This window comes from Sphaerisporangium sp. NPDC004334, from assembly GCF_053602655.1.
Genome location: NZ_JBSGDZ010000002.1, coordinates 314546 through 372216, shown reverse-complemented (window position 1 = coordinate 372216; position 57671 = coordinate 314546). Strand labels below are relative to the sequence as shown.

Below are 57671 nucleotides of genomic sequence, written 5' to 3'. Positions count from 1 at the left end.
CCGATGGGAGGGCGCAGGGAGCGGTCGCGCGCCCCCTGGTCCAGAACCGAGGGGATGAGCTTCGACGGCAGGCGGTACCCCCGCGCGGCGGCGGCCTCCAGCCATTCGGGCAGTAGCCGGGGATGCTCACCGCCGAGGATGCGCCCGGCGCGCTCACCCGCCGCGCGCGGCACCAGTGGTTGCTCCTCGGGAGACGCGACGGGCAGCGGCTCGCCCCTGTGAAGCCGCTGTCCCGCCCGCGTGCCCGCCGTGTGCGCCGCCGCCTTGCCCAGCAGACCGGGCACGGGCCGCCGATCGGTGCCCACCAGCGCGGCCGACACCAACCGCTCCCACTCCTCCGCGGTGATCGCCACGCCGCCGCTCCCCCACTCCTCCGCCGTACTCACAGGACCACCACCCGGTTCTCCTCGTCCCATGTCGTGAGGGGGCGCAGGCCGCGTGGCGTCCACTCGGCGGCGACGGTGACGGGCTTGCCCCCGGACACGGCCAGCAGCCGCCACGGGACGCCGGCCGAGGCATGCAGCGGCATCCCGCCGAGTAGCCCCGGCCGCGCACCCCCCGGACCGTGCCACTCGTCCTGTGGGCCATGCCGGTCACCTTCCGCGCTGTGCCGCTCGCTTTGCGAGCCGTGCCCGTCATCCCCCGGGCCGTGCCACTCACCCCTCGGGCCATGCCGCTCGCCCTGTGAACCGAGCCGCTCACCCCCCGGGCCGTGCTCGTCTCCCCCCAGGTGCTGCCGGCTACCTTCCGAGCCGTGCCGGTCATCACCTGGGTTGTGCCGGTCGTCCGGGATCGGGGTGGGGTCGGCGAGGAGCCATCGGTCAGCGCGTCCGGCGGGGACGACATCGGTCAGCACGACGGGCCAGGACTCCAGCCACGGGTCGGCGGCGAGCGCGGCGGCCAGCTCGTCCAGCGCGGCACGCGCCCCGGTCCCCGGTGGGGGCCCGGACGGCGCCGCCTGGTGCCGGACGGCGACCAGCGCGCGCAGGGGGGCGGCACCTGGATAGAACGCCAGCTCGGCGTCCATGACGGTGCCGGTGACCAGCGAGGCGTCCAGGGCCTGACCGGGTGGAGCGAACGACAGCACCAGGGCGGAACGGCCACTGGTGCGCCCGCGCAGCCAGACCCGGCGTGAGACAAGACGGTCCTGCTCTTCGTCGCGTGAGCCGAGCACGTGCCAGTGGTCGCGCACGGCCGCCCCCGCCAGCACCTCCTCTCGGGAGGTGGGGAAACCCACCCGCGACCGGACGGTGTCGCGAAGCGGCGCGGGCAGCTCGGGCGCGCGGCGGTAGCCGACCGCGAGCAGGTGGAGCAGGCCGTACTCGCCCAGGAGCCGGGCGGGCCAGTCTTCCTCGGCCAGCACGCGGGGCAGACGCGAGACGACGCCGGCGACGCCGGGCGCCTGCGCGTCGACCAGCCGCCTGGTCAGCTCCTCCCACTGCGCCGGAGCGCTCTTCCGGGCCCCGGCCAAGCCTTGGCCGATCTGGTCGGCCAGCCATCGTTCGAGCTCGGACAGGCCCGCCGCCACCCGCCGCTCACGCTGAGCGGCCCGCCGATCGGGCTCGCCGCCGTCGGCGGAACCCGGTCCGCCGGCCACGACACCAGGCCCGCCCTCCGCGGCACCCGGCCCGCCGTCCGCGAGCCTCGCCCCCCCGTCACCGAGCCCTGGTTCGCCGGGCTCCGCCTGCGCGCCGATGCCCTCACCGGCCGCGCCTTCGGTGTCGCCCGTGGGCGGGATCGCCGCGTGGCCGGGGCCCGAGCCGGAGCCGGCGTGACCGGCCGTCCCCGGACCGGCGTGACCAGCCGAGTCGGGGTCGGCGTGGGCGGCCGTCCCTGGGCCGGCGGTCGGGGTGCCGCTTCGTGGCGTGGCGGCCTTGGCGGCGCGGGCGCGGCGCTGCTCGAGCCACTCGGTGACCCAGTCGGGTGAGGCATCGGCGGACGGGACGCCGTCGGCGGACCACAGCAGGAGCAGGCCGAGCGCGTGCTTGCACGGGAACTTGCGGCTCGGACAGGTGCAGCGGTAGGCGGGCTCGGCGAGGTCGACGCACGCGCGGTACGGCGTGGCGCCGCTGCCCTTGCACTCACCCCAGAGCACGTCGGGCGTCGCCCCCGTCGCCGGCCACTTCGCCGGCGTGCTCACGCTCTGCGCGCCCTTCTGGGAGGATGCGTCGGGGGCGAGCGCGAGCACTTGTTCACGGCTCCAACGTTCGATCACACCAGGCACATTAGCCACGGCCTCCGACAAAAACCGGGCCGCGCGAAAGGGCCGGAATACCTCCCGGACCAGGGGTACGGGAGCACCATGAGTCTTATCTGGGAGCAAGTGGTCATCGACTCGGCCGACCCGGTCGCGCTGGGCGAGTGGTGGGCGAAGGCGCTCGGCTGGGTCGTGGTCAACGACGCCGAGGACGAGTACGAGATCCGGCTGGCCGAGGACGTGCTGCCGGGCCTTCTCTTCGCCCCCGTGCCGGAGGAGAAGGCGGGCAAGAACCGGCTGCACCTGGACTTCCGCCCGGTCGACCAGCAGGCCGAGGTCGATCGCCTGCTGGCACTGGGCGCCCGCCGGGCCGACGTGGGGCAGGAGGCGGTGCCGTGGGTCGTGCTCGCCGACCCCGAGGGCAACGAGTTCTGCGTCCTCGGCGAACGCGCGAGCTGAGCAGGGCACCAGTGTCGCGAGCTGAGCAGGGCACTAGAGTTCCGGCTGTGCTCGTGATGACGCTCGCCGCCTGTCCCGATGGTCCCGGTCTGGAGGCGGCCGATGACGACGATGCCCTCCGGGTCGCCAACGCGAGGCTGAAGGGTCCGGAGCCGGTGGTGGCCGTGGACGACGACGGCGGGCTGCGGTTCCTGCGCCGGGACGTGTCGGGGCGGTTCGTCGCGGTGCAGCGGCGCCCGCCGGTGGCCGAGGCGCTGGACCTGCTCCCCCACCCCGAGGGCGGGTGGTTCCGCGAGACGTGGCGGACCTCGGAAGGCTTCGAGCCGGCCGGGTACGGCGCGGTGCGGCAGAGCGCGACCGGCATCTACTTCCTCCTCCAGCCGGGCGAGGAGTCGGTGTGGCACGCGGTCCGGTCGGACGAGGTGTGGTTCTGGCACCGTGGCGGCCCGCTGACCCTCGTGCTCGGCGGCGACGGTGACCGGCCGGCGGCCGGGCGGGAGATCACGCTCGGCCCTGCGGTGGAGCGAGGTCAGGTGCCGCAGGCTTTGGTGCCGGCGGGCACCTGGCAGGCGGCACGCCCGGCCGGCGCCGAACAGGTGCTGGTGAGCTGCGTGGTCTCTCCCGGTTTCGACTTCGCCGACTTCACGGCCCTGTGACCTCGTGCCCGTCCGGCCTGAAGGGTGGGCGCGCGGGCCGCTGCCGGTGGGCCGCCCCCGCCGAGCGCAGCCGGCGGAGCGTCCAGCCGTGGCCGGAGGGGGTGAGCGGGACGGTGGCGGCGGTGAACACCTCGGCCGCGCGCCGGTAGGACAACCTGCCACGGCCGGTCACGGGGCAGCGGTCGTGCTCGGGCGTGCCCGGGGCCGCGCGGCGCCGCGTCAGCAGCAGCGGGCCTGTGGTGCGGCCGAGCACGAGCAGCCGCAGCAGCCGCGCCGTGCCGGGGCCCCAGCGCAGTGACGGGGAGTCCCTGACGCGCCGCCGCGCCAGGTCGAGGTCGTCGACGTCGAGGGCGAGCACGCGTTCCACGGTGGCCGAGGTCTCGTACAGCAGGCGCCAGCAGGCCTGTTCGCGCAGGTCGGCCGGCAGGCCGAAGATCTGCGCCACCTGCTCAGGGGTGAGCACCGCGAGCGCGGCCGCCGGCGCTGCGGGAGACCGGAGCCGGGCGCCCTCGACGTGCAGCGGATCGCCGTCGATCCAGCCGCGCACGCGCCACCACGCGAGGGCTCCGCGCAGGATCGACAGCTCGCGGCCGACGGTGCGCGGGTCGGCGCTCGCGGCGCGCTCGTCCAGCGCCGAACGCAGGCGCAGCGCGGTGGCCGGCGCGTCCAGCAGGGCCAGCGGCACGATGGGCGGGACGGCGCCGCGGCGCGCCCTCCCCCGCGGCGGGGTCCTGCCGACGAGCGCCCACGCCCAGGTGGCCAGCGCGATGCGGTAGACCCGCCGCGATGCCTCTCCCAGCCGCAGCGTGGCCAGATAGTGGTCGATCGCGACGGCGTACTCGACGGGCGGCGGGGAGGTGGTCACATCGCCCTCGCCACCGTGCGTACTCGGGTGCACGACGTGTCGCCTCTCTCGCCCGCCACGGGCGGTGCCGAGGTGGCGTCGCTTCGCCACCTCGTCGTCGAATGAACTGAACCGCAGTAAAACATCGCCGATCGGCATCTTCAAGGCTCACACTGCCGCAGTAAAAGACCTGTCGGACGACTGCCGGCGGTCGAAGTCTAGCCGGACGGATCATCAGGTCAACGGGGATACATCGCGAGCGGATGCGTCGCTGGAAGATGGTGCAGTAAAGGGACTCAACTTCTCTCAGCCGAACCATTGCATGGCGTGATGCCCACCACGCAGGGTGAGGGGCATGGTCGGGAGAAGGCTTCGGCGGCGCATGGCCGCGCTGGCTCATCGAGATCTGCGGCTGTTCTTCGTCGGCGAGGCCACTTCGCTGCTCGGCTCGGCGATGGCGTCGCTGGCCCTGGCCTTCGCCGTGCTCGGCGGCGGAGGCACGCAGTCGGAGCTGGGGTACGTCATGGCCGCCCGCATCGTCCCCATGGTCGCGCTCATGCCGTTCGCCGGAGTCGTCGCCGACCGGGTGGGCCCGCGGCGCGTCATGGTGAGCTCGGACGTCCTGCGCTGTGTCACCCAGGCGATCCTGGCCGTCCTGCTGCTCGCCGGACGTCCGCCCCTGTGGGCTTTCGTCGCGCTCGTCACGGTGTGGGGGGCCGGGGAGGCGTTCTCCATGCCGGCACGGGGCGCCCTCATCCCGCGGGTCGCCGCCGGCGGTGACCGGTACGCGGGCAAGCTGCGGGACGCCAACGCGCTCGCGGGCCTGGCGCAGTCCCTGGCGTCGGTGAGCGGCCCGGCGCTCGCCGGAGTCGCCGTCGCGGTGCTGGGCCCGGGAGTGGTGGTCGCCCTGGACGCGGGCACGTACGCGGTGAGCGCCGTCGCGCTCATGCTCCTCCGCCTGGCCCGCCCCGGTCCTCCACCGGTACCGGCCATGCGAGGGAGGGCGATCGGGGAACTGGCGGAGGGGTGGCGGCACTTTCGCGCACACTCCTGGCTCTGGGTCACGACCCTGCAGTTCACGTTGTTCAACATGCTCGTGTGGGCGCCGTTCCTGGTGCTCGGGCCCGTCGTCGCGCAGGAGCGGCTGGGCGGGGCCGGGGCGTGGGGGCTGATCATGGCGTGTTACGGCGGCGGGGCCGTGGGAGGAGGGCTCGCCATGATGGGCGGACGGGCGGTGCGCCGCCCCCTCCTGGTCGCGACCGTCGCCACCTTCGGCTGGGCTCTGCCGCCGGGTGCGATCGCCGCCGGGGCGCCGGTCGCGGTGATCGCGACCGGCGCGCTGGTCGCGGGGGCCGGCTCCGCGGTGTGCGGCACGCTCTACGCGACGACCAACCAGCGGTACCTGCCGGCGGGGGTGCTGGCGCGGGTCACGTCTCTGACCGGTGTGGGGGCGTTCGTCCTCGGCCCGGTCGGGCTGGCCGTCGCGGGTCCGGTGGCCTCGGCCGCCGGGGTGACCGGCGTGCTGGCCTTCGGCGCGGTCTGGCAGGCGGTCGCCTGCTGCGTCGTCCTCGCCGTTCCCGGCGTGCGCGGCCTGCCCGCGGCCCCGGCCGGGGTGGAGGACGCCGATGCCGCCGCGACCACCGACGAGGCCGCGCGGGTCTGATCAAGGGCGGGATTGTAGCGGCTTATGTCCAATTTGTTCGGTAATGCGAATGAGTAAATGTGCACATTCGACAGGCAATCCAACAGCGGCTCATCCGCGAATGGAGGGGGCAAGCACCGCAACCGAGCAGTGACATGAGAGGTACCGGAAATGAACAAGACCCTCGCTCTTCCGGGCGTCGTCCTGGCCGCCGGGCTGGCGGCGGCGGCCCTCGCGCCGTCGGCGGCCCAGGCGGCGCCGCGGTCCGCGAGCGCCACGACCGCCGCCGCACCGGCCTCCGCCTCGGCGGCCCCGGCGGCGGCGGTCTCGTCGGGCGCCTACTTCGTCGGGCATCTGACCGGCCGCAACGAGGTCCCGGTCAAGGGCGGGCCCGCCGTCGGGGACAAGAACGGCGCCGCTCTCGTCGCTCTGCGGATCAGCGGCGACCGCGTCACCTACGCCGTCCGGTGGGAAGGCATCGCCGCCCCCACCGCGTTCCACATCCACAAGGGCAAGGCGGGCGTCAACGGCGACGTCAAGATCCCGTTCTTCGGGGAGGCTTTGCCGGACGGCGCCCGTGCCCTGGCCGGCACGGTGAAGGCCGACCGGGGGCTGCTGTCCTCGATCAAGGCGAGCCCGTCCAAGTTCTACCTGAACGTGCACACCGGTGAGTTCCCCGGCGGCGCGGTACGCGCTCAACTCCACCGGGTGTCACACCCGATCGACCTGGCCGGCCTCCTCGCGCAGGACACCCACACGCGGCTGCACTCGGAGGGCAGCGGCGCGCAGGAGGTCCGCGAGCCGGGCAAGAAGGTCGGCGACCCCGACGGCGCCTCGCAGTGGCTGGTCGGCGTCAAGGGCTCCAAGCTGTACTACGCCACCATCTGGGACAAGCTGGACCCGGTCACTAACGGGCACATCCACCGTGGGAAGAAGGGCAAGAACGGCCCGGTGGTCGTGAACCTGTTCGCCGACGCCAACGGCCTGCCCGCGGGCGTGTACGGCATCGCGGGCGTCGCGCCGGTGAAGGGCGACATCGCCAGGGGCATCGTCAAGACGCCGAAGAACTGGTACACCAACCTGCACACCACCGGGTTCCCCGACGGCGCCGTCCGCGGCCAGCTCTACTCCGCCCACGGCTCCTGGTGACCCCCGAGATCCCCTCGACGCTCCACGGAGCCGGGACCTCCCGATGACCCCGGAAGTCCCCCGGTGATTTTTGGCCGCCGGGAGGTCTTCCGGTCCCCCGCGGTCTCCGCGGACCCTCACCGCCCCGCCCGCCGTACGTCCTCGTGCGGCGGGCGGTGGCGTTCCAGGACGTCGCGGACGCGGCCGGCGGGCCCGGCGAGGCCCGCGCGGGAGGGCGGCGCGAGTTGGGGAATGACTGGTCAGGCGGAACAATGGCAGGCAAGCGCCCATGCGAGGAGGTCAACGGTGACCCGCCAGATCGTCTCCGTCGTCGGTGGCAAGGCCGCCGAGGACGCCAACGCCTCGACCTACGACTCGGTGAACCCCGCCAGGACGGCCGAGACCGTGGCGAGCGTCCGGCTCGCCGGCGCCGCGACGTTCGCGTGGGCGTGCAGCGTCGCCTCGGCGGCGCAGCGCGAGTGGGCGCGGGTGCCCGCGCCGGTCAGGGGGCGGGTCATCGCCTCCATCGGCCGACTGGTCGAGGCCAACGCCGAGACGCTGGCCAGGCTGGTGACCGACGAGATCGGCAAGCCGTACGCCGAGGCCATGGGCGAGGTCCGCGAGATCGTCGACACGTGCGACTTCTTCCTCGGCGAGGGCCGGCGGCTGTACGGCCAGACGGTCCCGTCCGAGATGCCGGACAAGAGCCTGTTCACCTTCCGGACGCCGGTGGGGGTGGCCGCGGTGATCACGGCCGGCAACTTCCCGGTGGCGGTCCCGAGCTGGTATCTGGTGCCGGCGCTGCTGTGCGGCAACAGCGTGGTGTGGAAGCCCGCCGAGTACGCCTCCGCCTCCGCGCACGCGCTGTACCGGCTGTTCGCGGCGGCGGGCCTGCCCGACGGGGTGCTGAACCTGGTGTTCGCCGACGGGGCGGCGACCTTCGCCGGGCTCGACCAGGCACTGACGGAGGGCACGGTGCAGAAGGTCGGCTTCACCGGGTCGACGGCCGTGGGCCGCGAGATCGGCGCGCTGTGCGGGCGGCATCTGCAGTCGCCGTGCCTGGAGCTGGGCGGCAAGAACCCCATGGTGGTCATGCCGGACGCCGACCTCGACCTCGCCGTGGAGGGGGCGCTGTTCTCGGGGTTCGGCACGGCCGGGCAGCGCTGCACGTCCCTGGGCACCGTCCTGGTGCACCGGTCGGTGCACGAGGAGTTCGTCGGCAGGTACGCCAGGGCCGTGGCCAAGGCCACGGTCGGCGACCCCACGGGTGAGGTGCTGTACGGCCCGATGCTCGACCACCGGTTCGCCGAGCGCTACGAGCACTACCTCGGCTGGGTGGAGCCGCACCACACGGTGGTCACCGGGCCGACCGGCCGCATCACCGCCGACAACCCCCGGGGCGGCTTCGACGGCGCGGGCGGCCTGTACTACCACCCGGTGGTCGTGGACGGGGTGCGTCCGGGCGACCGGCTGTTCATGGAGGAGACCTTCGGGCCGATCGTCGGCGTCACCGCGTTCGGCGGACTGGACGAGGCGATCGAACTGGCCAACCGGCCGGGGTACGGGCTGTCGTCGTCGATCTACACCACCGACCCGGCGGCGGCGTTCCGCTTCCGGTCGGGCATCGGCGCGGGCATGGTCAGCGTCAACAACTCCACCTCCGGCGCCGAGGCCCACCTGCCGTTCGGCGGCAACGGCAGGTCGGGCAACGGCAGCCGGCAGTCGGGCCAGTGGGTGCTCGACCAGTTCACCCGCTGGCAGGCGATGAACTGGGACTATTCGGGCCGTCTGCAGAAGGCGCAGATGGACGTCGCCGAGATCATCCCCGACCTGGAGTTCCGCCTCTAGCGGGCTGTCCTGCGAACGTTCACCGGCTCGGGCGCCGTAGCGGGGCGCCGCCACCACCGCACCACGACCCGCCGACCCGGCGCCGATCACCTCCAGCACGTGGGCGGAGGTGGCGGGCCGTGCCGTCAGTGACCGCCGGGGGCGCCCTCCTCCAGCGGACGGCGTGTCCAGGGTCGGCGGGTGGGGTCAGGGACCGCCGGGGCCGCCTCGGCCGTCGTAGCCGAGCAGGCGCATGGCCGTCTCAGGGTCCATCGCGGCCGCCAGCAGTTGCGCGCGCTCGGTGGCCCGGTCTCTGGCCTCCTCGGCCCTGGCCCGGGTCGTCTGCTGGGCCCTGAGCATGATGAACGCGAGCACCCCGCAGACGATCAGCAGGCCGATCAGGACGATCAGCCCGGCCACCAGGTTGGTGGAGGAGAGCGCGGAGACGTCCGCGCCCATCGCGGGCGCGCCGCCGAACAGGGCCAGGCCGGCCAGGACGAACACCACCAGGGCGATGGCGGCGGCCAGCGCGATGAGGACGGGACGCAGCCGCCGGGCCTTGACGGCGGGCGGTTCCATGCCGGGCTGCGGCCCCGGGCCCGGGCCGGAGCGCGGGCGGTCGGGGCTCCAGGGGATGAACTCCGGCGACCCGGCCGAGCCGGGCACTGCCTGACCACCGGGCACTGCCTGACCCCCGGGCACTGCCTGACCCCCGGGCACTGCCTGACCCCCGGGTGCGCGCGCCGAACCGTTTCCGGCCGCCGAGCCGTTGCCCGTTCCCGAGCCGTTGCCGGGTGCCGCGATCAGCCCCGTTCCCTCACCGGTCACCGCACCCGGGCCGTCGCCGGTCCCCGGCCCGGCGGGCCCGTGCCCCTCGCCCGGAGCGTGCGGCATCAGGGTGGGCGTCGCGGTGCCGGTGTACGGGAGCAGCCGGCCGGCGATGACCGGCACGGGCGGTTCGGGCACGCGGGGGCGGGGCAGCGCCGTGGTGACGCGGCTGTGCGTGCGGTGCGCGTCGGCGGCCACCTCATGGTAGGCCTCGATCTCCTCGAAGAACGCGTCGGAGCCGTAGTCCGCGCCGTCGATCAGCGGCCCCCGGGTGCACTCGATGACCGCGACGACGTCGTCGCCGTTGAGGGTCTTGTGCTGCTCGAGGGCGTGGGCGACGCACAGGATCTCGCGGCGGTTGGCCCGCAGCAGGTCCTCGGTCTTCTTCAGCAGCCTGGCCAGGTTGAACTCGATGCGCTCGGCGAGCATGTCGGGGGTGAGGTGGTCGCGGCGCCCGCCGGGCTCCTGGGTGTAGCCGATGCCGCCTCCGCCGCCGGCGGGCGGCGCGGCCTTGCCGTCGCGGATGCCGAGCTGCTGGAGCGCGGGCAGGGAGGCCACGCCGACGCCCATGCCCCAGTACGCCTCCATGAGCCCGGTGACCATGGTGGCGCTCTCGAGGTCCCCGGAGACGCCCGAGGAATTGTCCTCCCCGAAGAACATGCGCTCTCCGGCCAGCGAGGCGAGCGAGACCATGATGTCGGCCTCGTACTCGCTGCGCCATCGGGTGAACTGGTCCTCGGGCTTGATGCTGGACACCATGCCGAGGTAGTCCGAGCCCTTCTCGATGGTGGCCAGGTCGATCTCCAGGTGCTGGCGGGTGCGGTAGGCGGCCACGGCGTGGCAGGCCTCGTGCACCGCGACGGCGTGGCGTTCGCGCTCGATGTACTCGACGTCCTCGGGCGGGCCGAGCTGCTTGAGGCGCTTGGCCGTCAGGACGTCGGCCCAGGTGATGACCTCGCGCCCGCCCCGGATGGCGGTGATCAGGGACTCGTTGACCAGGTCCTTGATGGTGGCGCCGGTGGCGTAGGGGGTGATCGTGGCGAGCTTGTCGAGCTGTTCGGCGGTGAGCTCGTGCCGGACCTTGTCGAAGTAGCCCTGGTAGGTGCGCACGCGCCCGGCTTTGGAGGGATAGCCGACCTTGTAGATGCGGTCGATGCGGCCGGGCCGCAGCAGCGCCTCGTCCAGCGAGTTGGGCATGTTGGTGGCCATCATGACCAGGATGCGGTACTTGGGCGGCGGCTTGGGCCGCATGCCGAGCAGCCGCCGCACGTAGCGGTTGAGGAAGCCGCGCGGCTTCTTCAGACCCGACAGCTCGGTCAGCAGCGCCTGCAGGGTGCCCTGGTCGCCGCTGCCCATCATGCCGCCCATGGGGCTGACGACCCGGTCGCGGCCGGGTCCGGGCGCCTCGGCGCGGGACGGCCCGAGCGCCTGGCGGGTCAGCTCCGCGCGGGTGTTCTCCGACAGGTAGCCGAACCCGTGGCAGCCGTCGGTGCGGAACGGCGCCGCGGGCGAGAAGCCGGCCGACCCGGGAGGCCCCTGCTGGGCGAGCGCGCCGCGCCGTCCGAGCGAGTCGGCCTCGTCGAAGAAGACGATGACGCCGCCGTACCGCAGGGCGAGCTTGCGCAGCTTGCGGAACAGCGACTTCACCTTCAGGATGCCGATGCCCATGAACATGTTGATGAAGGCGCCCGGGTCGACGAAGACGTAGGGCCGGCCGGTCTCGCCGGCGACCGCCTCGGCCATCAGGGTCTTGCCGGTGCCGGGCGGTCCCCACAGCAGCAGGCCGCTCGGCACGTAGCCTCCCTTGGCCTCGATCTCGTCGGGCTTCTCCAGGAAGACGATGTTCTCCTTGACCCGCTCGACGACGTGGTCCTGTCCCCACACGTCGGAGAAGCGGGTCTTGATGTCGTCGGGGAAGTAGGTCTCGACGCCGCCTCTGGACATGAACCAGAACAGGCCGACGAACTGGACGATGACGAAGAAGAACCCGAACGCGAGCTGCAGCCCGTAGGGAAGCACCTGCCACAGCAGGGCGGGGGCCTGGAACAGGGCCAGGGCGGGCGAGACGTCGAGCACCTGGCCGAGCACCAATGCCAGGACCGCGATCCAGAACAGCCACTTCAGCGCCCGGGCGATGCGGTAGCGGTTCCAGTCGCTGAACCGGCGGCGGCTCCACCGGTCGAACCCGCCGAAGACCCGCACCGTCCACAGGCGGTGGTAGCGGGGAGAGCGCTCGCTGACCAGGAAGTGCACCTGGCGCAGGACCTCCAGGCCCATCAGGGCCATGATGATCTGACCGGTGCGGTCCGCCGCCATGACCCGCACGGCATCGCCGAACGGCATGATTCCCTCGTACTCCGCCATGGTGTGCCACACCAGGACGAAGAAGGCGAGCGTCAGCACGAACAGGAACTTGACGCGGTCCCAGAACGGCATGGTGCCCCTGCCGAGGTCGGCGGGGCCGGAGTCCGGAGCGCGAAGGCCCATGGGCCGGTCAGGGGCGGGGGCTTGGTTCATCGGGGCTCCTCACCCGGTCACCCGGGAATTCGCTTGACCTTGAAGGACTGCGCGATCTTCCCGATCTCCCCGGCGCGCTCCCGGTAGCAGGTGGCCGAGCAGCGGATGAGCAGGACCGATACGCGCGTGCCGTCGGCGGCCAGGTAGGCGGTCTGATCGAAGGTCTGCACCGGTCCTCCGAGGACCTTGAAGTTGTAGACCACGTGGACGCCCCGGACGCCGTTGTCGGACGGCAGCACCTCGTCGTGCAGGAGCTCGAAACCTTTGAAGGGGTAGGCGGCCGACTCCTCCATCTGCTTGCGGAGCTCGTCGGTGACCACGACCGGCAGCATCCCGGCGTTGCGCAGCCCGTTCAGGGAGACCTGGTCGCGTTGCGCCTCGGTCAGGTCGGACACCATGGCGAAAGCGAAGGGCTCGTCGGGTACGGCAGCCGGGGCGAGCAGGTGGTCGGCGGACGGGGTGCCGAACCCGTCATAGGCGACCGTCCATGACAGCTTCTTCTCGGCCTGCGCGAGCGCGGAGCTCATGTCGCCGAAGATCTTCTCGTCGAGGGACTTCTGGTCCACTTTGCGCCACGACGCGGGCACCTTGAAGTAGCTCTGCCCGTCGCCGCCCATCACATAGGTGAAATCCGCACCACCACAGCCGGCCGACGCCCCGACCAGGACGGCGATCGCCGCCGCCACGACCAGCCGTGCCCCCACCCGCGTTCTCTCCACAGGGGCCATACCTCCGCTTTGCGGGCCAACACGGTAACTGTGCCCGCTTTTCGGAGCTCCTCCCCTTCCCCGACTGGGGAAATCTTGACCAAATCTTGCCGCAAGTTAGCTCAACTTGTTACATACCCGGACGTTCGGCGACCCCGCCACCGCTCCGGGAATAGTTGAAATCTAAACTTCTGTTAGGGGGAGTATCGTCGCTCCCCTGGCGGCTCCTCGCCGCCGACCTGTAGGAAGGGTTCCCATGCCGGCCGTAACCATCGACAACCCTTTGAGCCTGCCGCGCGTGGCCGCGCCGGCCGACGCCGTGCCCCGTCCCGTGCGGGGGGTCACGACCGCGCCGAGCGGCTTCGAGGGCGAGGGCTTCCCGGTCCGCCGGGCCTTCGCCGGCATCCACTACCGTCACCTGGACCCGTTCATCATGATGGACCAGATGGGCGAGGTGGACTACCAGCCCGGAGAGCCCAAGGGAACCCCCTGGCACCCGCACCGGGGCTTCGAGACCGTCACCTACATCATCGACGGCATCTTCGACCACCAGGACTCCAACGGCGGCGGTGGCACCATCACCAACGGCGACACCCAGTGGATGACGGCCGGAGGCGGGCTGCTCCACATCGAGGCGCCGCCGGAGCACCTGGTCGTGTCCGGCGGGCTCTTCCACGGTCTGCAGTTGTGGGTGAACCTCCCGGCCAAGGACAAGATGATGGCGCCCCGCTACCAGGACATCCGCGGCGGCAGCGTCCAGTTGCTCACCTCCCCCGACGGCGGCGCGCTGCTGCGCGTCATCGCCGGCGAGCTGGACGGCCACGCGGGTCCCGGCATCACCCACACGCCGATCACGATGATCCACGCGACGCTGGCGCCGGGCGCGGAGGTCACCCTGCCGTGGCGCGAGGACTTCAACGGCCTGGCGTACGTGCTCGCGGGCCGCGGCACGGCCGGCGCCGAGCGCCGCCCGGTCCACCTCGGCCAGACCGCCGTCTTCGGCGAGGGTTCCTCGCTGACCGTCCGCGCGGACGACAGGCAGGACTCCCACACGCCCGACCTGGAGGTGGTCCTGCTCGGAGGCCGCCCCATCCGCGAGCCGATGGCGCATTACGGGCCGTTCGTCATGAACACCCAGCGAGAGCTGCAGCAGGCGTTCGAGGACTTCCAGGCGGGGCGGCTGGGAACGATCCCGGCCGTGCACGGGATGTCCGAGGGCGGACCCCAGGGCTGACCCACCGGCTCCCACCGGCCCCCTGGCGGACCCCGGTGGACCCGTCGGATTTCGTCGGACCCCGGCGGCAGGGCGCGACCCCGCGCCTGCCGCCGGGCGGCCGACGACCGGACGGCGCTTCTCGCTAGTCTTTCCGCATGCCCACCGCACTGATCACGGGCGCGACCGCCGGCATCGGCGCCGCCTTCTGCCGCAGGCTCGCCGCCGACGGCTTCTCGCTGGTCCTGGTCGCCCGCGACGAGAAGCGCCTGGCCGCTTCGGCGTCGGAGCTGCACCGGCGCTACGGCATGTCCTGCCAGACGCTGCCCGCCGACCTCGCCACCGACAAGGGCATCGCGGCGGTGGAGGAACGGCTGCGCGAGGGCGTCGACCTGCTGGTGAACAACGCCGGCTTCGGCCACCCGGGCGAGGCCCTGGACGTCCCGGTCGCCGACGAGCTGGTCATGCTGCGCGTGCACTGCGAGGCGGTGCTGCGCCTGACGCTGGCCGCCCTTCCGGGGCTGCGCGCCCGGGGACGCGGCGGCGTGATCAACGTCGCCTCGGTCGCGGCCTTCTTCCCCTACGGCACCTACAGCGCGTCCAAGGCGTGGGTGGTGAACTTCAGCGAGTCACTGGCCGCGCAGATCCCCGAGCCGCGGGTGCGGGTGATGGCGCTGTGCCCGGGGTTCGTGCGCACCGAGTTCCACGAGCGGGCCTCGATCGACGCCTCGGCGATCCCGGCCTACCTGTGGCTGTCGGCCGACCGCGTGGTGGACGCCGCCATGCGCGACCTTGCCCGCGGCGTGCCGGTGAGCGTGCCCGACCCCCGCTACAAACTGATCGCCGCGGTGGGCAGGTACGTCCCGCGCGGCGTGCTCGGCCGGTTGTCCCGCCGCGCCGGCCGCTGAGCGGCCCAGGCGTTCCCCGGGCCGCCCAAGCCGGCGCCGCCGGGCGTCCCGGGGGTCACAGCCGCTCGACGTTGTCCCCCCGGCAGCGGTTGCGCGCGTCGAAGACGAAGGCGCTCGCCCTCTGGACCAGCTCGTAGTCGAAGCAGTCGTGGTCGGTGAGCACCACGACGGCGTCCGCGCGCGACAGCTCGGCCTCGGTCAGCCGCACCATGTCGAAGTCGGTGGGCAGCAGGAAGGTGTCCACGTGCGGGTCGGCGACGCTCACCCGCGCGCCGAGCTTGCACAGCGCCTTGGTCACCTCGATGGCCGGCGACTCGCGGCAGTCGCCGGCGTTCTTCTTGTAGGACAGGCCGAGCACCAGGACGCGGCTGCCCTTGACCGGCTTGCCCCGCTGGTTCAGCGCCAGGGCGAGCCGCTGCACGACGTGGTCGGGCATGTGGTCGTTGATGTCGTTGGCCAGCTCCACGAACCGGAAGTTGTGCCCGAGGCTGCGCTTGACCCGCCACGACAGGTACGAGGGGTCGATCGGCAGGCAGTGCCCGCCGACGCCGGGCCCCGGGGTGAAGCGCATGTAGCCGAACGGCTTGGTCGAGGCGGCGTCGATGGCCTCCCAGACGTCGATGCGCAACTGCTGGGCGAAGATCGACAGCTCGTTGACCAGCGCGATGTTGACGTGCCTGAAGGTGTTCTCCAGCAGCTTGCACAACTCGGCGACCTGGAGCGAGGACACCGGGACGACCTCGCGCACGATGCGCCCGTAGAAGGCGCGGATGCGCTCCAGCGAGGCATCGTCGATGCCCGAAACGACCTTCGGGGTGTTGTCCAGGCGCCACCGCGTGTTGCCCGGGTCGATGCGCTCGGGGCTGTAGCCGAGGTGGAAGTCCTCGGGCGTGCGCAGGCCCGAGCCCTCCTCCAGCAGGGGGCGCAGGTACTCCTCGGTGGTCCCCGGGTAGGTCGTGGACTCCAGGACCACCGTGGCGCCCGGCCGCACCAGCGGCGCGATGGCCGCGCCGGCGGAGCCGATGTGGCGCAGGTCGGGCACGCCGTCCCGCAGCGGCGTCGGCACGGTGATCACACAGACGTCGAACGCCTCCGCGTCGGCGTAGTCGGCGCTGGCCAGGTAGCGGCCCGAACGGTGCGCGGCCTCGAGTTCCTCGCCGCCGATGTCCTCGACGTAGGACTCGAAGGCGTTCAGGCGCTTGACCCGCCATTCGTCCACGTCGATGCCGACGACGTCGAATCCGGCCTCGACCGCTCTCATGGCCAGTGGCAGGCCCACATATCCCTGCCCGACGACGACCAGCTTTTCACGCATGTCCAGACCCCCGCGTCTTCGGAAACGATATGCACGACTGTAAAAGGCCGCCCTTGTTATACCGCCGATCCGGCGGCCCTCCGGGCGTGTCGTTCCGCGGGCCATGACTTGGCGGGCGATAGTGAGGCCGGACATCGATCCGAGCGGTATCGACCCGAATGGATGAATTGTGCCCAACCTCTTTTATCTGCTTTTTTCCGGACGGCGGCCACCCCACCGTCTCCGGCCGGCCATGGTCCTCGCGGCCTCCGTCCTCGCCGCGCCCTCGGCCGCGCACGCCGCGACCGCTCCGCAGGCCGTGGCGGCCGTACGAACCGCGCCGAGCGCACCCGGGAGGCCGGGAGCATCCGCGGCACCCGGGGTGCCGGGCGCACCGGCCGCGCCCGGGAAGGCCCGCGTGATCGTGCCGCCGGTCCAGCTGGGTGAGGCGGCCGACTGCGCCGTCCTCGCGGGCGCCGCGGTGACCAATACGAACATGAGCCTGGTCACCGGCGACGTCAACGTGACGCCCGGCGACACGGTCAGCGGGTTCCCGCCCGGCGCGGTGAGAGGGAGCATCGACGTGGACAACGCCGAGGCCAGGCGCGAGAAGGCCGCCGCGGTCGCCGCCTATCACGAGGCCGCCTCGCGAACGCCCACGGCGACCATCCCGCCGAACCTGGGCGGCAACGCCGTGCTGACCGCCGGGGTCTACAACACGCCGGGCGGCGTCTTCACCCTGAGCGGGACGCTCAAGCTGGACGCGCAGGGGGACCCCGGGGCGGTCTTCATCTTCCAGGCGACGACGCTGGTCACGGAACGGGTCAGCAACATCGACCTGCTCAACGGGGCGCAGGCGGACAACGTGTTCTGGGAGGTCCGCGACTCCGCGACCCTCGGCAAACTGTCCACCTTCCGCGGCAACCTGATGGCGTACAAGTCCGTCACCGTGCAGGCGGGGACGGCGATGTTCGGCCGCGCCATGGGGATCAACTCGGCGGTGCAGCTCATCGGCACCACGGACGGGCCGCCGACCCACGTCACCGTGCCGGACAACCCGCCGACGTCCACGACGCTGTCCTCCTCGCCGAACCCCTCGCACACCAACCAGCCGGTGACCTTCACCGCCACGGTGCTGGGCAGCGACCAGGGATTCCGGCCCACGGGGACGGTGCTGTTCAAGGACGGCTCGGCGGTCATCGGGTCGGCGATGCTGAACACCTCGGCGGTGGCCACGTTCACGACCTCCTCGCTACCTCTCGGGGCGCGCCAGATGACGGCCACCTATGTGCCCAACGGAACCGCCGTGTACGAGAAGTGGGTCTACTTCGCACCGAGCGTCTCCCCCGTCCTCGTCCAACAGGTGCAGAGCTGAGCGTGCCGCGCCGGAACTCGGGCACGGGTCCTGAGCATGTCGGCGACAGCCTTTACGGTTGCCGGCCATCTGGAGCGATAAATATATTCAAATCAGCATATGCACAACGGTAAAGCAGCTAGGGATCGGGCAACTATTGCAAATAAGGACCCGGGATCGTAAAGTCGGCAATACAAAGCGTTATCGAGGCAGCCGTGATCTCCACCACCCCACTTGGCACCGGTTCCAGGTGCCATTATCCGCACATCTCATGAAATTTCATCAGCCCTGGTGAACCGTCCCGCCGCATTTCCGGCCGCCACGGTCATCCGGGCGCCGTTTCGCGGCTCATCATGAAAGCGGCCTCGACGCGTGCCCATCGGTCGCCCGCCAGGCGCCGAGATCACCGAGAAGTTGAGTGTCATGAACAACTCCCCCCTCCCACCCGGACCTCCTCTCCCCTCATCCCGCACCTCGCTCCGCCGTGGCCCGCGCCCCGGCGCCCCGCGGCGGGGCTTCGGCCGCGCCTGTCTGGTCGCGGCCGTGTCCGCCGTCCTCACCGTGGCCGCCTCCGTGGCCGTCCCCCGCGCAGCCGCGGCGGCCGTTCCGCCGATCACCCTGGGCGACGCCGCCACGTACGGCGTGCTCGCCAGCAACTCCGTCAACAACACCAACCAGACCGCCGTCACCGGTGACCTCGGGGTGAGCCCGGGCAGCTCGGTGCTCGGCTTCCCTCCGGGCACCGTCAGCGGAGCCACGCACGCCGGCGACGCCGCGGCCGCCGCCGCCATGGCCGACGCCATCGCCGCGAACAGCGATGCCGCGTCCAGGACCCCGGTCGTCACCGTGGCCGCCCAGCTCGGCGCCACGACCAAGGGCCCCGGCGTCTACACGCCCATCGGCGGCACCTTCCAGATGACCGGGACCCTGACGCTGGACGCCCAGATGGACCCAAGCGCCCTGTTCGTCTTCCGCGCCACCACGCTCACCACCGCCAATGTCGCGAACGTCGCACTGATCAACGGCGCCCAGGCCGACAACGTGTTCTGGCAGATCAGCGGGTCGGCCACCCTGGGCACCATGTCCACCTTCCGCGGCAATGTGCTGGCCGGGAGCAACGTCACGGTGAGCAGCGGCGCCGCTGTGTTCGGCCGGATCATTCCCATGAACGGCACCGCCGTCCTGCAGGGCACGACCACCGGGCCGAGTACCCGGATCAGCGTTCCCAACGACCCGCCGACCACCACCGCCCTGACCACCTCGGTGAACCCGACAGCGGAAGGTCAGTCGGTCACCTTCACCGCCACGGTCAGCCCGGTCTCCGGCACCCTCATCCCACAGGGGCAGGTAGCGTTCAAGGACGGCGACACCGTCATCGGGACGGACTTCGTCAACTCCTCCGGCGTGGCCACGTTCAGCACCACCTCCCTCCCGCCGGGGCAGCACCCGATCACCGGGGTCTATCTGGGCGGCGACACCTCCAGCGGCGAGGCCGTCATCCACTTCGCGCCCAGCACGTCCAACCAGATCGTCCAGACCGTGCGGGCCTCGCTCTGGGACAACTCCGCGACGCCGGCCGTGGCGTCGTCCGCCGACGACCGGGCCGTCACCCTCGGCGTGAAGTTCACGCCGGCGGCCAACGGCACGATCAGGGGCATCCGGTTCCACAAGGGGTCACTGAACACCGGCACCCATGTCGGTTCTTTGTGGACCACCGGCGGAACCCAGCTCGCCAGCGCGACCTTCAGCGGCGAATCCTCCTCCGGGTGGCAGCAGGTCACCTTCTCCACCCCCGTCGCCGTCACCGCCGGGACGACCTACGTCGCCACGTACTTCACCAGCTCCGGGCACTTTTCCTACACGCTGAACTACTTCGGCGCGCCGTACGACAACTACCCCCTGAGCGCTCCCGCGGACGGCGCCCAGGGCGGCAACGGCGTCTACGCCTACGGCGCCGCCAACACCTTCCCCTCCAACTCGTTCCAGTCCGCGAACTACTGGGTCGACGTGCTCTTCGTGCCCGCCAAGAGCATGTGGGCGCCCACGGCGGTTCCGGCGCTGCCCAACGACCCCGACACACGGCCGGTCGTGCTGGGCGTGAAGTTCCAGGCCACCACGGGCGGCGTCATCGAAGGCATCCGGTTCTACAAGGGATCGCTGAACACCGGCACCCACACCGTGAGCCTGTGGACCACCGGCGGCACGCTGCTGGCCGGCGCCGTCTCCAGCGGTGAGTCGGCGTCCGGCTGGCAGCAGGTGAACTTCGCGACGCCGGTGCCGATCAGCGCGGACACGACGTACGTGGCGTCGTACCACACGACCTCCGGATCCTTCTCGAAGACCGCCCCGTACTTCACCTCGCAGTACACCAGCGGCTCCCTCATCGCCCTGCTCGACGGCCAGCAAGGCGGAAACGGCGTCTACGCCTACAACTCCGGCAACGTCTTCCCCACCAACACCTTCCAGAGCTCCAACTACTGGGTGGACGTCGTGTTCACCGTCACCTGACCCACCGACCCCATCCCCACCGCAGGCGCCGCGCCTCCCCCGGAGGCCGGCGCCTGCCCTCTGGAGCGCCGACGGCGAACCACCTAATACCCTCCCGAATCCGGCCGCCGCATCGCCGTTCCGCGCGGACGGCCTCGCAACGTGGATCGCCGAGATCGCCGGCCCGCCCCACACGGCAAAGACCGCATTCGTCGACGTGGGAGTAAGGGTTCGTCCAGGGCTCGCCAACACGACGGGGCGTCGCGCCCGCCGACCGGGCGGCCGTCTGTTCACTGCCCGGGTGAGCATGATCGATCTGGGCGCGATCCCCTTCAACCATCCCCACCTCGCGGCGAACGAGCTGGACTACCTCGCCGAGGCGGTGCGCGGCGGGCTCACCTCCGGCGACGGCCCGTTCACCCGGCGCGCCACCGCGCTGCTGCGCGAGGTGACCGGGGCCCGCCAGGCGCTGCTGACCACCTCCTGCACCCACGCGCTGGAGATGTCGGCGATCCTGCTGGACCTGCGCCCCGGCGACGAGGTGGTCATGCCGTCGTTCACCTTCGTGTCCACGGCGAACGCCTACGCACTGCGCGGTGCCGTGCCGGTCTTCGCCGACTGCAGGCCCGACACGCTGAACCTGGACGAGCGCCTGGTCGAGGGCGCGATCACCGAGCGGACCCGCGCGATCGTCGTCGTCCACTACGCGGGGGTGGCGTGCGAGATGGACGCCCTGTGCGCCGTCGCCGACCGCCACGGCCTGGCCCTGATCGAGGACAACGCCCACGGCCTGGGCGGCTCCTACCGCGGACGGCCCCTCGGGTCGTTCGGCCGCATGGCCGCGCAGAGCTTCCACGTCACCAAGAACGTGCAGTGCGGGGAGGGTGGAGCACTGCTGCTCAACGACGACGAACTCGCCGCGCGCGCCGAGATCGTCCGCGAGAAGGGGACCGACCGCAGCCGGTTCTTCCGCGGCCAGGTGGACAAGTACCGCTGGGTCGAGATCGGGTCCAGCTACCTGCCCTCCGACGTGCTGGCCGCGCAGCTCACCGCCCAGTTGGAGTCCTTCGGCGACATCCAGGCGCTCCGGCACCGGGTGTGGCGCGGGTACCACGAGGAACTGGCCGACTGGGCGACCGGACACGGGGTCGCCCGGCCCGCGGTCCCGGACGGCTGCGCCCACCCCGCGCACCTGTACTACCTGCTGATGCCCGACCTGCGCTCCCGCCAGGGCATCATCGCCCACCTGGCGGACAGGGGCGTGCGGGCCGCGTTCCACTACCAGCCGCTGCACGCCGCCCCCGCGGGCCTGCGCTACGGGCGCACGGCCGAGGGCGGCTGCCCGGTCACCGAGGACGTCGCCGACCGCCTCGTCCGGCTGCCCCTGTTCGCCGGCCTGGCCGAACCCGAGGTCGCCCGCGTCGTCGAAGCCGTCCGCTCCTACACCCCCCGCACGCCGTGACCTCCCGCGACACCGAGAGCGGCGCCGGCCGGGGACCGGCGCCTCCCCCACCCGCGGCGGCGCCCACGACGGCGGACCCCGCAGCCGACGCGCCGACCCGGACGCGGGCCCGGCCCCGGCGGCCGCGCGCCGTGCCCTCCCCTCTGGAGACGGCACGGTTCGGCCGGACGGTGGAACGTCTCACCGTCACGGCCGAGTCCCCCGTCACCCTGCCCGGCGTGCGGGAGGCGATCCTCGCCTCGACCGCCGAGGTCCTCGTCCTGCGGTACCCCGCCGAGCACGTCACGTGGTTCGCAGAGCTGACCGGGCTCGGCCGCACGGCGGTCTTCGCCGACGCGCTCGTGTACTGGCGGCTGGACGCCGGGCGCGGACGCCCACCCGAGCCGTCGCCCGGCCTCGGCACCAGGCCGATCGGCCGCGCCGCCGAGGTCGAGGACCTCGTCGGCGCCATCTTCTCCGGCTACGCCAACCATTACGCGGCCAACCCGCTGTTCACGACCGTCCAGGCGGTCGCGGGGTACCGCGAGTGGGCGCTGCGCTCCGCCGAGGAGGGGCGCTGCCTCGGGCTGCACGACCTCGGCGGCCAAGCCCTGCTCGGCCTGGCCACCCTGGACGAGGACGGCCCCGCCACCGAGATCCTGCTCGCCGGCGTGGTCCCCTCGGCCCAGGGGCGCGGGCTGTACGCGCACCTGCTCAAGGGCGTCGAGGACCGTGCGGTCGCCCACGGCGCGGCGCGGGTCGTCATCTCCACCCAGGCCCACAACGTCCGCGTCCAGCGCGCCTGGGCCCGCTACGGCTTCGAACCCGTCCGCACGGTCCTGACCGTGCACCTGCTCCGATAGCGCCCCGCCCGCCGTCACGCCGGGATCGCGGTCACCAAGCGTCCGGGGACGGTCACCTGTGCGTCGGACACGGCGCGGGTACCCGGCCTACACTCGCGGTGTGGAGGAGGCCAGGGCACGGTTCGCCCTGCGATTACGGGCGTTGAAGGACGCCTCGGGGCTCTCCGTGCGGGCGCTGACGATCGCCAGCGCCCGGACGCCCCGGCGCCGCGCGGGCCAGGAACCGATACGGCTGCGGCGCAGCACGATCGACGGGATGATCAGCCAGAGCCGGCCCGTCCGGCCCGAGCGGCACAATTTCGAGGTCTTCGTCGACACCTGCATCAGGGTGGCCGCCGAGGAGGCCCGCGTCCTGCCGGAGGGGCTCGGCGACCGTGACGCCTGGGACGCGGCCTACCGGGCGCTCCGCGAAGCGACCGACGACCGCGAGCACCTCCGCGACGCGGCCCGCGCCGCCCCTCGCTCCGCCGCGCCACCACCGCCGTACCGCGGCCTCGAAGCCTTCGGCCCGGCCGACGCCGCGTACTTCTTCGGCCGTGACGAGTTGACGGCCGCGCTGCTCGACCGGATCGCCGGCGCCGGCGGCGTGCTGATCATCATGGGGCCGTCGGGGTCGGGCAAGTCGTCCCTGCTGCGGGCCGGCCTGGTGCCGGCGCTCACCCGCGACGCCGCCACCGCCCCCGTGGTGTTCACCCCGGGCGCCGACGCGTGGCCGACCTTGTGCGAACTCGCCGGAACCGGTCACGACGTCGACCCGGAGTCCCTGGCCAGGCGTCTCGGGAGCCTGTGGTCCGGCAGGGCCGTCATCGTCGACCAGTTCGAGGAGGTGTTCACCGGCGGCCAGGAGAGCGGGCGCGGGAAGTTCGTCGAGGTCGTGACGGCGCTGGGCGCCGACGCGGGCGGCCCGCTCGTGGTCGTCCTCGGCGTGCGGGCCGACTTCCTGGGCCACTGCACCCGGTACCCGGAACTCGTCGCGGCGGTCGAGCGCCCGGTGGCGGTCACGCCGATGACGCGGGAGAACCTGCTGGAGGTCATCCGGGGCCCGGCGCGAGTGGCCGGTCTGACCCTGCAGGACGGCCTCGCCGAGCTGCTGCTGGAAGACCTGCGCAGCGACCGCGACCACGCCGGCGCGGTCGGCGTGCTGCCGCTGCTGTCGCACGCGCTGCGCGAGACCTGGGCGCATCGCGAAGGCACGAATCTGACGCTCGCCGGATACCGGGCGTCGGGGGGCATCGTCCGGTCGCTGGCCCAGACGGCCGACGCCACCGTCAACGCCCTGGAACCGGCCTCCCGCCGGACGGCCCGCAGGCTGCTGACCCGGCTGGTCCACCTGGGCGCCGACACCGCCGACACCGCGCGGCGGATGCCGCTGGCCGAACTGCCCGCCGACCCGCTCCACCAGGAGGTCCTGGACCGTCTCGCGCAGGCCCGGCTGGTCACCGTCGACGCCTCGACGGTGCAGATCACCCACGAGGCGTTGATCCGCGGCTGGCCCCGGCTGCGGACCTGGGTGGAGGAGGACCGCGCGGACCTGGTGGTGCTGCAGCGCCTCGACCTCGACGCGGCGGCATGGGACGAGGGCGGGCGCGACGCCGCGTACCTGTACAGCGGCAATCGGCTGCAGACCGCGCGGGACGCCTACGACGCGGCGTCGTGGGCGCACCCGGCGTCCGACGCCAGGACCCACGCCTTCCTGGCCGCCTCGGAACGGGCCACCGCCGAGGCCAGGCGCGCCGCCGCGCGCCTGCGATGGGTGGGCCGGGCGGCGGTGGTCATGCTGACGGTCCTGACCCTGACCGCCACGGCCGCCGGAGTGCTCGCGACGCGCAGCGCCGGCCGGGCCGAGGCGCAGCGCCGCGAGGCGGTGTCGCGGCTGCTGACGGCGCGCGGTGAGGTGATGCGCACGGCCGACCCGATCCTGTCCGGCCTGCTCTCGGCGGCGGCGTGGCGCTACACGCCGACCGACGAGGCCAGGTACGGCATGCTGGCGGCGCTGGCCACACCGCTGGACGCCGTGCTGAACAGCCCGTCCGCCGAGGTCACCGCGGTCGCCGTCAGCCCGGACGGCCGGACCATCGCCACCGGGGACATGGAGGGGAAGGTGCGGCTGTGGGACGCCGCCGGCCGTCCCAAGGGCGCGCCGCTCACCGGCCACGCCTCCGGCGTCTACCCCATCGCCTTCAGCCCTGACGGGTCGGTCATCGCCTCGGGCGACGGCGACGAGGAGCACGACGGCGTGGTCCTGATCAGGGACGCCGCCACCGGGCGGCCGCTGACCACACCGCTCACCGGCCACAAGGACGCGCTGAGCGCCATCGTCTTCAGCCGCGACGGGGCGACGCTGACCACGGCCGACGGGGACCAGATCGTCCAGCGCTGGGACACCAGGACGTGGCGCCACGTCGGGCCCGCTCTCGGCCCGCTCCGGAAGGGCCGGGAGGGGTGGACCCGGCTGAGCCCGGACGGCTCCGCCCTGGCCGTCCAGACCGACCACTCCCGGTCCACGTCCCGCTGGCAGGTCTGGGACCTGGCCACCCGTCGGCCGTACGGGCCGCCGATCCCGGCCGGGGAGATGGCTTTCAGCCCGGACGGGCGGACCATCATGACCTCGAACGACAACCTCGGCGAGGACGGCGGCCTGATCCAGCAGTGGGATCTGACCACCCACCGCAAGATCGGCGAAGCCGTGCGCGCCGGCACCTCGGTGTACGCGATGACCTACAGTCCGGACGGCCGGACCGTCGCGGTCGGCGGCGGCGACGGCGTCGTCCGCTTCCTCGACGCCCGCACCCGGCGACCGGCGGGTGCCGTCCTGCGCGGTCATGACACCTTCATCGTCGATCTCGCCTACTCCGCCGACGGCTCCCGCCTGGTGACCACCGCCGGAGAGCGGAACGCCCGCGTCTGGGACACCACCGTCTGGGCCCAGGTCCCCGGGCCCACGCCCACCGTCGAGTCCGTCAGCGGGGCCGCGATCAGCGGCGACGGCCGTGTCCTGGCCGTCCGCGGGTGGACGTCCGACCGGCGCCTGCGGGGCACGGTCCGCCTGCTGGACGCGACCACCGGCCGCCCTTTCGGCGACCCGGTGGGTCTTGGATCGACCGATTCGTTCTCGATCTACAACGACATCGCCCTGAGCCGTGACGGCCGCCTCCTGGTGGCCGGTGTTCCCCGCCTCACGCAGGGCGAGGAGGACGTGACCATCGACGGCACCCGGCTCGTCGTCACGGATCTCGCCAACCATCGCGCGGTGAGCGCCATCGACCGCCTCCCCGACTCGTTCAGGGCCATCGCCATCAGCCGGGACGACAGCGTGATCGCCACGTCCGGCGAGAGGATCACGCTGCGCGGCGCGGCCACCCTGCGGCAGATCGCCGCCTCGCCCCCCTTGAGCTCCGGCGCCGAAGCCATGGCCTTCACCCCCGACGGCAGGGCCATCATGACGGCGGAGACCAACGGCGCCGACACCGGCGCTTCCATCCGCGTACTGCGCACCAGCGACCTGGCGCAGATCGGCAACCCCTTCCCCGCCCCCGCCTCCGTCACCGCCATGACCGTCAGCGGAGACGGCGCCTACCTGGCGACCGGCGACTCCGACGGCACACTGCGCCTGTGGGACGTCAGGTCGCGGCGCCAGATCGCGGTCGCGCCGCCCGCCGGCCGCACCGAGCGGCCGGCGAGCCTGACGTTCACTCCGGACGGCGCCGCCGTGCTGGCCGTCGCGCGCGACGGAAGCGTAGGACGGTGGCCTCTGCGGCTGCCGGCCGACCCGTACCGGGCGATGTGCGCGGTGGCCGGGCGGTCGCTGACCTGGCAGGAGCTGAGCCAGTTCCTGCCCGGCGGCGAGCCGTACACCGCGACCTGCCCCTGAGGTGTCCGGTGCCGCCGGACACCCGTCCACCGACGCCGCCGCGCCTCTGAGCAGCCCGGACGGCACCGTCCACACGAAGGCGTCCGGTCCGCTCGCCGGACGCGCGCACGCTCCCCGACCGTGGTCCCGACCACGAAACCTCCGTCGAGGAGTCGCCCCATGCGCGCTTCACTGTTCACCACCACCGCGGCCTCGGCCGCACTGCTCACCGCTCTGGTCGCCGCCACCCCCGCCCAGGCCGCCACCGCGTCGGCCGTGCGTGCCAGGTGCTCGGGGCTGAGCTGCACCTTCTCCTTCTCCCCCGCGACGACGGCCACGATGAAGAGGGCGGCCGACCGGGCCGGCTGGCTCAGCGGACCGGCCGCCGACATCATCTGCGCCCGCATCCCCAACCGCCTGGTCGCGCTCGGCTGCGCGGTCGCGCTGGTCCTTCCCTACAACAACGCCAGGAAGCGCCTCACCGAGGCCTACGCCAAGAACGGGTGCTTCGCGGTCAAGGCCGAACTCGGATACACCCTGCCCATCAGATTCGCGGCCCTGTCCCCGGGCCACCCGTACTGCGACTGACCCCCGACCGGCGGGCGGCGGCATACGACCGCGCCCTACGGCGCGCTCCGCCAGGCCGTGCGCAGGGTCTCGATCTCCTCGGGCGTGCTCTCGCGAGCGATGTAGGGAATGTCGAGGATGTGACGACTGCCGGGGAACCGGGCGCGGACGACATCGGCGTCCCGGAGGACCTGCCCGTAGAGGGAGGCGCCGTCCATGCAGAACACGTCGATGACCGCCACCCGCCCGTCGAGCGCCCGCCGCACGTTGCCGGCGTTCAGGTCGATGCCGTCCCACCAGGGCGTTCGGGCCCGGAACTCCGCGTCGACCTCCGCGGCGGCCTGCCGTACCTCGGCGAGGGGCGCATCGCCCTCGCCGTCCCGCCACTGGCGGGCGACCTCCTTGGCCCGCGCCGCGTCGAGTGGGGCCAGGAACTCCAGCACGGCCAGCGTGCCGCCGCCGTCCAGCGGGGTGTCGAAGGCGACGCGCGGCAGGTAGGGGTTGCCGGGCCGGCGGCGGCACAGTGCGAGGAAGGCGGCATAGGCCGGGTCGAACGGGCACACCCTGGCCACCCACATGCCGTCGGGAGAGCGCAGCCCGACCGCCCAGTCCCCGACGCCGCACGGCGTCCACCCCGCCAGCACCAACTCGGCCGTGGCCTCTCGATGGGTCATCGCAGGCCACGCCAGCTCCGGCAACACTCCCGCAGCGTACGGAACGCCTGCACCGCCTCGCATGCGGATTTCCACCCGGGCCGGACGCTCCGCGACCTTCGGGGGGCGGAACATGGGACCAGACTTTCAGGGTTCGATGCGAGGCTGGGGCTGGCGAGCGACGCGCGCGAAGGCGACGAAACGCGACCTGGCGCTGACGATCCCCGACGAGGGGAAGCGCGTCCATGCCGCCTCCCTCGCTCTACGGGCGGGCGTAGTAGCCCTGGCGCGACACGCCCAGCACCCGGGCCGGAGGGGAGACGCCATAGCGTGTCTGAGTCATTTGTGACACGTGCCAGGTTTACCGTGATAGAGCCCGGCCGGAACGTCGAAGTGGGCGAGAATCTCTGCCCCCGCCGGTAGTCGGGTCAGGCCGGCGTAGGAGCCTTCGTCGCCGCCGTTCGCGAGGTAATGATCTCGGTCATTGTAGATCTCATTGAGCACGTCGTTGCTGGGCGCCAGCACGTACACGAAGTTGCGGGCGTAGGTGACGGCTTCTTCATAGCCGAGGGTGTCGATGTAGGACCAACTGCCGTCCGATGATCCGATCTGAGCTTCATGGAGATACATGCGGGCGTCGGGAGCGGCGTTGCCCAATGCGTCGCAGGTGTTCGGATCGCTGGAGACCAGCAAGACCATGCGTTGGCGGATGGTCAGTGGGCCCAGGACTTGACCGGAGAGCCGGAACGGCCCGGTGATGGGTAATCGTCCCTCGTTGATCTCTACGGGGCAGAAGGTTACCCCTGCGGCGTGGTCAGGTGTGGGCTGGACCATGGCCGGTCCGGTCGCCTTACCCGCGCAGACCGGTGTCGGCTGGTCATTACGATTGGACGTCCACCAGATGGCGCCCCCGGCGGCAGCGACAACAACGGTTGCGAGGATGGCCAACGGCGCGGCCCAGCGACGCCGCCTTGCGGCAGCCGGCGCTGATTCCACCCGTACAAGTGGCTCGGATGGTTCAAGCGGTGCGGCAGCGTTATGCGCGTCGTCCCACAGATTGCCAATGAGGTCCGGGTCCGTTCCGCATAGCTCAGCCCATTGTTGTGCTTGCTCGCGCGTAGGTTGCGCCTTGCCGGCGAGCCATCGGCTTATGGTCGCCTTCGACGCGTACATCTGGGTGGCCAGTTCTTGCATGCTGCGAGCGGTTTGGTCACGGCCACGACGCATCTCGTCGATCAAGGCTCGCCGCCGTGGCGGGACATCGGGCGGAAGTTCGGCCATCGGGCCGGGCTTTCTGCGGCGCGGCGGAGTTCGATCCATCAGCCCTCGCATCGGTAACGTTTCAGGTTGCCCCCGTACGGCCTGCGCGAACCCTATGAAACGTTACCAGGAGCATAAAACCCCTTCACTAGTCGTGATTGCTGGATAGAGGCTGTCGTGGTCCAGACCCCTCTGCGGTATCGACGTGAAGGAGCACGATGGCCACCTGTTCCTGGGCAAGGCTGATCGCTGTGGCCACGCTCGCGGCAACCACCCTGGTCACCATTGACGGCAGTCCGGCCGCCGCTGACACGAACGCTTGCAGCAATCCCGTGCTGGCGTCCGATCTGAACGGCTGGGGCTCACTCGACGGCGCCTCGGTCAGCCGTGACCCGGTCGGTGAACCGATCGGCGCGAGCTGGGCGTTCGACACCGGCGGCCGCGAGTTCTACATGCCCTCGCTCTCCGTCACCCCCGGCCAGAGCTGGACGGTCTCCGCGAAAGACGCGGTCGTGTTCGGCTCCGGGTCGGCGAAGATCGCCGTCGATTGGTTCAGCTCGACCGGCGACTATCTGGGCGAACAGCAAGCGCCATCGGTCACACTGCCGGCCTCAACGGCGTCGGCGGGCACCTGGGTGCTCGTGTCGGCGACCTTCACCGTGCCCAGCGGTGCGGCCTTCGCCCACGTCCTGCAGATCGGCGACTTCGGCTCGGCCACCGGCACGGACTTCAAGGCCACCGTCTGCAACTACCAACTCGCCACCACATCGCCCAGCGACTCGGCCGCGGTCCGCTACGGGTGGGGTTCCGCCGTCGCCGGCCAGTCCGATGAGTACAACGCGACCAGCGTCGACCTCACCAAGTGGGGACTGTTCGGCGCCGATCCCGGCCAGCGGACCGGTTGCACGCCCGGCTTCAACGGCCACGGCCGGCGCTGCGCGGCGCAGACCACCGAGTCGGGCGGTTTCCTGTCGGTATCCGGTACCGCGGATGGTGTGACGGGCGGCCTCTACGCCAGGACCAGGCCCTTCAAGTACGGGCGCATCGAGGTCCGAGAGCGAGCAGTCCAACTCTCGACGTCCGGCGGCCGGTACGGCGCGGTGCCACTGCTCTGGCCGGCCGACGACAACAACTGGCAGAGCGCGGAGATCGACTTCGCCGAGCGCCCGGTCGGTGACCCGGAGATCGACCTCTTCGTGCATCACGACGGAACCCAGACCTACTGCCCGCTGGCGATCGATTCAACGCAGTTTCACAATTACGCGATCGACTGGCAGCCGAACTCGGTCACGTGGTACGTCGATGGCAACCTCGTTTGCACGGTCAATGCCGCTGTCCCGTACTTCAACGTCACCAACGGCGGCGCCCAGCTCGACATGATCCCGGCCACCGGCCCGATGCGCGCCGCCCGCCAGGACATCGACTGGATCCGGATGTACCAGAACTCCTACACCCAATACCAGTGAAAGGAGAAATCCCCACCACGCCGGGATCCCGCGGTCATCTCACAGCTACGTTCCGAGCCGCCCGACTTCATATGTCCCCCTGATCGGAGCGTGAGGAGGCGAGGACCCGTACCTCATAACCTTCTACAGGCCCCGATGGCCGCCTCGCTCCGCGCCACCCAAGCCAAAGGGTCACCGGCGCAACATGGCCGCCGGCGGCGCCTCACTCATCGGGCACCTCGAGTTACGCCGGCCTCGTCTGATTCCTGTCAACCACCGAAAAGGTACCCCCATGCCAGTCAATCCATTGATCCGGCGACCGCGCCGGATACTCACCCATCTATTTCTCTTACTTGCCCTATGCACCGCCACACAGGTCACCGGAGCCGCCTCCGCACTCGCCGGAGCCGGATCCGACACGCTCTACGGCAGCACCAACGAGACGCTCTACGGGGCCCAGAACCAAGGCATCTTCTCGCCGGGCGGAACCTACGAGGCGCGCATGCAAAGCGACGGCAATTTCGTCGTCTACGGACCCAACGGCCCACTGTGGTCCAGCAACACCCACGGCACGAACGCCCGGCTCGTCATGCAGTCCGATGGCAACCTTGTCATCTACGCTGACTCCGGGGTGTTGTTCACCACCAACACCCAGAACCGCGGCGGCAACCGGCTGGTCATGCAGACCGACGGCAACTTGGTCCTGTATGGCTCAAGCCCGATCTGGGCGAGCAAAGATCCAGGCGAACGCGCCATCCAATGGTTCTACAACAACACCGGCCGCACCGACTATGAAGGCAAGTGCGAGCTGGCCGTGGAGAACGCCTTCGGCACCAGCGGCCGCTACGCGACGGCGCGGGCGAACTGGAACGCCCGGGCCCAGCAGCAGCCTTACACGAACGCCCCACGCGGCAGCCTGGTCTTCTACGACACCAGCTCGGCCGGCCACGTCGCCATCAGCATCGGTGGAGGCAATGTTTACTCCAGTAGTGCCAATGGGCGGATTGGAATAGAACCGATCTCATACTTCCAAAGGCCGCTCGGCTGGGCGTACGCGCCCTGGTAGCTCACATCCAGTCCGCAGGCGGAGCCGGCAGGAACCGCCTGCGGACCGCCACCGCACACCTCTGGGAGACCGGCCTCGGCGGTCCCCTGGAGCGACGGCGGGCGAAGATGCCTCCGCCGTGACCGCCTACCGGGCGGACACGGCTTCGGCGGCGTGCGTCACGTCAACGCCGATGTGCCGCATGCGCTCGACCACTCCGCATCCCGCGTACGGCCGCCCCTACCTCGCCGGCGCGGCGCGGTCACTTTCCGCTCAGTGTTGAGGAAGTACACGCTCGTACGCTTTGGACACGAGGCAACGCGCCTCCTTTGCGTTCGCACACTCCAGTACGCGAGGAGAAGGCATCATGAGTTCCACCGCGGTCAACGTCGTGCTCGTGCACGGCGCCTTCGTCGACGGGTCAGGATGGCAGGGCGTCCACGGCCTGCTCACACGGGACGGCTACCGGGTCAGCGTCACCCAGAACCCGGGGCTGACGCTGGAGGGGGACGTCGAGGCGGTCCGGCAGGTGCTCGACCTTCAGGACGGTCCCACCGTGCTCGTCGGGCACTCCTACGGCGGCTCGATCATCAGTGAGGCCGGTACCCATCCGCGGGTGTCGGCGCTGGTCTACGTCACCGCGTTCGCGCCCGACAAGGGAGAGTCGGTGCAGACGCTGCTCGCCGACTCCCCGCCCGGCACGCCCGCGCCGCCGATCGTCCCCGTGGGCGACAACTTCCTGGTCCTGGACCGCGAGGAGTTCCACGGCGCCTTCGCCGGCGACCTGCCCGCGGAGCTGGCCGCGTTCATGGCCGACTCGCAGGTGCCCTGGGGCCTCGGCGCGGCCGGCGGCATGGTCACCGAGCCCGCCTGGCGCAGCAAGCCCACCTGGTACCTGGTCTCCACCGGTGACCGGACGATCCCGCCGGCCCTTCAGCGCACGATGGCCGAGCGCGCGGGCGCCACGGTGGTGGAGGCCTCCGGCAGCCACGCCATCTACATCTCCCAGCCGCAGGCCGTCGCCGACCTGATCAAGCAGGCGGCCGCCGGCAGTTGACGCCGAAATCCGGGCGGCGGTGGCCGTCCGGCTCCTCGCCGAGGTCCGCCAGGAACGCCGCGGCGCGGCGGGCGAAAAGGTGGGCCTCGCGTTCGGCCGACAGGGTCCGGGCCTTTTCCGCGGCGGCCCGGACGACCGCGGCGGGCTCGCCGAGAGCCCGTAGCACCCTCGCCCGCAGCAGCAGGAGCAGGCCCTCTGAGTAGCGCTGGCCATAGGTGTCGAGGTAATGGCCGGCCCGGTCCAGAGCGGTGGCGGCCTCGGCCGGCGATCCGGCCATGAGCCACATCTCGCCGAGCAGGCCGTACCAGGTGGCCACGCACGAGCGCGGCGGGTCGAGGAGGTTCGCGGCGATGATCCGTTCAGCCTCCGCCGCGGCGCCGGCCGGGTCCCGGCCGGTCATGGCCAGCGCCCAGCACCGGGCCAGCCGCTGGTAGGTGCCGAGGAAGACGAAGGACCACTCGGGATCCACGGCGATTCCCCGCTCCGCCGCGTGAAGCGCCGAGACGGGGTCGCCGACGACCACGGCGATCCTCACCGCGATGGTGGCCCAGATCGTGACCGCGTAGAGGCTGTCGCCCGCGTCGGTCTGCAGCGTGCCGAGCAGTGCCTGTGCCGCTTCGACGTCGCCGTGCACTGCGGTCGTCTCCGCCAGCAATCCGGCCGAGAGCAGTTGCAGGTCGTGCCGGACCGGGTTCCCCTCGCGGCGGGCGAGGTCGCGGGGCATGATCCGGTCGGCCTGGTTCAGAAACCGGAAGGCCTCGCCGATGTTGCCGACGTCCCACTGCTGGATACCCCAGGCGCGCAGGCCATACGAGCGCACGATCGGGTCGCCGGACGCCTCGCCCAGTTCGAGCAGCCGGCGCGCCAGCGGGCCGCTGCGGTCGAGCTGGACGGCCTGAGCGTGCAGAACCCAGCGGGAGAAGAGGAAGTCGGCGGCCTCCACCTCCCGGCCGAGGTCGCGGGCCAGTCGCTCGGCGCGTTCCAGCAGGTCCGCCGAGGTCCCGTACATCGAGCGCATCCCGGCGACCGCGGTGAGCCGTGACAGCGCGGACAGTTCCAGCTCCGTCAGCCCCGCCGTCCGCGCGATCCGCGCGGCCATCCGCAGGTGCCGCTCGGCGGCCTCGAACGCGGACTTGGCCGCCGCGCTGCGACCCGCGCGCACGAGAGACCGCGCGGTGCGGGCCGGGTCCGCGAGCGGACCGGCGGCGCACAGGTGATAGGCGAGACTCTCGGCGACGGACTCATCCTCCCTGTCGAGGCTCTCCAGCGCCTCCGCGACGCGCAGGTGCAGCCGGGGCGCCCGCCGCCGCGGGGTGGTCTCGGCGACCGACTCACGGACCAGGTCGTGCGAGAAACGGAAGTTGTACGGGTCACCGGGAACCGGCGCGAGCAGGCCGAGCGCGTCCAGGGGTTCGAGGCGATCGAGGCAGGTCGCGAGGTCGATCTCGGCGGTGTGGGCGAGCAGGTTGAGGCAGACGTTCCGGCCGATGAGCGCGGCGACCTGGAGCAGGTCTCGGGCGTCGTCGTCGAGGCCGGCCATCCGGTCGCGCACGATGTCCCGCACGGTGAACGGCACCCCTGCCCGCGCCACGTCGTCCCCGGTGAGCCCGCCCCCGTCGGCCAGCATCCGTGACAGTTCCCGGACGAAGAACGGGTTGCCGCCGGTGCGGGCGTGGATGCCGCGGGCGGCCTCCCGTCCTGGGGCCTGGCCGGTCTCGCCACGGACGATCTCGGCCACCTCGTCCAGGGCGAGCGGACCGAGGTGAAGGCGACGGTGGCCGGGGACACGGCTGGCCGCGGCGAGCATCCGTGACAGCTCGGTACCGGGCGCGGGCGCGCGGTCGCGGAGGGCGCCGATGATCACCGTGCCGCGGGGCGGCTGGGCCGCCAGATGGCTGAACAACCGCAACGAGGCGACGTCGGCCCACTGAAGGTCGTCGAGGACGAGCAGCGCCGGCCGCGACCCCGAGAGCTCGCCGACGGCGGCCGCGACCTGCTGGAACAGGCGAAACTGGACGCCGCCGTCCGGCAACGCGGGCGCGGCCAGGCCGTCGTCGCGCGCGGCGACGAGACGGCCGAGGTCACCGGCGAGCCACCTCTCGCGCGCCGCGGCGGGCAGAGCGCCCAGCACCGTACCGAGCACCTGGACCCACGGCCACATGGACGGGGTCGCGTCCCCTTCCAGGCAGCGGCCCCAGACGACGAGCGCTCCGCGCCGGCCCGCCTCGGCGGCGGTCTCCTCCAGCAGGCGGGTCTTGCCCACCCCCGGCTCGCCCTCCACGATGACGAGCCCCGCACCGCCGGTGAGTGCGGACTCCGCCGCCTGCCGCAGCGTCGCCAGTTCCTCGACCCGGCCGACCAGGCTGTCGGCGGGCCGCGTCCCGGCGGGCGGCGGCGGGGTCCTGCTCAGCACCCGCCGATGCGCGGCCTGCAATGCCGGGCCGGGATGGACGCCGAGCTCCTCGGCCAGACGGCTGCGGGCCGTCCGGAACACCGACAGCGCCTGCGCCTGCTGCCCGGCGGCGTCCAGGGCGGAGATGAGGCCGGCCTGCACAGGCTCGTGCAATGGCGCCATCGAGGCGGCCAGATGCAACGGTGACAGCACCCGCTCCGGGCGGCCAAGGGACACCGCCAGGTCGGCCGCCGCCTCGCACGCGGCGAAGAACTCGCCGTCCAGCCCCGCGAAGAGCGACATCGCGGCCGGTCCGTAGGCCAGCCCTTCGCCCGCGGAACCCTGCCAGAGCCGTAATGCCTCCACATAGCGGTCCAGCGCCGCCTCGCTACGCCGCCCGGCGAGGTCCGCCTCGGCGCGCTGCACGAGGTCCCGGAAGACGGCCAGGTCGAGCATGCCGGGCCCGGCCGCGAACACATAGCCGTCGCCCCTGCGGTGCAGGTATGAGCCGGTCCCGCGGATCGGGAGCGTGGGCTCCAGCAGGCGCCGCAGCGCGCCGACGTGCTTGTGGACGAGGTTGACCGCGCTGGCCGGGGCGTCGCCGTCCCAGATCACATCGACCAGCTCGTTCGTGCTGATCAGCCTGCCCTCACGGGCCAGGAGCAGCGCGAGCAGATACGCCCGCTGCCGGGGTCCGGCGTCCAGCTCGACATCGCCACGCCAGAGCCGCAACGGACCGAGAATCCGCAGCCGCAGGATGCCGGACGCGGAACCGGCCTCGCCACCACTCGGACGAACTGACACGGCCACGCTGGTCACCCCCCTCTGCACTGCCATGACGGATCGCCGGCCACGCGGGCGGATCGCGCACCCGTCCCTGCGCGGGAAGTGTACGACTCCGCTACGGGCCCGCGCCGCCCCCGCTCCCCGCGCGCACGACGTGGTGGGGAGCGGCGCATGCCGCCACCTTGGACGAGCCGACGTGATCACCGAGGCGCCGATGCCGGGGGCATGACGGTGTGTCCTACGCCGGCTTGTACTTGACCTGGCACCACACCGTCCTGCCGGCGGCGTCGTCGTGGACGGCCCACCGGTAGGACAGCGTCTCCACGAGCATGAGGCCCCGGCCGCCCTCGGCGTACATGTCGCCACGGACCTCGGGGGCCGTCTCACCCCCGGCGTCCACCACGTCCACGTGGATGAGGTCGCGGCAGTCGGCCAGAGCGAGGGTGATCCTCCCGCCGTTCCTCGAATTCGAGTGAAGTACGGAATTGGTGACAAGCTCGGAAACCAGCAGCGTCACGTCGTCCAAAGCCGGATGATCCTCGCCGAGCTTCGCCTTCACGAACTCCCGCGCGATCGACACCGACTCAGGAGCTCCAACCAAATCTATGACGCCTAGCAGACTTCCTGCCCTCATTTGTCAGCCTTTCGCACTGGGGAGGTGCGGGTCGCAGATGACTTTCGCCTGACCAGAGTGACGAAACGGGGATATCATCGGTAGCGATTTTCCCTCTCGGCTTCACCGCAAGTCCTGAGAGCATGGATGTGAGTTAGTAGTAACACCCCAATTTAGTCCGAAAGGCAGCCTTCTCCCCCGTGCAAGAGATCGATCCACACGAGTCACCGCGAGCACTTTTCGCCTTCGAGCTACGCAAACACAGAAGTGAGGCGGGGCTCACGCAACACCGGCTGGCCGCGCAGCTCGGATACTCGGACAGCCATGTGGCGATGGTCGAGACCCTGAAGCGGCCACCAACCAAGAAGTTCGCCGAGCTGTGCGACCAGGTCTTGAAGCTGGACGGCGCCATGATGCGCCTGTACGCCGCCACCACCTGGGAGCGGGCTCCGGAGTACATCAGGCCGTGGCTCGACGAAGAGGCGGAGGCCACGGCACTTCACAGCTGGGAGCCGGTCCTCATCCCAGGGCTCCTACAGACGGAGGCGTACGCCCGCGAAATGTTCGCGGCATCTCCAGGCATCACTGGCGAGGAGGTGGAGGAGCGTCTAGCGGGCAGGATGCGGCGACAGTCCATCTTTCACCAGAACAAACCCCCGATGATCAGCATTGTCATGGACGAGTCGGTACTTCATCGGTCCATTGGTGGGGCCGAAGTGATGCGGGAGCAGCTACAACTCGTACTCGAAGCCGCTGAGCGTCCAACGGTGACGATTCAGGTCGTCCCTTACGAGGCCGAGGCGCACTGCGGGCTGGCAGGTGGGTTCATCATCGCTGAACGGAACGGGTCGGCTTACGCCGCCTATGCGGAGGGCCAGCCCTTCGGGCGGACTATAGATGACCGTCAGGTCATCGGCCAACTAACTGCTAGATATGACGCGATTAGGGCCGAGGCTCTACCGTTCAAGCAGTCGGTCAAGCTCATCAGGGAAGTGGTGAACCAACGTGACGGGTGACCTCCGGAACGCACAGTGGCGCAAGAGCACCTTCAGCGCAGACCAGGGCAACTGCGTCGAGGTCGCGTCAAACCTGCCCGGCTTGGTCGGAGTCCGGGACAGCAAGAACCCAGGCGGCCCCCAACTGGCCTTCACGCCGGCCGAGTGGTCGGCATTCGTGACCGGCCTCAAGGCCCGCACGCTGGACGGCTGAGCGAGCCAAGCCCGTAAGGTCGCGGCTGGGAGGGCGGCCGGTGTCGGATCGCGCGGGAGGGCGATCTGGCGCGATCCGGCGTCGAGCGGGCTCGGATCCGCAGGGATCACCTGTCGAACGTTGCCGCCTGGTAAGTGGTCGGGAAAGAACATGTGCGGCAAGATAACTCAAGGAGCAAGGAGGTTCAGAGCCGTTGCCGGCACCGGGAAAGGACGGGCAACTTGACGGACATCGAATCAGGAAAAGTCTATAGAATACGGAACGCGAAGTCCGGCACCTATATCGATATCGCCGAGGACGGCGGCTCGGTCCATGCCGTCGGAAATCCTTTGAACGACAGTGACACCCAGATGTGGCAGCTCAACCGGATCGGGGGTGGGTGGACCCTGCGGAACGTCGGAACAGGTACATATCTCAGTACCAATCTACAGCCGAAGAATGACGACGGCGCCCTTCTGCGGGAATCCTCGTTCGAGTGGCACGTGTGGGAGGAGGAGGCGGTCGCGCTGTCCTGCCGCGTGTGTGTCCCCAACTGCAAGAAAGATCTCGAAGTCACGAACCGTGGGTCCTCCGACCCCGGAACGCGGATAGCGGTATGGGGAAGATGGGAGGGGCAGAACCAGATGTGGTTCTTCGAGGAGTGTAAGTCCTAGCACCGATCACACCGGCGATCCCGTCGATCAACTGCCGCCCGCCGAACCGCGATGGCCGACGTGGCCGCTTATCCACGACGCAAAGATCGGCGCGCTGACCGCCGCAGCCATCCGGACTCTGTGCACCAGGCGCTCGCCGGACTGGAAGATGTGTTCCGCCGCCAGGTCCGTGCAACGCCACAAGCTTCCCGTCCGGCCTGCTCGGTGGACCGAGCCGGAGAACGCCCGCCGATCCACGGCGCCTCGCGCCGGGTCGTGAAAGTTTCCCGTCCCGGGGCGCGGCCGGCGGCGTATGCGCAGATCGGCGAGCGGGTGCCTGACCGGTGATTGCCCTGGGCGCGGCCGGCGCTTTCGATGGGGAGGAGCCGGTAGCCTCCATCCCGCCCCGGAGCGTGTGATGCCCAAGCACCTGTACTCGGCACTCTCCATCGTCCTTTGCGCCATGATCGCCGCCACGGCGCTCGTCGTGACCCGGTCTGCCGCCGCGGGCACGGGGACGGGCGGGTTCGACTTCACCCGGGCACAGGTCGCCACTTCGGGACTGCGGGTGCCCTGGGGCATGGCTTTCCTCCCCGACGGCAGCGCCCTCGTCTCCGAACGTGACACCGCGACCATCGTGCGGGTGCGTCCCGGCTCTTCGCCCGTACAGGTGGCCACGGTCCCGAACGTGTACCCCTCAGGTGACGGGGGCCTGCTCGGCATCGCGCTCTCCCCCACGTTCACGCAGGACCAGTTGGTCTACGCGTACATCAGCTCCGCCTCCGACAACCGGGTGGTCCGGTTCCGGCTCAGCGCCCCGCTGACCCAGCAGGTCATCCTCGCCGGCATCCCCCGGGGCCAGTTCCGCAACGGCGGGCGCATCGCGTTCGGCCCCGACGGCATGCTGTACGTGGCCACGGGCGACGCAGGCAACCCCGGGTACGCCCAGAGCTCGAGCCTCGGCGGCAAGATCCTGCGCATCACCCGCGACGGCGCGGTCCCCACGGACAACCCGTTCTCCGGCTCACCGGTCTACAGCTACGGCCACAGCAATGTTCAGGGGCTCGCCTGGGACGAGGCCGGCCGGCTGTACGCCACGGAATTCGGTCAGAACTCCACAGACGAGATCAACTACATCCGGCCGGGTCACAACTACGGCTGGCCCGCCTGCGAGGGCATGTGCGGTAACCCGAGCTACGCCAACCCCCTGGTGACCTGGAGCGATACCGAGGCGTCCCCCAGCGGCCTGGCGTACGCCAACAGCACGCTGTTCGCCGCGGCCCTCGCCGGTAAGCGTCTGTGGACGGTGCCGGTCAGCGGCGGCAACATAGCGGGCACTCCGGTGGCCGAGCTGCGAGTAACGCTGGGCCGGCTGCGCACCGTGGCGGTCGGTCCGGACGGCTGGCTCTGGGTGACGACGAGCAACCGCGACGGCAGGGGGACGGCGGGCCCCAACGACGACATGATCATCCGGATCCCGCCCGTCGGCCAATCCGGCCCGTCGCCCTCACCATCCGGCCCGGGGGTCTCCCCGTCGGCCAGCCCATCCCCCGCGCCCAGCCCTTCACCGTGCCCCACCCCTTCGTTCAGCCCTTCACCGTCGCCCTCACCCAGCCCGTCAGTGTCCCCCAGCGTCTCGCCCTCACCCAGCGTCTCGCCCTCGCCCAGTCCCTCACCTTCGCCCAGTCCTTCACCTTCGCCCAGTCCTTCACCGTGCCCCTCGCCAACGCCCAGCCCGTCGCCGTCGCCAACGCCCAGCCCGTCGCCGTCGCCAACGCCCAGCCCGTCGCCGTCGCCGTCACCCAGCCCGTCGCCGTCCACGGGCACACGCTCCTGCGAAGCGACGATCCGGTTCTTTCTCCAGTGGACGACGGCCTCCTGGGGCGAACTGACGGTGCGCAACACGGGAACGTCGCCCATCACCTCGTGGACCGTCGTCTTCAAGGTTCCCAACGGGCTGACCTACCTGCAGTGGAACGGCCTCAACCCGCCAGGATCCACGGTGATCGTCACCCAGAACGGCGTACTCCTGCCGGGCGATTCGGTGACGGTGCCATTCGCGATCGGCTGGTCCGGCGGCACTGTCGCGGCTCCGTCGCCCATCACCTGCACGGCCAGATAGCGCCTCGGCTACGGGATCAAGGCGGACCGGGCGGGCGGCCCTGGACTCTCGCCGGCCTCCCGCGCGGCGGCGGGAGGAGAGGGAGAGCAGGGTCGCCCGGAAGATACAGCGCCGAAGGCGCCATTTCAGGGCGGGCGCCATGGCCTTCCGTACGAGATGAACAGCGGGGGAAAGTCGGCGTGCCAGCCTCGGCTCGTGCTGTCAACGGGTATGAGGCAGCCATATCGGCAGGGCGTCCAGTAGGGCGTCCCATCCCTCTGCCAGCAGCCACCACACGCCCAAGGCGAGCACTACGCCCGTCAGTAGCGTTACCAGGACCAACTTCGCCAAAGCTCGTCCAGAGGGCCGAGTCGAGTACCGGGAGGTCAGCACAGCGCCAGTCAATCAGGCGATGGGGTGGGGCACCAGACCTCACCGGTAGGCGGCAGAGGCCACAAGATGATCAGCGCTCAAGGTGCGTCGGCTGCGCCCATGGCCTTCAGGTGCCGGGATGCCCGGGTCAGTTCACGCCGCCGGGGCGGTAGGGCTTGGGGGTGGGGCGGTAGGAGAGGTCGGGGGGGACGTGGGCGCCGGCGCGTTCGCGGATGACGTAGGTGGGGCGGCCCATGCCGCTGCCGTGGATGCGGCCGACGTACTCGCCCAGGACGCCGATGGACATGAGCTGGGCGGCGGAGAACAGGGCGACCATCGAGGCGATGGTGGTGAACCCGGCCACCGTGGTGTCGCCGGCGATGAAGCTCCACAGCACCGAGCCGCCCAGCAGCAGCCCGATGACGCCCACGAGGAAGCCCAGGTAGCTGGCCACGCGCAGCGGCGTGGTGCTGTAGCCGAGGAGCATGTTCATGGCGTGCCGGACCAGCAGCCGCGGCGTGTAGGCCGAGCGGCCGTGGCCGCGCTCGTTCATGTGCACCTTGACCGAGCCGACGCGGGTGGTGGCCCAGGAGAAGGCGACGTCCAGGGAGGCGTGCGGGCCGGACAGGTCGTGGAAGCCCTCGCGCAGCGGCGTGCGGAAGGCGCGGAAGGCGCTGATGGCCCGGGCCGTGCGCACGCCGAGCGCGAGCGCCATGGCGGCCTTGACCGACCGGGAGGCGAGGCTGCGGAGCAGCCCGTGCTCCTCCTTGTGCGGGACGCCGTACACCAGGTCCAGGCGGTCGCCCTCCAACGCGGCCAGCAGTTGCGGGATCTGCTCGGGCAGGTGCTGCAGGTCGTCGTCCATCGTCACCACGACGTCGAACGCGGCCTCCCTGATCCCGGCGACCAGGGCGTTGTGCTGGCCGTAGTTGCGCGACAGGTGGATCGCGCGGACGACGTCGAAGCGTGCCGCGAGGTCCGCGGCGGTCCGCCAGGTGTCGTCGGGGCTGCCGTCGACGACGAGGATCACCTCGTGCCGGACCGACACCTCACGCAGGACCGGCAGCAGCCTTGCCACCAGCGTGGCAAGCACCCGGGCGGAGCGGTAACACGGAATGACCACCGACACCGACATTGATCCCCCGATCATCTCTCGCCCGCAGCCGACCACATCGCCGCAGGTGGACGCCAGGACCGCTGCGGCTCGTGGCGGTGTCCTTGGCGCGGCGTTGCCGCGTGCCGGGTACGGGCCCGCCCGGCTTTTGCCGATCGTGAGGAGCCGTTTGCGCGAGCGGACGGGGCGGGAAGGGGGGCACGGACGGGGACGGACCAGGCGCGGGCGTCGGCGGCCGCGTGACCCGACCTCCGGCGGCGGCAACCGGGGGCCCATTGTTCGGCAAAGCCGCGGACGTCGGGGGGCCAGGTGGTCCGAGCGCCCATAGATTCGGGCCCGTCGATCGGCCATGTGTTCTCGCGGGAAGGCAAGTGAGCGATGAAAGCGCTCGTTCTGGCAGGTGGAAGGGGCACGAGGCTGCGCCCGCTGACCCACACCTCGGCCAAGCAGTTGGTCCCCGTCGCGAACAGGCCGGTGCTGTTCTACGGCCTGGAGGCCATCCGCGACGCCGGCATCACCGAGGTCGGCGTGATCATCGGCGACACCGGCCGTGAGGTCTGCGAGGCCGTCGGGGACGGTTCGGCGTTCGGCCTGGACATCACTTACATCCCCCAGGAGGCCCCGCTCGGGCTGGCCCACTGCGTGCTGATCGCCCGCGAGTTCCTGGGCGACGACCCTTTTGTCATGTACCTGGGCGACAACTTCCTGGTGGGCGGCATCCGGGACCTGGTGGACGCCTTCCGCGACGCCGGCCACGACGCGCAGCTGCTGCTCACCAAGGTGGCCGAGCCGCAGTTCTACGGCGTCGCGGAGCTGGGGCCCTCCGGGGAGATCCTGAGCCTTGAGGAGAAGCCGGCCCGCCCGCGCGGCGATCTGGCGATCGTGGGCGTCTACACCTTCTCCCCCGCGATCCATGAGGCGGTCCGGGCGATCCGGCCCTCGGCGCGCGGCGAGCTGGAGATCACCGACGCGGTGAGCTGGCTGATCGGCAACGGCTTTCGCGTCCACTCGCACCTGGTCAACGGCTACTGGCGCGACACCGGGCGACTACAGGACATGCTGGAGTGCAACCGCATCGTGCTGGAGGGCCTCGAGCCGCGCATCCGCGGCACCGTCGACGGGTCCTCGGAGGTGTCCGGCCGGGTGGTCATCGAGGCCGGAGCCTCGGTGCGCGGGTCGGTGATCCGCGGGCCGGCGGTGATCGGCGCGGGAGCGCGCATCAGCGGGTCCTACATCGGCCCGTACACCTCGATCGGCGACCGCTGCGTGCTGGAGGACGCCGAGGTGGAGTACGCCATCGTCTGCGAGGAGTCGACGGTGCGGGGCGTCTCCCGGCTGACCTACTCGCTGATCGGCCGCAACGTCGAGGTGGTGCGGGCGCAGGGCGTGCCGAACGCGCTGCAGCTGATGGTGGGCGACCACAGCAGGGTGCAGGTGCGGGCATGAAGCTGCTGGTCACCGGCGGGGCCGGTTTCATCGGGTCGAACTACGTGCGCTCGGTGCTCGCGGGCGCCTATCCCTCCTGCGCGGACGCGCGGGTCACGGTGCTGGACAAGCTGACCTACGCCGGCAACCCGGCCAACCTGCGGCCGGTCGCCGGCCACCCGGGGTATGCGTTCGTCCACGGGGACATCGCCGACGCCGGGCTGCTCGCCGCGGTGGTGCCCGGCCACGACGTGATCGTGAACTTCGCCGCCGAGACGCACGTCGACCGGTCGATCACCGGCGCGGCGGACTTCGTGACGACCAACGTGCAGGGCACCCAGCGGCTGCTGGACGCGGCGCTGGCGGCCGGCGTGCGCACGGTCGTGCAGGTGTCGACCGACGAGGTGTACGGGTCGATCTCCACCGGGTCGTGGGAGGAGTCGGCGCCGCTGCTGCCCAACTCCCCCTACTCGGCCGCCAAGGCGGGGGGCGACCTGCTCTGCCGGGCCTACCACCGGACCTACGGGCTGGACGTGCGGGTCACCCGCTGCTCCAACAACTACGGGCCGTACCAGTACCCCGAGAAGGTCATTCCGCTGTTCGTCACCAACCTGATCGACGGGCTGCCCGTCCCCCTTTACGGCGACGGCGGCAACGTGCGCGAGTGGCTGCACGTGGACGACCACTGCCGCGCCGTCCAGCTCGTGCTCGACAAGGGCTGCGGCGGCGAGGTCTACAACATCGGCGGCGGGGTCGAGCTGACCAATCTCGCACTGACCGAGCGGCTGCTGGCCGCGTTCGGAGCCGGTTGGGACTTGGTCGTCCCCGTCGCCGACCGTCGCGGCCACGACCGGCGGTACTCGGTGGACAGCGGGAAGATCCAGGCGCTCGGGTTCGCGCCGGAGGTCGACTTCGAGCGCGGGCTGGCCGAGGTCGTCCGCTGGTACCGCGACCACCAGGACTGGTGGCGGCCGTTGAAGACATCGGGTCAAGAGGGTCACTAGGAGGAGCCATGGAGGCCACGGAGATTCGCCGCACGGTCGAGATCGAGGACCGCCACTGGTGGTTTCGCGAACGCCGCGCCATCCTCGCCCGCGAGCTGCGCCGGCTCGGCTCGCCCGGGCGGGCGCTGGACATCGGGGCCGCGGGCGGCGGCAACACCCGCGTCCTGGTCGAGCACGGCTGGGACGCGCTGGTCGCCGACTTCTCGCAGACGGCCGTGGACCTGGCACGCGAGCGCGGGCTGCAGGCCATCCACGCCGACGCGCGCAACCTTCCCCTGCCTGACGGTCACTTCGACCTGGTCCTGGCGTTCGACGTGCTGGAGCACATCCAGGAGGACCAGCTCGCCGTCCGCGAGATCCTGCGCGTGATGCGGCCGGGCGGGACCGCGCTGATCACGGTGCCGTGCGACATGGCGCTGTGGTCGTCGCACGACGTCGCCTCCGGGCACGTCCGCCGCTACACCCGCGACGGGCTGCGCTCCGTCATCACGCGGGAGGGCCTGGTGATGGAGCGAATGCGGAGCTGGAACGTCCTGCTCCGGCCGATCGCGGCACACCGTAGGCGGCAGACCTTGGTGTCCGGTCTGGAGGAGATACCTCCCGCGCTGAACATGGCGCTGTCCGCCGTCATCGCCGCGGAGCGGTACCTGCCGGTGGGCTCGCTGCCCGGAGTCTCCCTCATCGCCAGGGCGCGCCGGCCCGCATCCCGCTGACTCCGGCTCGCGGCGAACGCCGCGGGTCCGGCGCGAAGGCGTGCCCCCGCGAACGCCGCGGGTCCGGGGCCGCCGGGAACAGCGAACCCGGCCGGAGACCAAGTGGCCCCGCTCGCGAGGTGCGAGCGGGGCCACTTCGGTGGAGTGGAGCGGCCAGGTCAGGCGCGCCGGTCGGTATGCCGGCCGGCGCGGAGACCGCCCCCGCCACCGGTGTCGAACAGCACGTCCACCCAGTAGTTGGTGGCCTGGTAGGTGAACTGCGGGAAGGTGTTGGTCGGGCTGTAGATGTACACGCCGTTCCCCCCGGCCGCGCCGGTCGCCGGCGCGAGGAGCGGGAAGTTCGTGTACTGGCCGGTGAAGTACTGCAGCGTGTACGAGAAGTGCCCCGTGGTCGTGTTGTAGGAGGCGATGTACGTCGTCCCCGCGGTGACCGGCACCGGGGTCGCGAAGTACACCTCCTGCCAGCCGGAGGCGGTCTCGTTGGTGAACGTCGCGCTGGCCAGCAGCTGACCGCCGGTCGTCCACAGGCTCCCGATGTGCTGCCCGGTGTTCTCCGCGCTCTTGTAGAACCGAAGGCCCCTGATCGTCCCGTTGGTGGTGGCCTGGAACTTCACGCCCAGCACCACCGGATCGGACGAGGGATGGGACACGACGGCCGGCACGGCCGAGTCGTTCCACAGGCTCTGGGACGGCGCGAACACCACGTCGACCCAGTAGTTCCTGGCCAGGTAGGTGTTCGGCGGGAAGGTGCTGGACGGGGCGTAGACGTAGAGCCCGTTTCCTCCCCCGGGTCCGTTGGCCGGCGCGGTGAGCGGCGGGCTGACATGCGCCGTGGTGAAGTACTGCGTGGTGTACGGGAAGTGCCCGGAGGCCATGAAGGTGGAGGCGATGTAGGTGGTACCGGCGTCGATCTTCACGGGCGCGGCGAAGTTCACCTGCTGCCAGCCTGAGACCGTTTCGTTGCTGAAGGTCGCGCTCGCCAGCAACTGGCCTGCGGTGGTCCACAGGCTTCCGATGTGCGTGCCCGTGTTCTCGGTCCCCTTGTAGAAGCGGATGCCCCTGATCTCCCCGGTCGTGCTCGCCGTGAACCTGACGCCCAGCGTGAGCGGATTGGTCTCGGGGTTGGCCGCCACCGCCGGGGTGTCCCCGTCGTCCCACAGGCTGCTCATCGACGTGAACACCACGTCGACCCAGTAGTTGCTCGACTGGAAGCTGCTGGTCGGGAAGCCGCCCGCCGCCCCGTACCGGTAGACGCCGTTGCCGCCGGACACGCCGCTGGCGAGCGCCGTGAGCGGGCCGTTCACCACGCTGGTGGTGAAGTAGGGCGAGTTGACGGCGTACCTGCCGTTCGGCGCGTAGTACGAGGCGACGTAGGTGGTGTTGATGTCGACCGCGACGGGCACCGGGAAGTCGACCTGCTGCCAGCCCGACGCCGATTCCGCGGTGAACGTCGCGCTGGCGAGCAGCTGTCCGGTCGAGGTCCACAGGTTGCCGACGTGCGTCCCGGTGTTCAGCGGCCCCTTGTAGAACCGGACGCTCTTGATGTAGCCCGCGCTGGTGACCCGGAACTTCACGCCGACCTCGACGGGGTTGGCGTCGCTGGAGTTCTCGGTCGTCGGCACGGTGGTCGACGGCCAGATCGTGCAGGGACACCGGGTGTCCACGTTCACGGTGACGCTGGTGGGCACCACCTGCAGGTTGCCGATGTCGTCGACCGCCCGGACCCTGATCGTGGCCGTCTGCTGGGACGCGGACGGCGCCCAGGTGTACTGCCAGCTCGTGGTCCCGTTGGCCTGAAACCATCGGACGCCGTCGAAGGAGATCTCGACCCCGGCCACGACGCCGCCCCCCGTGTCGGACGCGGTGCCCTGCACGGTGATCGGTACGCCGCTCGCCACGGTCGAGCCGCTCGACGGGCTTGTGATCGTGGACGTGGGCGGGGCGGTGTCGGTGGACGGGGTGGCGGGGACGAGTCCGGGCTGCAGGGTGACCGGCTGGGAGCCCATGTCGGCGAACAGATTGACCGTCGCCTGCTGCATGTTGATGTTGGCCGGGGTGCCGGGGTTGGCGTGGGTGGCGTCCAGCCCCCACGACCACTGGACGGTCCCGGCGCCGAAGACCAGCGCCCCGCTCGCCGCCTTGTACAGCACGAGGCTGTGGGTGGGCACGCCCGCGCCGTAGCTGCTGCCATAGTTGAGCAGATACTGGGTCGAGGTGGGGATCGTCGTGCTGGAGTACTTCGCCGGACCGGGCGGCTCGACGCCGTTGTCGGGCACCACGTCCCACTCATAGCCGAGCACCCCGTTCGCGAAGGTCACGCTCTGGCCGGGCTGGAGGTTGGCCACCGCGGTGTTGCGCCAGAACCGCATCTGGGAGTACTGCGACGTCACGACCATCGGGTCGTTGACGGTGCCGTTGACCATGAACAGCGTGCCGGTCATGCTGTTCTCCGGCCGGCCGCCGTTGGACGGCGGCGAGAAGCGCGGGTCGCGCCAGCTGCCGGTCCATTGCGGGCTGGGGTCGATCTTCGCGTTGGCGATGGTCTCCTTGTAGCACACCAGGGTGCGGAACTGCGTGGACGTCCCGTCGATGCTGGGTTCCCACCTGGTCTTCCAGAAGACCTCGTTGCCGGAGAAGAACGCGAGGTTCACCCCGTTGTCCCGGGCGTTGGTGACGTTGGTCCGCATGTCGTCGGACCAGTACTCGTCGTGGCCGACCGACAGGAACACCTTGTGCTCCAGCAGTTCCGCCGGGCGGGCCGAGACGTCGACGCTGGAGAAATAGCTGACGTCGTAGGCGTTTGCCTCCAGCCACCGGACCATCGGGTACTCGGCCGAGGAGAACCACGACAGGTTCGAGCCCTGGCAGCAGACGCAGCAGGCGGTCGTGACGGGGCGGTTGTAGCTGACCTTGTACGCCCGGCCCGCCGGGCTGCCGCTGTACAGGCTGTTGCCACCGTAGGTGTTGTAAGCCTGCCAGGTGGTGTCGGCGGTCTTGAACAGCAGCTCCGACTGCCGCGCGTCGTCACGGACCACGAACGTGATGTGGCTGGCGCCGGCGGTCCCGTCCGTGCGGACCAGCTTGGCGAAGTACACGCCGGACACGGCGGTGGGCGGCACGGCCCACGAGCCGGACACGGCCCAGTTGCCGCAGTCGACCAGGCCGGTGGAGGCGTCGGTCAGGCAATTCGGCTGTGCCTGCGGAAGTGACGCCGACGGGTTGACCGTGGTGATCAGCCGTGCCCCCAGGCCGCCGTAGTAGCCGTAACGGTAGATGTCCATCCGGTAGGCCGTGGCCGGGGTGTTCACCTTGAACTGCACGGTCTCGCCGACGTTCACGCTCATCGCGGTCGCGTAGCCCTGGATGCTGGGGTCCCCCGCACCGGTGATGTCCCACTGGCTGGGCGGGCTGCCGGGCAGGCTGTTCTCGATGCAGATGACGGAGCTCGGCGGGCACGCCGCACGCCGCGCCGCCGCCTTGTGCGCCGCCTTGGCGTCCGGCGCCTTCTGCGCCGTGCCGAACCCGACATCGCCGTCCTGCGGTCCCCGTATCCGCCGCAGCCGGGCGGCCGCATCCTCCAGACCGACGCCGGTTTCGCCCGCGCCGCCGGGCCGCGCCGCCGGGCCGGCGTCCCCCCCGGTGCCGGTACGCGTCTTGGTCCCGGGCGCCTGCTGGGCGGTGCTCCTCCCCCGCTCGGGCGCGGGGGCGGGCCCCGCATCTTCCTCGGGCGGGGGATCGCCGGCAGGCGCGTCGGGCTCGCGCGGCTCGTCGGCTTCCGACGGATCGTCCACGCTCGCGGCGCCGTCCGCCGGGCCGGAACCCGGTGCCGGGGCCGCCTCGCCGCCGGGAATGGGCTGTACATCGCGCCGGTCGGAGACCGCCGCCTGGCCGAAGGTCACGGACGGCAGTCCCGCCGCCGACGCCAGGCCACAGGGGCCGGCGGTCGTCAGAATGGCCGCGACGCAGGTCATGAACGTGATCCGGCGGGTCCACGTCCACCGGGGCGGCGTCGCCACCCGGTCAACCATCACAAGTGCGTCCGAGCCCAGCGAACGGCCGTGCATAGGTGACGTGATGCTCATGCGCGCAAGCGTGACAAGGGGCGCACCCGCTGAGCAGACTGGACGCACCGGTCAAGCTCTATCGTTGCCGCGCTTTGCCCTGTTCGCGAGCTTGGCCTCCCGGGCACCGCCCCACGCGCCGCCGCATCGCGGGACACGCCGGGCCATGACCGCGCCGAGCTGGTCACGCTCCGTAATATGTCCTGGGTAACCGCGGGACCCGCGCCGGGTCCGGCCATCCTTCACCTCGCTGGATTGGCGCTCAGATGACGCTTCCCAAACACGTGTCCGACGGCGCGAGCGCCGGGATCTCCTGGTGCCACGCGCTGCGCTGCCCCCGCTGCCGGGGCCGGCTCCGCGACGAGGGCGACCTGCGCTGCGACTCCTGCGCGGTCACCTACCCCGTCGAGAACGGGGTGCCGCGCTTCGTCCCGCCCGACAACTACGCGGAGGGCTTCGGATACCAGTGGAACCGCCACCGGCTCACCCAGCTCGACTCCCACTCCGGCCTGTCCATCACCCGCGACCGGCTGCTGCGCGCGAGCGGCTGGTCCCCGGAGGACCTGCGCGGCCGGACGCTGCTCGAGTGCGGCAGCGGCGCCGGGCGCTTCACCGAGGTGCTGTGCCAGACCGGCGCCCAGGTGACCTCCTTCGACATCTCCAGTGCCGTCCAGGCCAACGCCGCCTCCAACGGCCACTTCCCCAACCTGCGGCTGGTGCAGGCCAGCGTGTACGAGGCGCCGTTCCCCGAGGAGTCGTTCGACTACCTGTTCTGCTTCGGGGTCATCCAGCACACGCCCGACGTCGAGCGCACCTTCAAGACGCTGTTCCGCTATCTGCGTCCCGGCGGCCGGTTCTGCATCGACGTGTACGCGGCGATGGTCGCCTATCCCCACCCGCGCCGGCTGCTGCGCCCGGTCACCAGGCGCATCCCGCCCGCCAGGCTGTACTCCGTGGTGGACAGGGCCGTGCCACGCCTGCTGCCGCTGTCCATGGCGCTGGGCGCGGTGCCCAAGGCCGGCCCGTACCTGGCGCGCCTGGTCCCGGTGGCCAGCCACCGCCACCTGGGCCTGACCGACCCCGAGATGATCCGCAACTGGTCGGTGCTGGACACCTTCGACTGGCTCGCGCCGCGCTACGAGCGGCCTCAGCCGCGCCGCCGCCTCGCGCGGTGGGCGCGGGAGCTCGGCCTGCGGGAGTTCTCCATCCGGCGCGACCGGGGTCTGTACGTGATCGGCGGCGTCAAGTAGATGTGCGGCATCGCCGGCACGGCGTCCCTGTCCCGGCCCGACCCGGCGCTGGTGCGCCGCATGTGCGACGTGATCTCCCACCGGGGCCCCGACGGCGAGGGGTTCCACGACGACGAGCACGCGTCGCTGGGCATGCGCAGGCTGGCGATCATCGACGTCGCGCACGGCGACCAGCCGGTCTACGGCGAGGACGACCGGGTCGTCGCGGTGTTCAACGGCGAGATCTACAACTTCGCCGAGTTGCGCGAGGAGCTGGCGCGGCAGGGGCACCGGCTGCGCGGCGCCGGCGACTCCGAGTGCCTGGTGCACCTTTATGAGCAGTACGGGGACGAGATGGTGCACCGGCTGCGCGGCATGTTCGCCTTCGCGGTGTGGGACCGCGACCGGCGGCGGCTGCTGCTGGCCCGCGACCGCGCCGGCAAGAAGCCGCTGTACTGGTGGGCGGACGCCGGCGCGATCCGGTTCGCCTCGGAGCTGAAGTCCCTCGCCCAGGACCCGGCGCTGCGCCGCGAGATCGACCCGGTCGCGCTGCACCACTACCTGAGCTACCAGTACGTCCCGGCGCCGTGGTCGATCTTCCAGGGCGTGCACAAGCTGCCGCCCGCGCACCTTGCGGTGTGGGAGGACGGCCGGGTGAGCGTGCGCCGCTACTGGCGGCCCGACCGCACGCCCGGGCCCCCGGTGGACGAGCGCGAGGCCGAGGAGCGGCTGCGCGAGCTGCTGCTGGAGGCGACCCGGCTGCGCATGGTGAGCGAGCGCCCCATCGGGGCGTTCCTGTCCGGCGGGGTCGACTCCTCGGCGGTGGTGGCCGCGATGGCCATGCAGAGCACCGAGCCGGTCAAGACGTTCTGCATCGGCTTCGAGGACGACCGCTACGACGAGCGGCACAAGGCCCGCATGGTCGCCGAGCGGTACGCCACCGACCATCACGAGCTGGTCGTGACGCCCGACCTGCTGGAGGTGCTGCCCCGGCTCGCGTGGCACTTCGACGAGCCGTTCGCCGACTCCTCGGCCATCCCGAGCTTCTACGTCGCGCGGATGAGCCGGCGGCACGTCACCGTCGCGCTCAACGGGGACGGCGGGGACGAGTGCTTCGGCGGGTACCGGCGGCACGCGCTGATGGCCCGGGCGGGGCGCATCCCGTCCCTGCCGCGCGCCGTCGCCGGGCCGTGCGGGCGGGCCGGGGCGCTGGTGTCCGAGCGCAGCGAGTTCGGCGGGCTCCCCCGGCGGCTCGGCCGGCTCATGCAGTTCGCCGCGACGCCCCCCGCCGAGCGGTATCCGCGGCTGATGTCGTGCTTCACCCCCGAGCAGAAGTGGCGGATCTACGGCGATGGGCTGCGCGAGCGGCTCGCGGGCGTGGACAGCCACGCGCTGCTGCGCGACGCCTTCGACTCCTCGGCGGCGGGTTCCGACCTCGGCCGGGTGCTCGACGTGGACACCCTCACCTACCTGCCGGACGACCTGCTGGTCAAGGTGGACATCACGACGATGGCCAACTCGCTGGAGGCCCGCTCGCCGTTCCTGGACCACCACCTGATGGAGTGGGCGGCCCGGCTGCCCGACTCGTGCAAGGTGCGCGGCAACCACACCAAGGTGCTGCTCAAACGGGCCGTCGCCCCCTGGCTGCCGCCGGGGCTGGCGCACCTGCCCAAGCAGGGGTTCGGCGTGCCGCTCGCCGCCTGGCTGCGCGGCGAGCTGCGCGAGCTGGCCTTCGACGTGCTCACCGACCACACCGCCCGGGTCAGGGGCCTGTTCCGGCCGGCGGCGGTGCGCGACCTGCTGCAGCGGCACATGAACGGCAGTGACCACGGACCCCGGCTGTGGACGCTGCTGCAGTTCGAGCTGTGGCACCGGGCTCATGCCGTCCCGGGCGGCATCGCCCTGGCCCGCACCGGGTGCCCGGACTCCTCCCTGGCGTACATAAAGGAGTGACAAGGACATCGCCGGGCACGGGCGTCCACGCCCGGCGACCGGCCTTCGTCTCGCCAAGCTTGCACGCATGACGCACACACCGTCCGTCGAGGACCGCGCAGGCGCCCTGATGGAGATGACGCCGGTCGTTCCGGCGCCTAGGCCGCCCAGGTGGCGGCCGCACCGGTCGCCGTGGCTTCCGAGCTTGACCCTGATCGTCCTGACCGCGGCGACGTTGAGCCGCTACGGGGTGTCCGCCACCGACATGGCGGTGTTCGGCGCCTATGTGGCGGCCGGGCTGGCGGTTCCCGGCACGTTGCTGGTGCGGGCCCTGTACGGCGGGGCGCGCACCCGCGCCGAGGAGATCGCGCTGGGGCTGACGCTGGGCTACGCCGCCGAGATCCTGTGCTACATGGGCGCCCGCGCCGCGGGAATGCCTCTGCTGGTGCTCGCCTGGCCGGTCGCCGTCGTGGCGGCGTTCCTCGCCGTCCCGCGCCTGCGCCGCCACTGGCGCTCCCCGGCCGTGCTGGAGCGGGCGCCGCTGTGGGCGTCATGGTCACTCGCTCTGGTGATGACGTTCCTGCTCGCCTGGAGCGCGCTGAACTTCTTCCGTACCCACGCCCTGACCTGGCCGGGGCTCGGCGCGGCGTCCATCGACATGCCGTTCCACCTGGCACTGATCGGCGAGCTGAAGCACCACATGCCGCCCACCTCCCCCATGGTCGCGGGCGAGCCACTGCTCTACCACTGGTTCGTCTACGCGCACTACGCGGCGGCGAGCTGGGTCACCGGGGTGGAACCGCTGGTGCTGCTGTGCCGCCTGGGCGCGCTGCCCATGCTCGCCGTGACCGTGGTTCTGGTCGGCATGACAGGACGGCGTGTCACGGGTTCTTGGGCGGGGGCGGCGCTCGCCGCCGCGGGCACCGTCTTCGTGGCGGTGCCCAGCCTGTACCTCGGCATCAACGGGTCGTTCACCTGGGGAGGCATCCCCGATCTGGCGTGGACGAGCCCCACCCAGACCTTCGGCGCCATGCTGTTCACCCCAGTGGTCCTCCTGCTCGCCGAGCTGCTGGAGGACGGACGCGGCGCCGGCCGGTGGGTCATGCTGGGCGTCCTGCTGCTGGCCGTGACGGGGGCGAAGGCTTCCTATCTGCCCCTGCTCGGCACCGGCCTGGTGGTCGTCGTCGTAGCCGTCGCGCTGAGGCGCCGCCGCCCGCCCTGGACGGCGCTCGCGGCGCTCGGCATGACCGGCGCACTGTGCCTGTTCGCCCAGGTCGTCCTCTTCAGCGGTGCCCGCCAAGGGCTGATCATCTCGCCCTTGTTCACGATGCGCACGACGCTGGGCGAGCTGACCGGCCTGGGCTGGGGGGCCCTGCCGCCGGTGGGGGCGGTGCTCGGTGTCACCGTGATCTACCTGCTGGGCTGGCTGGTGGTGTGCGGCGGGGCACTCGGCCTGCTCAGCCGGGCCGACGCCCTGGCCCGCCCGGGTGTGCCGCTGATGCTGGGCATGGGCGCCGCGGGGCTCGGCACGATGGCGCTGCTCGGGCATCCGGGCCGCAGCCAGCTCTTCTTCCTGTGGGGCGCCTACCCGTACCTGGTGATCGTCACGGTGCACGGGATGCTCCTGCTGCTGCGCCGGTCGGGTGTGCCGCTGAGGGCGACGGTGCTCGCCGCCGCGGCGGGGACGGCCCTGGCGTACGTCATCCCCCTGCTGTGCCGGGTGACCGTCCCGCTGAGCCCGGGAGCGTCCGTCACCCTCCTGTACCGGCCCTACATCGCTCTCACGGCCGTCGTCGTGGCGGTGAGCGTGGTGCTGGCGGCCCGGGCGGGAGCCCTGCGCGCGTGGGCGCTGGTGACGGTCATGCTGGCGGCCATCGGCCTGCCGGCGGACCTGCACGCGCGGGTGCTCACGAGCGCCGGCCGCCTGGCCGAGAACGGGCGGGTCACCACGGTCGTGCCGGCCGTCCGGATCCCCGACGGGACCCTCGTGGCCGCCCGGTGGCTGCGCGCCCACTCCCGCCCGGACGATCTGGTGGCGACGAACACCCACTGCGCGTGGGGAAGAGAGCATCCCTGCGCCTCGCAGCAATTCTGGGTCACCGCCCTGACCGAACGGCGCATGCTGGTGGAGGGGTGGACGTACACCGCGACGAACATGAGCCGCTGGGTCTCGCGGGGGCTGCCGGAGTACATCGCGTTCTGGGACGGCCGGCGGCTCGCGCTGAACGACGCGGCGTTCACCGCCCCCTCCCCGGAGATCCTCAGGGAGCTGCGCGACCGCCACCACGTGCGGTGGCTGTTCGCGGACACGCATCTGACGCGCCTCGGCATCGACGGGTACGCCCGGCCGGTGTTCCGCTCCGGGGACTACGCGATCTACGACCTGGCCGCACTCACCGGCCATGCACTTTGACCACACGCGCCGCCCGGGCGCTCCGGGCGTTCGCGGCCCACGCTCTTCGACCACACTCACGGCCCGAACCCTCCACGCCTTCGCGGCCCACGCCCTCTGAGCACGGAAGAGGTCACCATGCGGATCTTGCAGGTCGGATACCGGCTGCCGCCCGAGCAGGGCGGTCTGGAGCGTCACATCGCGCGTCTGTCCCGCGAGCAGGTCGCCCGCGGGCACGAGGTCGTCGTGGCCCACCGTCACGGCCGGGCGCCGGACGGCACGCGGGTCCTGCCACTCACTTCGACCCGGATGAGCAGGCTCGCCCGGAGGCGGTCCGACGTGCTGGCGTTCGCGCTGGAGTGCGCCCGCGCGCTGCGCGTCGCCGAGGAGCCGGACATCGTGCACGTCCACGGCGACCACCGCGAGACTCTCGCGCTCGGCCCGGTCGCGCGGCGGCTCGGCGTCCCGCTCGTGCTGAGCGTCCACGGCGCGATGACGATGCGCCACCTGCCGGTCATGCCGCTCGCCTTCCGCCACGTCGGCGACTTCATCGCCTTCGGCACCCGGCCCGCGCGGGATCTGCGTCAGGCCGGCGTGCCGGCGGCCAGGATCGTCACCATGTCGAGCGGCCTGGATCTCGGTCACATCGCCCGGTACCGCGGACAGCCGGTCGAGCCGGGTCTCATCGTGAGCGTCGGCTCGCTGGAGAAGGTGAAGAACCACGCGCTGACCATCGAGGCCTTCCACGACCTGCGCGCCTCCCATCCCGGCGCACGCCTGGTCATCGCCGGCGAGGGCGGCGAGCGCGGCGAGCTGGAGCGGCTCGCCGGCACCGGCCGCGGTGTCCGCCTGGCCGGGCACCTGCCGGAGAGCGAGGTGTACGCGCTGGTGGGCCGGGCGCAGGTGTTCGTCCTGGCCTCTCGCAGATTGTCCACCATCGGGGAGGGCATCCCCACCGCCGCGCTGGAGGCCCTCGCGCTGGGCACCCCGGTCATCCTGTCCTCGGACACCACCCTGGACCCGGTCGTCGAGCCGGGCGCGTACCAGACCTTCCGCAGCGGCTCGGCGCCTGACCTGGTGGACCGGCTGCGCGCGGTGCTGGATTCCGATCCCTCGCTCGCCGGGACCGTCGAACGCGGCCTGCGGGCGACGTCGGCCCTGGACTGGGCGTCGGTGGCCGCGCGCGTGGAGGACCGGTACGCGGAGCTGCTCTCCGGCGTGCCTCGCCTCCCGGCGAGCACTCCATGACCGCGCCGAGGCGTTCACCGCATGGCGGTCCCACCTCCGGACGAGCGCCCTATAGAGATGCCGTCCCCCGGCGAGCGTCCCATGGCGGCGCCGTCATCCCGCCCGTGCGGCCCGAGGGTCCGGCCGGTGCGGCGGCGGTCGCGGAGCGGCGCTCCAGAAGGCCCGCGCTGCGGGAGGCGCGAGTAGCCGTGGCGGGCGTGCGCGATCGGGTGGCCGGTCTGCCCCGGCCCGGCGGCGGCCACCTGCGGACCTTCTCCTCGCTGGCCGCCGCCGGGCTGGCCGAGGCCGTCCTGTCCTCGCTCAGCCTGGTCGCGCTGGTGCGGGTGACCGGCGCCGAGACCTCGGGACGGGTCATCTTCGCCCAGTCGATGGCGAGCGTCTGCTTCCTCGCCCTCGACCCCCGGCTGGACAACACCGTCCAGCGGTATGTGCCCATCGAGCAGTGCCGCGGCGGACGGGGGTTCGCGCTGTACCGGCGGCTGGTGCGCTGGGACGTGGGCGTGCGCGCCCTCGCGGCCGCGCTCTGCTGCGCGGGCGTCCTCGCGGCCTGGCTGCTCGGCCTGGCCGGCGACGACCTGGCCCGCATGCTGGTGCTCGCGTTCGCCGGGCGCGCGGCGCTCGCCGCCAACGGTGCGGTGCGCGCGTCGTTCTCCCTGGCCGACCGGCTGCACGAGCTCGGCCTGCTGCGCCTGGGCTGCGCGGTCCTCGCGTTCGCGCTGTCAGTGGGCGGGCTACTGGCCGGCGGCCCGCTGGCCTATCTGGCCGGGCAGGCGCTCGGCGCGATGCTGGCCGGCCTGGTGGTCGGCGCGCTCGGCACGCGGGCGCTGCTCGCCCGGCTCGGCCCGGCCACCGGGAGCGCGCCCATGCCGGCCGGCCTGGTCTCCTTCACCCTCAAGGCCTCCGGCGGCACGGCGCTGGCGGAGGTCTCCGAGTCCGGCATCCTCACCGTCGCGGGCGTGCTCGGCGGCTCGACGCTGGTGACCGTCCTGAAGATCGCCTCGGCGCCCGGGCGGCTCTACGCGACGATGGTGATGCCGGTCGCGTCCATGCTGTACCCGCGGCTGGCCCGCGCCGCGGCGGCGGGGCGGGAGCGGACGCTCGCCCGCCGGGACATCGCGCGCGCCAGCGTCCCGCTGGCCGCCGCCGGGGTCCTGACGCTGGCCGCGGCGCTGCCGCTGATCGACGACGTGCTGCGCGTGGTCTACGGGGCCGGGTACGCGCCCATCGGCCCGGTGGCCGCGGTGCTGGTCGCCGCGGCCACCGTCAAGGGGCTGGTGTGCTGGTCGAACGTGCTGCCGCTCGCACTCGGCCGGCCGGGCTGGCGGCTCGCCTACCTGGCGGGCGAGGGCGCGGCGCTGCTCGGGATGCTGCTGCTCGCCCGGTGGGCCTTCCCCGGCCCGATGGGCACCGCGCTGTGCTTCGCCTGGGGGACGCTGGCCGCCGCGGTCGCCGGGGCCGCGGTATGGGCGGCCCTGCTCCGGCGGATCTCGGCCGCCCGCCGCGAGCCCGCGGCGGAACGCCCCCCGGCCCTGACCTCCCCCTGAGCGTCCGTCCCCGCCATCTGGAAGCTTCGAAGGCAGCCGCCTGGAGATGCGCGGGCGCCGGGCGCGCGGGCGGGGGCCCGCGTCAGGGGTGGCGGGTGAGCGCCAGGTGCTGGTACAGGTCTTCGAACCACTCGGCGGTGCCCGCCATGTCGACGCTGTGCGCGCTGGCCGACGCGCCGTCGCGCAGGCGGCGGTGCACCACCGGGTCCATGGCCCGCAGCAGCCCTCGCGCCAGGTCGCGGGCGGAGCCGGGCCTGGTCAAGATGCCGTTCCGGCCGGAGTGGACCAGCTCGGCGATGCCGCCGACCTCGGTGGAGACCACCGGGACCCCGGCCGCCAGCGCCTCCATGACCACGACGGGCAGCGCCTCGTGGGCGGAGCTGAGCACGACCAGGTCGGCCGCCGCGGCCAGCCTCCTCGCGCCCGGCACCCGGCCGAGGATGCGCACGGCGCCCGCCACCCCGTGCCGTTCGACGTCGCGGGCGACCTGGTCGCGCAGGGGGCCCTCGCCGGCCAGCAGGAACACCGCGTCCGGCCGGGCCCGCAGCACCTCGGCGGCGGCGCGGACGAGCAGGGCGTGGTCCTTCTCCGGGCGGAAGTTGGCGACGCAGGCGATGAGGAACGCCTCCGGCGGCACGGCGAACTCCCGGCGGGTGGCCTCC

The 57671-nt window shown here is 71.7% G+C and carries 42 protein-coding genes (2 of these 42 running past the window's edge); 28 read left to right on the top strand and 14 right to left on the bottom strand.

What is annotated here, in order from left to right:
- Positions 1 to 386: the start of a DUF5691 domain-containing protein gene (locus ACWEN6_RS03515; RefSeq protein ID WP_452568775.1), read on the bottom strand. Its footprint begins 1225 nt before the window's first position; 386 of the gene's 1611 nt are visible here — the first part of the coding sequence; it begins with the start codon at positions 384 to 386; its stop codon lies beyond the left edge, outside the window.
- The gene (locus tag ACWEN6_RS03510) at positions 383 to 2215 is read right to left on the bottom strand and encodes an SWIM zinc finger family protein (RefSeq protein ID WP_452568774.1); all 1833 of its coding nucleotides are present in this window, start codon (positions 2213 to 2215) and stop codon (positions 383 to 385) included. Before ACWEN6_RS03510 ends, ACWEN6_RS03515 begins: the two co-directional genes overlap by 4 nt.
- Before the next feature lie 87 nt (positions 2216 to 2302).
- Between ACWEN6_RS03510 and ACWEN6_RS03505 the strand changes: the two genes are divergently transcribed.
- Both ACWEN6_RS03505 and ACWEN6_RS03500 read left to right on the top strand, forming a co-directional pair.
- Positions 2303 to 2656 (top strand): VOC family protein, encoded by a 354-nt coding sequence (locus ACWEN6_RS03505; protein WP_354839362.1) that lies wholly within the window; start codon positions 2303 to 2305, stop codon positions 2654 to 2656.
- 56 nt (positions 2657 to 2712) lie between these two features.
- Positions 2713 to 3312, top strand: a complete 600-nt coding sequence (locus tag ACWEN6_RS03500) for a cupin domain-containing protein (RefSeq protein ID WP_452568796.1) — start codon at positions 2713 to 2715, stop codon at positions 3310 to 3312.
- Here the strand turns inward: ACWEN6_RS03500 and ACWEN6_RS03495 are convergent.
- A complete protein-coding gene (locus ACWEN6_RS03495) occupies positions 3299 to 4210 on the bottom strand; it encodes a site-specific recombinase (protein ID WP_452568773.1) in 912 nt (303 codons plus the stop codon). The genes ACWEN6_RS03500 and ACWEN6_RS03495 overlap by 14 nt on opposite strands.
- A 301-nt stretch (positions 4211 to 4511) precedes the next feature.
- On the opposite strand from ACWEN6_RS03495, the gene ACWEN6_RS03490 reads away from it, so the two are divergent.
- From ACWEN6_RS03490 to ACWEN6_RS03480, 3 genes are all read left to right on the top strand, one after another.
- Positions 4512 to 5819 carry an MFS transporter gene (locus ACWEN6_RS03490; RefSeq protein WP_452568772.1) on the top strand — a complete coding sequence of 436 codons (1308 nt, stop codon included), beginning with the start codon at positions 4512 to 4514 and terminating at the stop codon, positions 5817 to 5819.
- A gap of 150 nt (positions 5820 to 5969) precedes the next feature.
- Complete coding sequence (locus ACWEN6_RS03485) at positions 5970 to 6947, top strand: CHRD domain-containing protein (protein ID WP_452568771.1); 978 nt, start codon at positions 5970 to 5972, stop codon at positions 6945 to 6947.
- Between the two features lie 285 nt (positions 6948 to 7232).
- Complete coding sequence (locus ACWEN6_RS03480; RefSeq protein ID WP_452568770.1) at positions 7233 to 8774, top strand: aldehyde dehydrogenase family protein; 1542 nt, start codon at positions 7233 to 7235, stop codon at positions 8772 to 8774.
- Positions 8775 to 8960: 186 nt separating this feature from the next.
- On the opposite strand, the gene ACWEN6_RS03475 is transcribed toward ACWEN6_RS03480, so the two are convergent.
- Together ACWEN6_RS03475 and ACWEN6_RS03470 are read right to left on the bottom strand one after the other, a co-directional pair.
- Positions 8961 to 12098: an AAA family ATPase gene (locus ACWEN6_RS03475; protein WP_452568769.1), complete on the bottom strand. Its 3138-nt coding sequence runs from the start codon at positions 12096 to 12098 to the stop codon at positions 8961 to 8963.
- Between the two features lie 17 nt (positions 12099 to 12115).
- Positions 12116 to 12817 (bottom strand): hypothetical protein, encoded by a 702-nt coding sequence (locus ACWEN6_RS03470; protein ID WP_452568768.1) that lies wholly within the window; start codon positions 12815 to 12817, stop codon positions 12116 to 12118.
- 244 nt (positions 12818 to 13061) lie between these two features.
- On the opposite strand from ACWEN6_RS03470, the gene ACWEN6_RS03465 reads away from it, so the two are divergent.
- Positions 13062 to 14039 (top strand): pirin family protein, encoded by a 978-nt coding sequence (locus tag ACWEN6_RS03465; RefSeq protein WP_452568767.1) that lies wholly within the window; start codon positions 13062 to 13064, stop codon positions 14037 to 14039.
- A gap of 137 nt (positions 14040 to 14176) precedes the next feature.
- Positions 14177 to 14926, top strand: coding sequence for an SDR family NAD(P)-dependent oxidoreductase (locus ACWEN6_RS03460; protein WP_452568766.1), 750 nt, complete (start codon positions 14177 to 14179; stop codon positions 14924 to 14926).
- Positions 14927 to 14981: 55 nt separating this feature from the next.
- On the opposite strand, the gene ACWEN6_RS03455 is transcribed toward ACWEN6_RS03460, so the two are convergent.
- Entirely contained in the window at positions 14982 to 16241 is a 1260-nt protein-coding gene (locus ACWEN6_RS03455) for a nucleotide sugar dehydrogenase (protein WP_452568765.1), read from the bottom strand.
- Between the two features lie 397 nt (positions 16242 to 16638).
- On the opposite strand from ACWEN6_RS03455, the gene ACWEN6_RS03450 reads away from it, so the two are divergent.
- Positions 16639 to 17595 (top strand): ice-binding family protein, encoded by a 957-nt coding sequence (locus tag ACWEN6_RS03450; RefSeq protein ID WP_452568764.1) that lies wholly within the window; start codon positions 16639 to 16641, stop codon positions 17593 to 17595.
- 248 nt (positions 17596 to 17843) lie between these two features.
- On the opposite strand, the gene ACWEN6_RS03445 is transcribed toward ACWEN6_RS03450, so the two are convergent.
- Positions 17844 to 17999 (bottom strand): hypothetical protein, encoded by a 156-nt coding sequence (locus tag ACWEN6_RS03445; RefSeq protein WP_452568763.1) that lies wholly within the window; start codon positions 17997 to 17999, stop codon positions 17844 to 17846.
- Between the two features lie 118 nt (positions 18000 to 18117).
- On the opposite strand from ACWEN6_RS03445, the gene ACWEN6_RS03440 reads away from it, so the two are divergent.
- The 5 genes from ACWEN6_RS03440 (at position 18118) to ACWEN6_RS03420 (ending at position 26803) form a co-directional block, all read left to right on the top strand.
- Positions 18118 to 20082: a DUF4082 domain-containing protein gene (locus ACWEN6_RS03440; protein WP_452568762.1), complete on the top strand. Its 1965-nt coding sequence runs from the start codon at positions 18118 to 18120 to the stop codon at positions 20080 to 20082.
- A 286-nt stretch (positions 20083 to 20368) separates the two neighbouring features.
- Positions 20369 to 21523, top strand: a complete 1155-nt coding sequence (gene rffA / locus ACWEN6_RS03435) for a dTDP-4-amino-4,6-dideoxygalactose transaminase (RefSeq protein ID WP_452568795.1) — start codon at positions 20369 to 20371, stop codon at positions 21521 to 21523.
- 170 nt (positions 21524 to 21693) lie between these two features.
- Positions 21694 to 22365, top strand: a complete 672-nt coding sequence (locus ACWEN6_RS03430) for a GNAT family N-acetyltransferase (RefSeq protein ID WP_452568761.1) — start codon at positions 21694 to 21696, stop codon at positions 22363 to 22365.
- 100 nt (positions 22366 to 22465) lie between these two features.
- Positions 22466 to 26236, top strand: a complete 3771-nt coding sequence (locus ACWEN6_RS03425; RefSeq protein WP_452568760.1) for an NACHT and WD repeat domain-containing protein — start codon at positions 22466 to 22468, stop codon at positions 26234 to 26236.
- Positions 26237 to 26395: 159 nt separating this feature from the next.
- On the top strand, positions 26396 to 26803 hold the full coding sequence (locus ACWEN6_RS03420; protein ID WP_452568759.1) for a hypothetical protein: 408 nt from the start codon (positions 26396 to 26398) through the stop codon (positions 26801 to 26803).
- 35 nt (positions 26804 to 26838) lie between these two features.
- Here the strand turns inward: ACWEN6_RS03420 and ACWEN6_RS03415 are convergent, their stop codons facing one another.
- On the bottom strand, positions 26839 to 27456 hold the full coding sequence (locus ACWEN6_RS03415) for a hypothetical protein (protein ID WP_452568758.1): 618 nt from the start codon (positions 27454 to 27456) through the stop codon (positions 26839 to 26841).
- A gap of 318 nt (positions 27457 to 27774) precedes the next feature.
- The gene (locus tag ACWEN6_RS03410) at positions 27775 to 28674 is read right to left on the bottom strand and encodes a helix-turn-helix domain-containing protein (protein ID WP_452568757.1); all 900 of its coding nucleotides are present in this window, start codon (positions 28672 to 28674) and stop codon (positions 27775 to 27777) included.
- A gap of 272 nt (positions 28675 to 28946) precedes the next feature.
- On the opposite strand from ACWEN6_RS03410, the gene ACWEN6_RS03405 reads away from it, so the two are divergent.
- The 3 genes from ACWEN6_RS03405 to ACWEN6_RS03395 all read left to right on the top strand — a co-directional run bounded on the left by ACWEN6_RS03405 (position 28947) and on the right by ACWEN6_RS03395 (position 32242).
- Positions 28947 to 30161 carry a glycoside hydrolase family 16 protein gene (locus ACWEN6_RS03405; protein WP_452568756.1) on the top strand — a complete coding sequence of 405 codons (1215 nt, stop codon included), beginning with the start codon at positions 28947 to 28949 and terminating at the stop codon, positions 30159 to 30161.
- A gap of 271 nt (positions 30162 to 30432) precedes the next feature.
- The gene (locus ACWEN6_RS03400; RefSeq protein ID WP_452568755.1) at positions 30433 to 31206 is read left to right on the top strand and encodes a hypothetical protein; all 774 of its coding nucleotides are present in this window, start codon (positions 30433 to 30435) and stop codon (positions 31204 to 31206) included.
- A 346-nt stretch (positions 31207 to 31552) separates the two neighbouring features.
- A complete protein-coding gene (locus tag ACWEN6_RS03395) occupies positions 31553 to 32242 on the top strand; it encodes an alpha/beta fold hydrolase (protein ID WP_452568754.1) in 690 nt (229 codons plus the stop codon).
- Here ACWEN6_RS03395 and ACWEN6_RS03390 read toward each other — a convergent pair.
- Both ACWEN6_RS03390 and ACWEN6_RS03385 read right to left on the bottom strand, forming a co-directional pair.
- Positions 32217 to 35471, bottom strand: coding sequence for an ATP-binding protein (locus tag ACWEN6_RS03390; protein ID WP_452568753.1), 3255 nt, complete (start codon positions 35469 to 35471; stop codon positions 32217 to 32219). The genes ACWEN6_RS03395 and ACWEN6_RS03390 overlap by 26 nt on opposite strands.
- A gap of 187 nt (positions 35472 to 35658) precedes the next feature.
- The gene (locus ACWEN6_RS03385) at positions 35659 to 36000 is read right to left on the bottom strand and encodes an ATP-binding protein (RefSeq protein ID WP_452568752.1); all 342 of its coding nucleotides are present in this window, start codon (positions 35998 to 36000) and stop codon (positions 35659 to 35661) included.
- Between the two features lie 233 nt (positions 36001 to 36233).
- Here ACWEN6_RS03385 and ACWEN6_RS03380 point away from each other — a divergent pair, with 233 nt between their 5' ends.
- From ACWEN6_RS03380 to ACWEN6_RS03365, 4 genes are all read left to right on the top strand, one after another.
- Positions 36234 to 37049, top strand: coding sequence for a helix-turn-helix domain-containing protein (locus ACWEN6_RS03380; protein ID WP_452568751.1), 816 nt, complete (start codon positions 36234 to 36236; stop codon positions 37047 to 37049).
- On the top strand, positions 37039 to 37242 hold the full coding sequence (locus ACWEN6_RS03375; protein WP_452568750.1) for a DUF397 domain-containing protein: 204 nt from the start codon (positions 37039 to 37041) through the stop codon (positions 37240 to 37242). Before ACWEN6_RS03380 ends, ACWEN6_RS03375 begins: the two co-directional genes overlap by 11 nt.
- Before the next feature lie 221 nt (positions 37243 to 37463).
- On the top strand, positions 37464 to 37895 hold the full coding sequence (locus ACWEN6_RS03370; RefSeq protein WP_354839298.1) for an RICIN domain-containing protein: 432 nt from the start codon (positions 37464 to 37466) through the stop codon (positions 37893 to 37895).
- Between the two features lie 397 nt (positions 37896 to 38292).
- Positions 38293 to 39996 carry a PQQ-dependent sugar dehydrogenase gene (locus ACWEN6_RS03365; RefSeq protein WP_452568749.1) on the top strand — a complete coding sequence of 568 codons (1704 nt, stop codon included), beginning with the start codon at positions 38293 to 38295 and terminating at the stop codon, positions 39994 to 39996.
- A 499-nt stretch (positions 39997 to 40495) separates the two neighbouring features.
- Here ACWEN6_RS03365 and ACWEN6_RS03360 read toward each other — a convergent pair whose 3' ends face one another.
- Entirely contained in the window at positions 40496 to 41482 is a 987-nt protein-coding gene (locus ACWEN6_RS03360) for a glycosyltransferase family 2 protein (RefSeq protein WP_452568748.1), read from the bottom strand.
- Between the two features lie 357 nt (positions 41483 to 41839).
- Between ACWEN6_RS03360 and ACWEN6_RS03355 the strand changes: the two genes are divergently transcribed.
- Genes ACWEN6_RS03355 through ACWEN6_RS03345 form a run of 3 tightly spaced genes read left to right on the top strand, consistent with a single transcriptional unit; the run spans position 41840 to position 44603 of the window.
- Positions 41840 to 42907 carry a glucose-1-phosphate thymidylyltransferase gene (locus ACWEN6_RS03355; protein WP_452568747.1) on the top strand — a complete coding sequence of 356 codons (1068 nt, stop codon included), beginning with the start codon at positions 41840 to 41842 and terminating at the stop codon, positions 42905 to 42907.
- On the top strand, positions 42904 to 43890 hold the full coding sequence (rfbB, locus tag ACWEN6_RS03350) for a dTDP-glucose 4,6-dehydratase (RefSeq protein WP_452568746.1): 987 nt from the start codon (positions 42904 to 42906) through the stop codon (positions 43888 to 43890). The genes ACWEN6_RS03355 and rfbB overlap by 4 nt, the downstream gene beginning before the upstream one ends.
- A gap of 8 nt (positions 43891 to 43898) precedes the next feature.
- Positions 43899 to 44603 carry a class I SAM-dependent methyltransferase gene (locus tag ACWEN6_RS03345; protein ID WP_452568745.1) on the top strand — a complete coding sequence of 235 codons (705 nt, stop codon included), beginning with the start codon at positions 43899 to 43901 and terminating at the stop codon, positions 44601 to 44603.
- A gap of 158 nt (positions 44604 to 44761) precedes the next feature.
- Here ACWEN6_RS03345 and ACWEN6_RS03340 read toward each other — a convergent pair whose 3' ends face one another.
- Positions 44762 to 48685: a DUF4082 domain-containing protein gene (locus ACWEN6_RS03340; RefSeq protein WP_452568744.1), complete on the bottom strand. Its 3924-nt coding sequence runs from the start codon at positions 48683 to 48685 to the stop codon at positions 44762 to 44764.
- Positions 48686 to 48930: 245 nt separating this feature from the next.
- Between ACWEN6_RS03340 and ACWEN6_RS03335 the strand changes: the two genes are divergently transcribed.
- From ACWEN6_RS03335 to ACWEN6_RS03315, 5 genes are all read left to right on the top strand, one after another.
- Positions 48931 to 49914: a methyltransferase domain-containing protein gene (locus ACWEN6_RS03335; RefSeq protein ID WP_452568743.1), complete on the top strand. Its 984-nt coding sequence runs from the start codon at positions 48931 to 48933 to the stop codon at positions 49912 to 49914.
- A complete protein-coding gene (gene asnB / locus ACWEN6_RS03330) occupies positions 49915 to 51846 on the top strand; it encodes an asparagine synthase (glutamine-hydrolyzing) (RefSeq protein WP_452568742.1) in 1932 nt (643 codons plus the stop codon). It abuts the gene before it with no gap.
- Positions 51847 to 52030: 184 nt separating this feature from the next.
- Positions 52031 to 54238 carry a hypothetical protein gene (locus ACWEN6_RS03325; protein ID WP_452568741.1) on the top strand — a complete coding sequence of 736 codons (2208 nt, stop codon included), beginning with the start codon at positions 52031 to 52033 and terminating at the stop codon, positions 54236 to 54238.
- A 117-nt stretch (positions 54239 to 54355) separates the two neighbouring features.
- A complete protein-coding gene (locus ACWEN6_RS03320; protein ID WP_452568740.1) occupies positions 54356 to 55465 on the top strand; it encodes a glycosyltransferase family 4 protein in 1110 nt (369 codons plus the stop codon).
- Positions 55466 to 55569: 104 nt separating this feature from the next.
- The gene (locus tag ACWEN6_RS03315) at positions 55570 to 57009 is read left to right on the top strand and encodes a hypothetical protein (protein WP_452568739.1); all 1440 of its coding nucleotides are present in this window, start codon (positions 55570 to 55572) and stop codon (positions 57007 to 57009) included.
- 82 nt (positions 57010 to 57091) lie between these two features.
- On the opposite strand, the gene ACWEN6_RS03310 is transcribed toward ACWEN6_RS03315, so the two are convergent.
- Positions 57092 to 57671, bottom strand: partial view of a glycosyltransferase gene (locus tag ACWEN6_RS03310; protein ID WP_452568738.1) — the 3' portion only. The gene runs 572 nt beyond the window's last position; only the last 580 of its 1152 coding nucleotides appear in the window; its start codon lies off the right edge, out of view; the stop codon is at positions 57092 to 57094.

Coding starts and splice junctions, on each gene's coding strand:
- ACWEN6_RS03505 (WP_354839362.1), top strand. CDS start 2,303: ATGAGTCTTATCTGGGAGCAAGTGGTCATCGACTCGGCCGACCCGGTC.
- ACWEN6_RS03500 (WP_452568796.1), top strand. CDS start 2,713: ATGACGCTCGCCGCCTGTCCCGATGGTCCCGGTCTGGAGGCGGCCGAT.
- ACWEN6_RS03490 (WP_452568772.1), top strand. CDS start 4,512: ATGGTCGGGAGAAGGCTTCGGCGGCGCATGGCCGCGCTGGCTCATCGA.
- ACWEN6_RS03485 (WP_452568771.1), top strand. CDS start 5,970: ATGAACAAGACCCTCGCTCTTCCGGGCGTCGTCCTGGCCGCCGGGCTG.
- ACWEN6_RS03475 (WP_452568769.1), bottom strand. CDS start 12,098: ATGAACCAAGCCCCCGCCCCTGACCGGCCCATGGGCCTTCGCGCTCCG.
- ACWEN6_RS03465 (WP_452568767.1), top strand. CDS start 13,062: ATGCCGGCCGTAACCATCGACAACCCTTTGAGCCTGCCGCGCGTGGCC.
- ACWEN6_RS03460 (WP_452568766.1), top strand. CDS start 14,177: ATGCCCACCGCACTGATCACGGGCGCGACCGCCGGCATCGGCGCCGCC.
- ACWEN6_RS03455 (WP_452568765.1), bottom strand. CDS start 16,241: ATGCGTGAAAAGCTGGTCGTCGTCGGGCAGGGATATGTGGGCCTGCCA.
- ACWEN6_RS03445 (WP_452568763.1), bottom strand. CDS start 17,999: ATGACACTCAACTTCTCGGTGATCTCGGCGCCTGGCGGGCGACCGATG.
- rffA (WP_452568795.1), top strand. CDS start 20,369: ATGATCGATCTGGGCGCGATCCCCTTCAACCATCCCCACCTCGCGGCG.
- ACWEN6_RS03420 (WP_452568759.1), top strand. CDS start 26,396: ATGCGCGCTTCACTGTTCACCACCACCGCGGCCTCGGCCGCACTGCTC.
- ACWEN6_RS03415 (WP_452568758.1), bottom strand. CDS start 27,456: ATGACCCATCGAGAGGCCACGGCCGAGTTGGTGCTGGCGGGGTGGACG.
- ACWEN6_RS03400 (WP_452568755.1), top strand. CDS start 30,433: ATGCCAGTCAATCCATTGATCCGGCGACCGCGCCGGATACTCACCCAT.
- ACWEN6_RS03395 (WP_452568754.1), top strand. CDS start 31,553: ATGAGTTCCACCGCGGTCAACGTCGTGCTCGTGCACGGCGCCTTCGTC.
- ACWEN6_RS03390 (WP_452568753.1), bottom strand. CDS start 35,471: ATGGCAGTGCAGAGGGGGGTGACCAGCGTGGCCGTGTCAGTTCGTCCG.
- ACWEN6_RS03365 (WP_452568749.1), top strand. CDS start 38,293: ATGCCCAAGCACCTGTACTCGGCACTCTCCATCGTCCTTTGCGCCATG.
- ACWEN6_RS03360 (WP_452568748.1), bottom strand. CDS start 41,482: ATGTCGGTGTCGGTGGTCATTCCGTGTTACCGCTCCGCCCGGGTGCTT.
- ACWEN6_RS03355 (WP_452568747.1), top strand. CDS start 41,840: ATGAAAGCGCTCGTTCTGGCAGGTGGAAGGGGCACGAGGCTGCGCCCG.
- rfbB (WP_452568746.1), top strand. CDS start 42,904: ATGAAGCTGCTGGTCACCGGCGGGGCCGGTTTCATCGGGTCGAACTAC.
- ACWEN6_RS03345 (WP_452568745.1), top strand. CDS start 43,899: ATGGAGGCCACGGAGATTCGCCGCACGGTCGAGATCGAGGACCGCCAC.
- ACWEN6_RS03340 (WP_452568744.1), bottom strand. CDS start 48,685: ATGAGCATCACGTCACCTATGCACGGCCGTTCGCTGGGCTCGGACGCA.
- ACWEN6_RS03335 (WP_452568743.1), top strand. CDS start 48,931: ATGACGCTTCCCAAACACGTGTCCGACGGCGCGAGCGCCGGGATCTCC.
- asnB (WP_452568742.1), top strand. CDS start 49,915: ATGTGCGGCATCGCCGGCACGGCGTCCCTGTCCCGGCCCGACCCGGCG.
- ACWEN6_RS03320 (WP_452568740.1), top strand. CDS start 54,356: ATGCGGATCTTGCAGGTCGGATACCGGCTGCCGCCCGAGCAGGGCGGT.